We start from the raw sequence: 55,863 nt of genomic DNA, 5'->3' as shown, positions 1-55,863 counted from the left end.
CCAAGGTTCGCGCCGCCGAGAACGCCTGGAACACCCGCGATCCGGAAACCGTCGCGCAGGCGTACACGGAGGATTCCGTGTGGCGCAATCGCGATGAGTTCATGACCGGCCGCGCCGAGATCGTCGACTTCCTGAAGCGCAAGTGGGCCAAGGAGAACGGCTACGCCCTGCGCAAGGAACTCTGGGGATTCCGGGAGAACCGCATCGCCGTCCGCTTCCAGTACGAATGGCACGACGAGGACGGCCAGTGGTACCGCAGCTACGGCAACGAGCTGTGGGAGTTCTCCCCCGAGGGGTTGATGTCGCGGCGCGAGGCCAGCATCAACGACACCCCCATCGCCGAAGCCGACCGCCGCATCTTCGGCCCCCGCGGTCCGGAGGAGGAGAACGCACTGCTGCCGATCCGGTGACACCCGTCGAGCCCCCGTCCGCGCCCGCCCCTCGGGCGGGGGCTCGGTTGTGCCCCGCCGTGGCCGTGCGGGACCATGGAGTTCGCGGTGCCCGCGTACCGCGATCTCTTCTGAGTGTGTTCGGTGATCTGTTCCCGCTACCAGGAGGACGACGATCTATGCGCACCATTCGGAACTACCGCCGCTCGGCCCTGCTGACGGCCGCTCTCGGTGCGACAGCCACGGCTCTCGTCGCCACCGCGGCCCCTGCGGTCGCTGCCAACTCCATCGACGTCACGGGCGTCGGCCCGGCCAATATCGGCATCGACTACAGCTGCGAGCCCACGGCCGGAGTGGTCGCCGCCAAAGTGCTGGTCGGCGCGCCCGAGGCGGACAGCCCCTCGGCCTCGGGCTCCCATTCCGCCCTCATCTGCGATGGCTCCGCCCGGTCCGCCGTGATCGCGCTGACCGGCGCACCGCTGTCGGCGGGGCAGACCGTGCAGGTGCGGGTCGCGCTCGTCGACCACACCGACACCGTGGTGTCGGGTCGGGCGGAGGTGGTCACGCTCGGCTAGTGGTGTCTAATGACGTATTCGTGACGGACGTCATAGTTGTGTACTAGCCTGGGGTGGTCGGCACCGTCTGAGTGGGGACCGCCATGACCTACAGCACCTATCTGGACCTGGAGACGCTGCTCGGTGCGCAGCATCCGGTCAGCAGGCCGCCGCAGCACGATGAAATGCTGTTCATCATTCAGCACCAGACCACGGAACTGTGGCTGAAATTGGTGCTGCACGAGATACGCGCGGCGCGTGCGGCTTTCGACGACGATGCGCCCGATATCGCGCTCAAGGGCATCGCGCGCGTGAAACACATCCAGCAGACGCTGACCGAGCAGTGGTCGGTGCTGGCGACGTTGACGCCCACCGAGTACGCGCGGTTTCGGGGAGCGCTCGGAAACTCCTCGGGGTTTCAGTCGTATCAGTACCGAGCCGTGGAATTCATTCTCGGCAACAAGAATCCCGCGATTCTGGCCGTTTTCGCCGACGAACCGCACGCCGCCGCGGAGTTGACGGCACTGGTCTCCGAACCCACGCTCTACGACGCCTTCTGGCGGCACCTGGCGCGCACCGGACTGGAGGTGCCGCGGTCGACGCTGGAGCGGGATGTCACCGGACGCTACGCACTCGATCCCGCGCTGCTCCCCTTGGTGAAATCGGTGTATCAAGCCCCGCAGCAGTATTGGTCGGTCTACGAGACCTTCGAGGAACTGGTCGACCTGGAGGAGAACTTCCAGCTGTGGCGGTTCCGGCATCTGCGGACGGTGCTGCGGACCATCGGGTCCGCGCGGGGGACCGGGGGAACCAGCGGCGCGGGCTTCCTGCGCCGCGCTCTCGAGGTCAGCTTCTTTCCGGAACTCTTCGCCGTCCGCACCGAAACGGGGGCCCCATGACCCGCAGCGACACCGACTTCACCGCTCGGGCAACGGCTCTCGACGCCGCCGATCCGCTGGCGGCGTATCCGGGCGAGTTCGTCGGCCACGACGATCCGGAGATCGTCGCCTATCTCGACGGCAACTCCCTCGGCCGCCCCACCCGCCGCACCGCCGAACGCCTGTCCGCGTTCGTGACCGAGGCGTGGGGCCGCAGACTCATTCGAGGCTGGGACGAGGAGTGGTTCGAGCTGCCGCTGACCCTCGGCGACCGAATCGGCGGCACCCTGCTGGGCGCAGCGCCCGGACAGACCACCATGGGCGACTCCACCAGCGTGCTGCTCTACAAGCTCGCGCGCGGTGCGCTGGCCATGCGGCCCGGACGCACCGAGATCGTGCTCGACCGCGACAACTTCCCCACCGACCGCTATCTGATGGAATCCATTGCCGCCGACAGCGATATGACGCTGCGCTGGATCGACGCCGACTTCGACGGTGGCGTCACCGCCGCGGACCTGGCCGCGGTGGTGTCCGAACGCACCGCGCTGGTGGTGCTCAGCCATGTCGCCTACCGCTCCGGCTATCTGCTCGACGCGCCCGCCCTCACCGCCGTCACGCACGCCGCCGGGGCCATGCTGCTGCTCGACCTGTGCCATTCCGTCGGCGCGGTGGAGATCGAACTCGACACCTGGGGAGTCGATTTCGCGGCCGGATGCACCTACAAGTACCTCAACGGCGGGCCCGGATCCCCGGCCTTCGCCTATGTGCGCGCCGACCATCTGGCCGATTTCCGGCAGCCGATCTGGGGCTGGATGGGCCGGGAGAATCCCTTCGACATGGCACATGGTTACGTGCCCGCGCCCGGCATCCGGCGGGTGATCAGCGCCAGTCCCGGCATCGTGGGGATGCTCCCGATCCAGGACATGCTCGACCTCATCGAGGCGGCCGGGATGCCGCGGGTGCGCGCGAAGTCGGTGGCGCTCACCGAATTCGCACTCGATCTCGTGCGGGAATGGCTGCTGCCCCGAGGCGTGACGGTGTCCTCGCCCATCGATCCGGCCCGGCGTGGCGGGCACGTCACCATCGACCACCCCCGGTTCCGGGAGATCACCGCGCGGCTGTGGCAGCGTGGCGTCATGCCCGATTTCCGTCGGCCGCACGGTATCCGCCTGGGCCTGAGCCCGCTGAGCACCACGTTCGGTGAAGTGCTCGCCGGAGTGGCCGCCATCCGCGCCGAGCTCGACGCCGATCTCGATGTCTGAACTCCACGCCGTCGGCGCCATCCTCGACGACATCGATTCCCGGCCCGGCAGTGTCACCTCGCTGGCGCGGACCGTACTGGGCGCGTACGTGCGCGAACTCGGCGGCTGGATCGCCATCGCCGATTTCGGCGGGCTGCTCGCCGCACTCGGGGTGCCCGAGCAGAGCGCGCGCACGGCGGTCACCCGGCTGAAGGGCAAGGGTGTGCTCGATGCCGAAACACGCGGCGGCCGCAGCGGATACCGTCTCACCCCGGCCGCCGAGGCCATGTACGCCCGGGGCGACGCCCGTATCTTCGGCTTCCGGCGGATGGGCGAGGACGATCCCTGGCAGCTGATCTGTTTCGGCATTCCGGAATCGGCGCGCGCGGCGCGACATCAGCTGCGCCGCAGGCTGTCCGCCATCGGCTGCGGGACGGTCGCGCCCGGGCTGTGGATCTGCCCGCACTATCTCGCCGACGAGGCCGCGGCCATCGTCACCGCACTCGGACTCGACGAGTACGTGACCACCTTCCGCGCCACCGACATGACCGTGCCGACGACGCCGCGTACCGCGGCGGCTCAGTGGTGGGATCTGGACGGCCTCGCCGGGCGGTACCTGGCCTTCCTCGCGCACCACGGCAGGGGCTTCGCCGACGACACGGCCGGTGACGCGGACGCGGTCGAGAAGCGTGCCGCCGACGGGGCGGCGGGTGATCGGGGTGCGGCGGCGCCGCGGTGGGTCGATGACGACGAGCGGGCGTTCCGGATCTTCGTCCCGCTGCTGGACGAATGGCGGACCATTCCCTACCTCGATCCCGGACTGCCCGAGCGCATGCTGCCCCCGGACTGGCCGGGACCGGCCGGCGTGCGGCTGTTCGCCACCGCTCGGGACCAATGTCTGGGGCCGAGTCTGCGCTGGGTACGGTCGGTCGTCGACCCTCGGTAGCCGACCGTGCGCGGCGGGTCGCCCGACCGATCCGCGTGTCGAGGGGCGCGTCGCTTGCATCGAACACCTGTTCGTCTAAGCTCGGCGGCGGAACTTGTCGGTGCCGCCCTCTAACGTGGGCGCCAACCACAGATTGAGACTCACCCGTCGAGAAGGGGACCAGACGATGGCACCACAGGCTTTTGACCGCGACAAGGCGCTCGAACTGGCGTTGGCGCAGGTCGAGAAGAGCTTCGGCAAGGGCGCGGTCATGCGCCTGGGCGAAGAGGCGCGCCAGCCCATTTCGGTGATTCCGACCGGCTCCATCGCGCTCGACGTCGCCCTCGGCCTCGGCGGTCTGCCGCGCGGCCGCATCGTCGAGGTCTACGGTCCGGAATCCTCCGGTAAGACCACCGTCGCCCTGCACGCGGTAGCCAACGCGCAGGCCCAGGGTGGCGTGGCGGCCTTCATCGACGCCGAGCACGCGCTCGATCCGGAGTACGCCCGCAAGCTGGGTGTCGACACCGACGCGCTGCTGGTCTCCCAGCCCGACACCGGTGAGCAGGCCCTGGAGATCGCCGACATGCTGGTGCGCTCCGGCGCCATCGACATCATCGTCATCGACTCGGTGGCCGCGCTGGTGCCGCGCGCCGAGATCGAGGGCGAGATGGGCGACAGCCACGTCGGTCTGCAGGCCCGCCTGATGAGCCAGGCGCTGCGCAAGATGACCTCCGCGCTCAACAACTCCGGCACCACCGCCATCTTCATCAACCAGCTGCGCGAGAAGATCGGTGTCATGTTCGGCTCGCCCGAGACCACCACCGGCGGTAAGGCGCTGAAGTTCTACGCCTCGGTGCGCCTGGACGTGCGCCGTATCGAGACCCTCAAGGACGGCTCCGACGCGGTCGGCAACCGCACCCGCGTCAAGGTCGTCAAGAACAAGGTCAGCCCGCCGTTCAAGCAGGCCGAGTTCGACATTCTCTACGGCGTGGGCATCTCCAAGGAGGGCTCCATTATCGATATGGGTGTCGAGCAGGGCTTCATCCGCAAGTCCGGCTCCTGGTACACCTACGAGGGCGATCAGCTCGGCCAGGGCAAGGAGAACGCCCGCAAGTTCCTGCTGGAGAACACCGACGTGCGCGACGAGATCGAGAAGAAGATCAAGGAGAAGCTCGGCATCGGCGCGGATGTGACCGTGGGCGACGAGGCCCCGGCCGACTTCTGATCCCTCGATGACCGACCGGGACACCCCCGAGCCCCGGCCCGCCTCGCCGGGGCACGGCAACACCCGCCTGGAAGCGGTGGAACGCCTCCGCCGCCAACTCGACGCCATCGAATCCCGTGCCCGCAAGTCCGACAAACAGTCGCACCTCGCCCGCTACGGCACCGGTGTCTACAGCGCCGAGACCTACGGCCGCCGCTCGGACGAGGACGACGTCGACGAGGGGTACCCGGCGGAGGATCCCACCGCGCGCCGTGCACCGGCGCGGCGGCGAACAGTCGCGCCCGACACGGGGTACGACGTCGAATCCGATGCGGAGGAGCCGTATTCGGTGACGGCGCGGCCGCGTCGCGCTCCCACTGGGGCACGGTCGTGGCGGGGGCGTGACGATGCGGCCGCGGCCCGGGATGTCGTGCCAGGGCATGTCGCCCGCCACAGGGTGGAGGGGGACGAGGATGTCGACGGCGACCTCGCGAGCGGCAGCCGTGACGGCGGTGGTCGCGGGACCGACACCTCCGACACCTCCGAGGGCGTGCATCGTCGCGGCAGGCGATATCGGAGCGCGGATAACGATGCGGAGTTCGACGGGGAGCGGAGCCGGGGCGGTTCGGGTTCCGCCGGACCGGGCGGTGAGCCGGGGGAGTCCGATGGGAGGCGTGGTCGGGGGCGTGGAGCGCAGCGGCGGTCGGCCGGTGGGGGTGAGCCGGGGGAGGGGCTGCCCGGGGGCGGGACCGAGGCGCAGGCGAAGGATGTGTGCCTGCGGTTGCTGACCGATCGGGCCCGGAGCCGGGCGGAGTTGGCGGATCGTCTGGCGGCGAAAGGGTTCTCCGCCGAGGTGGCGGGGCGGGCGCTGGACCGATTGGCCGAGGTGGGATTGATCGACGACGCGGCGTTCGCGGAGCAATGGGTGCATTCGCGGCACACCTTCTCCGGAAAAGGAAAGAAGGCGCTGGCGCAGGAATTGCGGCGTAAGGGGGTCGCGCCCGAGGACGCGGAATCGGCGCTGGCCGGGATCAGCGCCGAGGACGAGCACGAGCGCGCCACCGAGTTGGTGCGGCGCAAATTGCGCACCCTGCCGCGAGATCTGGATCGGGAGAAGGCCATTCGCCGGTTGGTGGGCATGCTGGCGCGGCGCGGATACAATCAGTCCACCGCCTTCACGGTGGTGAAAGCCGAACTGGCCGACCGGGATCTCGCCGAACCCGACTCCCACTGACGAGCGCCACCGGATTCCCACCGGCGGATTTAATCGAGCGCGCGGTCGGAATGTCTCGTCTACTATCGCGAAGGACGGCTGCGGCCGGACGATAGCGGGGGTGGGAGAATGGGACCTCGTCTACCGGTTGTGAGATGCGACCGGGATGCCGGGTGGGGGCGACGGATGGAGAACCCGTCGGTGACTATCGGGGTGGTAGCCACGAAATTCACTGCGCCGTGCGCGTTCACGGGAACCCCGTACGCGTATCGGCTTGACGATACGACCGGTCGACGGGGCCGGGCGCTACCGCACACCGGCTTAACGCCGTGCGTCCGCAGCAGCAGAACGGTGCGCCCGTTCCAGCGGTCCGACCGATCCGCCTCCCGCGACACGGCCGCAGACTCCCCGGATGCGAGGGCCAACCGGTGAGCAGTGAGTCGGACGCCGAGCCGACCCCACCCCCTCCCGACCCCGCGGCAGCCGACCCGGCAATGCCCGGCCCCGATCCCGCGTCCCGATCCGCCCCGACCGATGGTCCGCCCGGATCTACACCCGATACCGCTCGGCCCGGCCACGCGGCCGTCGAGCACCGCTCCGATTCCACTCAGCCCGACCGCACCGCGGCCGGGCCCGTCCGCGAGGAAACCGCGCCTGTGACCGATGCACCCGTACCCGCCGTCGACGCTCCCGCTGCCGAAGCACCCGCCACTCCCGAGGAAGCGGCCACACCACCGTGCGACGGAACCGAGGCAGCAGTGCCCGGTGCCGCGCCCGATCCTGCGGCGGTGCCCTCGAGTCCTGAGCACGGTGCGTCGGGACCCGCGACGGATCGGTCCGGCGCGCCGGGCGGGCCACCGCCCCGCATTCGGCGGGTGGCGCTGCCGGACCGGGAACGGCCCGTCGGACCGTGCACCGGATGCCGAGGGGAGAACTACGACCGTGCCGGGCACTGCGCGGGCTGCGGAATGCCGCATCAACGGCAGGATCGGTTCGAGGCCGACCTCGGGACGGTATGCGTCGTCACCGACCGCGGACTCGTGCACGAGCACAATGAGGACTCGGTGGCCGTGGCCGTCCTGGACGGCCCGGCCCCCGGCCAGCCCGGCGCGACCGTGATCGTGGTCTGCGACGGTGTGTCCACCTCCGAGGATCCACAGGCCGCATCGGGTGCCGCGGCACGGGCCGGGGTCGCGGCGAGCCTGGCGGCGTTCGGCGCGGGCGCGGTGCTGGAGGAGGTGGCGCTGGCCGGACTGTCGGCGGCCGCCAAAGCGGTGCGCGCCGTCGGAACCCCCGAGGGCCGCGCCCCCTCGTGCACCTACGTCTCCGCCGTACTGGTACCGACGGCGGACGGCACCCACATCACGGTCGCGAACGTCGGTGACAGCCGCGCCTATTGGCTCGCCGCTCCCGCTCCCAGCGCTCCCGGTACAGCCCCAGGGCGTGCCGCGCCGGGCGCGCCCGCGCCATCGGGCGCGACCGGCACAACGACAGGCGCCAGCGTGTCCACCGGGCCTGGTGCGTCCGCCGCGCCCGGTGCAGTCGTGGGGGGCACCGCGGCGGGTGCGCCCGCTACCCCCGGCTCACCCCAAGCGACCGACACAGCGGCAGGCACCGGCGCGTCCGCCGGGCCTGGCGCATCCGCTGCGCCCGGTGCAGCAGCAGGGAGCACCACGCCAGGTGGGTCCGCTCCGTCCGATGTATCGGACGCGACCAGCACAACCGCCGGCACGAGTGCGTGGACAGGATCTGGCGCGTCCTCCGAGTCCGGCGCGTCCGCCGGGTCTGGCGCGATGGGTGCAGCCGTGGAAAGCACTGCGCCGGGTGGGTCCGCTGCGTCCGGCGTATCCGGCGTGACCGACACAACGGGGGCAGGGACCAGCGCGATCGCCGGGTCCGGTGTGGCAGCCGGGGCCGGGGCACCCGGTCACCTCGGCGTGGTCACCGGATCACGCCGTCTCACCGATGACGACTCCCTGGCCCAGGACTTCATCAAAATCAGCGGTGTGGACGAGCGCACCGCCATGAGTATGCGCGGGGCGCATACGCTCACCCGCTGGCTCGGCGCGGATATCGGCACCACGCCCTGGGCGGAGGACAGTGTCCGCTCGATGCACGCCACCGGTCCGGGCGCGTTGCTGCTGTGCAGCGATGGCCTGTGGAACTACCTGCCCGAGGCGGAAGCGTTGGGGGACTACACCTTCGGGCCTGCGGGCGCGACCGGTCCGGTCGGGCTGCCGGAGGCCCGCGCCCTGGTCGACTTCGCCATCCGTCAGGGCGGCAGTGACAACATCACCGTCGCGCTGGCTCCCGTCCCGGGTGCCGCCCAGCCGCCTCGGTAATGCGGGCGTACCGGTCCCCAGCAGCGAAAACGGCGTCCCGCCAAGCGTTTCGGTAGCGTGGTCGCCGTCGGATCTCTTCATGGTGGACAGGTGGGGCGCGGCCGTGGGTCGCGGTGGTCAGGAGGATGACATGGTCGACAGCGGTACCACCGAATCGATCGAGGTGGTGGGCGAGGACTTCCACGCCGATCCGCACCGGTACTACGACCGCTGGCGTGCCCACGGTCCGGTGCACCGGGTGCGCTTTCCGGGCGGCTCCCCCTGCTGGGTGATCATCGGCCACGCCGAGGGCCGCGCGGCCCTGGCCGACCCCCGGTTGCGCAAGAACGCCGACGACCTCTACGCCCTGTTCCGCGCCAAGAACGTGCGGACCCTGTCGGATTCGAACGCCCAGGCGCTGGCCGCGCACATGCTCAACAGCGATCCGCCCGAACACACCCGGCTGCGAAAACTGGTGAACAAGGCGTTCCTACCGCGCCGCGTCGCCACCCTGCGCCCGCGCATCGAGGCGATCACCGCGGGTCTGCTCGACGAGATGGCCGCACACGACGAGGTCGATCTCATGCGGGTCTTCGCGAACCCGCTCCCGGTCACGGTGATCTGCGAACTGCTGGGCATACCGTTGGACGCCCGCGCCGACTTCCAGTCGTGGACACGGGTGCTGGTCTCCTCCGGGAATCGGGTGGAGGAGCGGGAGGCCGCCACGCTGGGCATGTCGGAGTACCTGCGTCGGCTCATGGCCGACAAGCGCGCCGATCCGGGTGACGACCTGTTCTCCGATCTGGTGCACGCCGCCGAGGACGGCGACCGGCTCGACGAGCGGGAACTGGTGGCCATGGCGTTCCTGCTGCTGGTCGCCGGGCACGAGACGACCGTCAACCTGATCGGCAACGGCACCTACGCCCTGCTGCGGAACCGATCCCAGTGGGAGACGCTGCGCGAACATCCGGACCGGGTGCCCGCCGCCGTGGAGGAGTTCCTGCGCTACGACGGCCCGGTCGGCTGGTCCACCATCCGATACACCGCCGAGCCCGTCCGCATTTCCGGAATCGATATTCCCGCAGGGGAATTCGTCTACATCGCCCTGGCCGCCGCCAATCGCGACCCGTCCCGCTACGACTCCGGCCCGGACCTCGATATCGACGGAAACACCTCCGGGCACCTGGCCTTCGGCCACGGCATCCACTTCTGCGTCGGCGCGCCGCTGGCCCGGCTGGAGGCCGATATCGCCTTCCGCGCCCTGCTACGCCGCTTCCCGCACCTGGAATTGGCCGATGCGGCCTTCACCCCCGCATGGCAGACCAGCGTGCTGATGCGAGGCATGAACGAGCTTCCGGTGCGGCCCAAGGGAAGCGGGTAACGCCGCGCGATCGAGCTGTGCTGCACAGCAGTCGACCCCGCTGCAGCAGTGGACCCCGCTCCGCGGCTGCGAAGCGGGGTCCATTCGAGGTGCGGGAACGCGGTCGCCGAACCGAATTCAGTCCTTCTTGATTCAGTCCTTCTTGGTGAGCGTGATATCCATTCCGGGCGGCGCGGCGGCGGTGGCGTTGTCCGCGCCGATCGCGGTCCGCCCGCCGCGCTTGCGGGTGCGCAACCACCGCTCGACCCGGGTCGCCACCACGGTCAGCGTGTAGTTGAGCGCGATCATGATGGCCGCGATGACCAGCAGCGCCTGGAAGGTATTGCCCTGCGCCGACCCGAGCTGCTGTCCGGAGCGCACGACCTCGACGTAGCCGATGAGGTAGCCCAGCGCCGAATCCTTCAGCGCCACCACCATCTGTGAGATCAGCGCGGGCAGCATGGCGGTGATCGCCTGCGGCAGCAGGATGGCGGTCATCACCTGGGACTTGCGCATGCCGAGCGCCACGGCCGCTTCCGATTGCCCCTTGGGCAGCGATTTGATGCCGGAGCGCACGATCTCGGCGATGACGGAGCCGTTGTAGATGGTCAGCGCCGTCACCACGGCTGCGAGTGCGAGCCGGTCGTTGGGGAAGACGTTGTACTCGGCGTAGACCGCGAACAGGAAGATCATCAGGATCAGCACCGGGATGGCGCGGGCGATCTCCACCACGGTGCCCGCCGCGATGCGCACGCTGCGGTGATCCGACAGCCGCAGAATGCCGAACAGCATGCCGAGCACGAGTGCGAAGGCGATCGACATCGCCGCCGCCACCAGGGTGCCTCGAATACCCGGAAGCAGATAGGTCTCCCAGATCTGCGCGTCCAGGAACGGCTCCCATTTGTCGGCGGCCCACTGGCCCTGAGCGTCCAGGCCGCTGTAGACCACCCAGGCGAGTGCCGCCACCGCCGCCACGACCACGGCCGTGTACAGCCGGTAGAGCATGCGCGCCTTGGGGCCGGGCGCGTCGTAGAGAACGGTTCCGGCGCTCATCGGGCCACCTCGAATCGCTTGGCCAGCCAGCCGAACAGCAGACCGGTGGGCAGGGTCAGGACCACGAAGCCGAAGGCGAAGATGGCGCCGACGGCCAGCGGCGCGGCCTCCACCTCGATCATCTCGGACATGAGCAGGGCGGCCTCACCGACACCGATGGCCGCCGCGACCGTCGAGTTCTTGGTCAGCGCGATGAGCACGCTGCCCAGCGGTGCGATCACGGAGCGAAAAGCCTGCGGCAGCACGATGAGTCGCAGATTCTGCGAGAAGGTGAAGCCCAGTGACCGGCCCGCCTCCGACTGTCCCATGTGCACCGTATTGATTCCCGAACGCAGCGACTCGCACACGAAAGCCGCCGTGTACACCCCCAACCCGACGACCGCCCAGCGGAAGTTGTTCTCCGCGAGGTCGTTCGGGCCCGCCGCGGCGAGCGTGATGCCCAGCTGGAAGTACAGGCCCAGCGAGCAGATCACGATGATGAGCGTCAGCGGGGTGTTGCGGAATATGGTGACGTACGCCGTGCCGACCCAGCGTGCCACGGGTACCGGCGCGACCCGCATGGCGGCGATGATCGTGCCGAGGACCAGCGCGAGCACTCCGGAGAAGACCGTCAGTTTGATGGTCACCCAGAACGCGTCGAGCAGCTGGTCGGAATACTCAGAGATCAAATCGAACACGGCGTGCGCATCCCTCCGATCGAAAGACGTCGCGTGCCGGGCGGGTGCGTCCCCGCCCGGCACGCACGGTCAACTCAGTAGCGGTCCAGCTGCGGCGGCTCGGGGATCTGGATTCCGGTGGAACCGAAATTCTTCTCCAGCGCGGCCTGCCAGGCGCCGCTGGTGATCATGTCCTCGATCGCGTCGTTGATCTTCTGGCGGGATTCGGTGTCGCCCTTCTTCACACCGATGCCGTACTTCTCGACGGTGAAGGTGTCACCGACGACCTTCAGCGCGCCCGGGTTCTGCGCCGCGTAACCGCGCAGGATGATGTCGTCGGTGGTGACGGCGTCGACGGCACCGGCCTTCAGCGCCTCCACGCACAGCGAGTAGGTGTCGTACTCCTGGAGCTGAACATCCTTGGCGTAGGTGTCCTTCACGTTCTGCGCGGGGGTGGAGCCCTTGACCGAGCACAGCTTCTTGTTGCCGCTCAGCGACTCCGCGCCGGTGATGTCGGTGTTGTCCGAGCGCACCAGCAGCGACTGGCCGGTAATGAAGTACGGCCCGGCGAAGTCGACCTTCTCCTTGCGCTTGTCGGTGATGGAGTAGGTGGCGGCGATGAAGTCCACCTGCCCGTTCTGGATCAGCGTCTCGCGCTGTGCCGACGGTGCTTCCTTGAAGGTGATGTTCTCCGGGGACACGCCCAGCTTCTCGGCCACATAGGTGGCGACGTCGACATCGAAACCGCTGAAGGAGCCGTCCTTCTCGCGCAGTCCCAGGCCCGGCTGGTCGTACTTGATGCCGATGGTGAGCTTGCCGTCGGCGGCGTTCTCCGTGGCGGTCTTGTCGCTGCCGCCGCCGCAGCCGCTGGCGACCACGGTCAGGGCGATAGCCCCGACGGCTAGCCGCAGCGCTTGGGTGATCCTCATCTGAATCCTTCTCTCTCGTGAAGTGGCGGAGTGTTTAGTGGCTGAGAATCTTGCCGAGGAAATCTTTCGCGCGTTCGGATTTGGGCGCGGTGAAGAACGTGTCCGGATCGGTGTCCTCGACGATCTGACCGTCCGCCATGAACAGCACCCGGTTGCCCGCGCGCCGCGCGAAACCCATCTCGTGGGTGACCACCACCATGGTCATACCGTCCTTGGCCAGCTGCACCATGACCTCGAGAACCTCGGACACCATTTCGGGGTCGAGCGCGGAGGTGGGCTCGTCGAACAGCATCACCTTCGGGTCCATGGCCAGCGCGCGAGCGATGGCGACGCGCTGCTGCTGACCGCCCGACAGCTGGGCGGGATACTTGTCGGCCTGATTGGCGATGCCGACCCGTTCGAGCAGTTCCATGGCGCGGGCGCGCGCCTTCGTCTTGTCCATCCGGCGCACCTTCACCGGCGCGAGCATGACGTTCTCGAGAATGGTCTTGTGCGCGAACAGATTGAAGCTCTGGAACACCATGCCCACATCGGCGCGCAGCCGCGCCAGGGCCTTGCCCTCGTCGGGCAACCGCACCCCGTCGATGGCGATGGTGCCGGAGTCGATGGTCTCGAGCCGGTTGATGGTGCGGCACAGCGTGGACTTACCGGAGCCGGACGGTCCCACCACGATGACGACCTGGCCCCTGGGCACTTCGAGGTTGATGTCCTGCAGGACGTGCAGAGCCCCGAAATGCTTGTCCACGGTCTGCATCGAGATCATCGGCGCGTCGGCGGTGACGGGTGTGGCGGCGTCGGTCATGACCAGTGACCTTAGAGGGCCGTTGCCCGAAATGCTCGCCTTTGGCCCCCGCGACGCCACAACCGCCCGTACTCGACACCCCGCCGTAACCGAGGATTGACGCCGCGGTGACGGGAGAGAGACGGATCACGCTGATCCCATGGGGTGGAACGGCCGCGAATCGGAGCCCGTACCCTGGACGGGTGAATTCGTTGGGGCTGGTTTCCGCACGTGACTCGGTGGACGTCGATGTCGTGCGCACCTACGAGGTGCGCACCTACGGCTGCCAGATGAACGTGCACGACTCCGAGCGGCTGTCCGGTCTGCTCGAGGACGCCGGGTACGTCAAGGCCACACCCGGTGACACCGCCGATCTCGTCGTGTTCAACACCTGCGCGGTGCGCGAGAACGCCGACAACAAGCTGTACGGCACCCTCGGCCACCTCGCGCCGATCAAGGCGGAACGTCCGGGCATGCAGATCGCCGTCGGCGGCTGCCTGGCCCAGAAGGACCGCGACACCGTCGTGAAGAAGGCCCCCTGGGTGGACGTGGTGTTCGGCACCCACAACATCGGTTCGCTGCCGGTGCTGCTGGAACGCGCCCGCCACAACAGCGAAGCGCAGGTGGAGATCATGGAGGCGCTCGAGGCGTTCCCGTCCTCGCTGCCCGCCAAGCGTGAATCCGCCTACGCGGGCTGGGTGTCGATCTCGGTGGGCTGCAACAACACCTGCACCTTCTGCATCGTGCCGTCGCTGCGCGGCAAGGAGGTGGACCGCCGTCCCGGCGATGTGCTGGCCGAGGTGCAGGCGCTGGTCGACCAGGGCGTCATGGAGGTGACGCTGCTGGGGCAGAACGTCAACTCCTACGGCGTCTCCTTCGCCGACCCGAACGAACCGCGCGATCGCGGCGCCTTCGCCAAACTGCTGCGCGCCTGCGGATCCATCGAGGGCCTGGAGCGGGTGCGCTTCACCTCCCCGCATCCGGCCGAGTTCACCGACGACGTGATCGAGGCGATGGCCGAGACCCCGAACGTGTGCCCGCAGCTGCACATGCCGCTGCAGTCCGGTTCCGATCGCGTGCTCAAGGCCATGCGGCGCTCCTACCGCAAGTCCAAGTACCTGGGCATCATCGAGAAGGTGCGGGCGGCCATGCCGCACGCCGCCATCACCACCGACATCATCGTCGGCTTCCCGGGCGAGACCGAGCAGGATTTCCAGGAGACCCTGGATGTGGTGCGGCAGGCGCGGTTCACCAGCGCCTACACCTTCCAGTACTCCATCCGCCCCGGCACCCCGGCCGCCGAGATGCCCGACCAGCTGCCCAAGGACGTGGTGCAGGAACGCTATATGCGGCTCATCGAGTTGCAGGAGCGGATCTGCATGGAGGCCAATCAGGCACTGGTCGGCACCGAGGTGGAACTGCTGGTGGCCGAGAGCAGCGCGGGCAAGAAGAACGCCGCCACCGCGCGCATGAGCGGCCGCGCCCGCGACGGCCGCCTGGTGCACTTCCGCCCGCCCGCCGATCCCGCGCCCGGAACCGAGATCCGTCCCGGCGATCTGGTCACCGTCGACATCACCGGCGCGGCCCCGCACCACCTCATCGCCGACAGCGTGGTTCGAGACCATCGCCGCACCCGCGCGGGCGACGCCCACGAGCGTGGCGTCACCCCGAAGACCGCGCCCATCGGCGTCGGCCTGGGACTGCCGCGCATCGGCGCACCCGAACCGCCGGCCGCGTCGTCGGGCTGTGACAGCGGCTGCGGGCTGTGAGCGTGCGATGAGCGATCGGCACGGCGACGAGCCCACCACCCCCGACCCGAACGAGGAGACGATGAAGTCCACCGAGCAGGGCAGCCAGGAGTTCGAGCAGTTCCGCGGCGATCTGGAGGCGGTGGAACGCAAGATCGCCGGTGAGATCGATCCGGGGGTGCGCGCCCTGGTGGTCGCCGGCGCGGTGTTCGTGCTGCTGCTCTCGCTGGTGCTGCCGCACGCCGGGGCCGCCCGCGGCTTCGACGTGCTGCTCTACGATGCGGTCGCCCAGGACGAGCACATCGGCCTGCCCTCCCGGGTCTTCGAATGGTTCGTGGTGGTGTTCGGCATCGGCTTCTCACTGGCCGCCCTGACCACCCGCCGCTGGGTGCTGGCCTGGATCGCCACCGCGGGCACCGCCATCGCCAGCGTGTTCGGCGTCTTCTCCATCTGGCACCGCCAGACCCCCGGCCTGGGCAACTACGAGGGCTCGGGTCCCGGCATCGGCCTGGTCCTGGCGGCCATCGCCGCGATCGTGCTCACCTTCCACTGGATTCGCGTCGTGTGGAGCCGCACCGTCGTGCATCTGGAGGCCGAGGAGCGCCGCCGTCAGGCCGCGGCCGCCGCCGAGCAGCAGGACCGCCGCTGGCTCACCGGCGACGAGGAGTGAGCCGCCGCGGCGCGGGTCAGCTGTCGCTTGCGTCGTCCTCCCGCTCCACCGCGCCCTCCTCGGGCGTCTCGGTGTCCGCCGCCGCTCGCGCGCGCTGGGCGATGGCGAGTTCCAGCCCCGCGAGCAGCGGGTAGACCAGCGAGATGAGGAAGCCCGCCAGCGGCCAGGCGACGGTGCCGCCGACGAAGCGGGCGACGGCCCAGGCCACGCCGATGGTGGTGCCGACCGAGAGGAAGCTCAACGAGACACCCAGCGCCATCACGGTGCTGGGTTCCTTGTCGAGCCGCTGCCGGAATCCGGTCGAGACGACCGCTTCGAGCAGACTGAACGCGGCGACCGCGCCCATGGCGAACAGGAAGATCTGTGCCGCGCCCGCGCGGTGCGCCTCGGTATTGAGCAGTGCGGCGCCCGCGGTGATGGAGACGGAGAAGCCGTAGGCCTGCCCGTTGTTGCCCATGGACGCCCGAAGTCCGCGCTTCAGGTGCATGCCTCACCCCCGTCCGGCTCCGGGTGCCCGACGGTGGTGACGGTGATCAGCGCTGGCTGACCGCGCCCTCGGCGGCCTCGGCCCATTCTCGCCACTGTTTGGCCTGCTCCAGGGCTTTCTCCGCGTCGCGGGTCTTGCCTGCGGCCTGGGCCTTGGCGGCCTGCTCCTCGAATTGGGCGACGCGTTCGCGGAATTGGGCGGCGCGCGCCATGGCCTCCGGGTCGGTGCGCCGCCACTGGGCGTCCACCGCTTCGCGCACCTTCTTCTCGATGGCGCGCAGGCGACCCTCGAGTTCGTGGATGCGTTCGCGGGGGACCTTGCCGATGGCGTCCCACTTCTCCTGGAGGTCGCGCAGGGCGGCACGGGCGGCGTCGAGTCCGGATTCCGGATCGATGTGCTCGTACTGCTTCAGCAGTTCCTCCTTGGCGGCGGCGTTCTGCTCGAATTCCGCGTCGCGTTCGGAGGCGGCCGCGTTGCGGGCGGCGAAGAAGACGTCCTGGGCGGCCTTGAACCGCCGCCACAGCTGCTCGTCGGCCTCGCGCGGGGCCCGGCCCGCGGCCTTCCATTCGGTGAGCAGGTCACGGAACACCGAGGCGGTGCCCGCCCAGTCGGTGGAGGAGGACAGCTCCTCGGCGCGCACGCACAGTTCTTCCTTGCGGGTCTTGGCGGCGGCCCGCTCCCGGTCCAGTTCGGCGAAGTGTGCGCCGCGGCGGCGGTTGAACGCCTCGCGCGCCTTGGAGAAGCGTCGCCACAGCGCGTCGTCGACCTTGCGGTCCACGCCGCGAATGGTCTTCCACTCCTCCAGGATCTCGCGCAGCCGGTCGCCCGCGGCCTTCCACTGGGTGGATTCGGCGGCGATCTGCTCGGCCTCGGCGGCGAGCGCCTCCTTGCGTTCGGTGTGCTCGTGCCGGGTGCGCTCCTTCTCCTCCTTGGCGTGCGCGGCCGCCTCGTCGGAGTGTTCGATGATGGCCTGCAACCGCCGGGCCAGACCGTCGATATCACCGATCACGGCGGCGGTCGGCAACGATTCGGCAAGCGCGGCGGCATCGGCCTTGATCTTGCGGGCGTCGGCTCCGGCGGCGAGCCGTTCCTCGAGCAGCACCACGTCGGTGGCGAGGTTGTCGAAGCGGCGGCCGAAGTGCGCCAGGCCCTCGGCGGCGTCACCGGCCTGCCAGGAGCCCACCACCCGCTCGCCGTCGGCGGTCTTCACCCAGGCGGTGCCGTCCTCGTCCACGCGTCCCCATTGGCTGGGGTCGCTGACGGTCGGCACCACCACCGCATGCGGGTGGGGGGTGTGCGCCGGGCCGGGCGCGGGTTTGACCGCATGCGGTTTGGGGGTATCAGAGCTGCGGGCACCGGGTTTGCGGGGCCGATTGCCGGCGGCCTCGGCGGCTGGTGACGGTCGTTCGGCGGCGGCCGCGCCAGGCTGGGGCGTCGTGGTCGACTCCGGGTGGGTAGCTTTGTCGTTTCCGTTGTTGTCGGTCATTGCTCCTCGTCCCTGCCGCGCGTCACGGCTGCCTGGTTACGCCCTGGTCATCCCATCTAGCTTGACCCCATTCAACCAGGCTGGGTGGCGAAATGCTGCGTTTGCGGGCCGCGTCACCGCGCGGCGGCGCGGACGGGGTGGGGCTGGTGTGGCGGGTTGGCGCTACGGTTGACGGCGTGTTCAGTGTTGCGGCCCTGGTCCCTTCGCCGCCCGTGCTCGTACCCGAGTTGGGCGGTGCCGCGGGTGTGGCGGACGGTGGCGAGGTGACGGCGCTGCGGGAGGCCACGCTGGATGCGGTGCGGGAGCTGGCCCGGTCGGCGGTGCGGTGGATCGTCATCGGGGTTTCGGAAACCGACCGACAAATAGCCTCGACGGCGGTGGGCACGTTCCGCGGATTCGGCGTCGATGTCCGGGCGGGCCTCTCGGCCGCCGCGCTGGCCGCCGATACGGCCGCCGATCCGGGTTTGCCGCTGCCGGTGCTGATCGGTGGCTGGCTGCGCGGCCAGGCCGCCCCGGACACCAGCACCGAAGCCCGGCTGCTGGCCGCCGACACCCCCGGCGCGCGGGCCCTGCACGTCGGCCGCGAGCTGCGCGCCGAACTCGACGCCGACCCCGAACCCGTCGCCGTGCTGGTGGTCGGCGACGGTGCGGCAACCCTGACCACCGCCGCGCCCCGCTACTTCGATCCGCGCGCCGAAGCCTTCCAGGCCGAGCTCGACCGCGCGCTCACGGCGGGGGACCGGGACGGCCTGGCCGCCCTGGACGCGCCGTTGTGTGCCGAACTGTCGGTGGCGGGCAGACCGGTGTTCCAGGCGCTCGCGGGTCTGTTCGTGGACGACCCGAGCCGCCCGCGGGTCGAGACCCGTTACCGCGCGGCACCGTTCGGCGTCGGCTATCACGTCAGCGTCTGGCGGCCCGGGGGCGAGCGGTGATCCGCCCCGTCGCCGTCGTCGGCCCCACCGCCACCGGAAAGTCGGATCTGGCTCTGGAGCTGGCGCTTCGCCTCGGCGGCGAGATCGTGAACATCGACGCCATGCAGCTGTACCGCGGTATGGATATCGGCACCGCCAAACTGCCCGTCGCGCAGCGGCGCGGCATTCCGCACCATCAACTCGATGTACTCGACGTGACCGAGTACGCCACCGTCGCCGCCTACCAGACCGCCGCCCGCGCCGATGTGGAGGCGATCATGGCGCGCGGGCACGTTCCGGTGATCGTGGGCGGCTCCATGATGTACGTGCAAGCGCTACTGGACGATTGGGACTTCCCGGCGACCGATCCGGAGGTCCGCGCCAGATGGGAGCGGGTTCTCGAGGAGGAGGGCCTCGGCGCGGTGCACGAGGCGCTGCGGGCTACCGATCCGGTGGCGGCGGCCACCATCCTGCCCACCGACGGCCGTCGCATGGTGCGCGCGCTCGAGGTGGTGGAGCTGACCGGGCAGCCGTTCGCGGCCTCCCAGCCGAAGATCGGCGAACCCCGCTGGGGCACAACCGTCATCGGTGTCGACCGGGAGACCGCCGAACTCGACGCCCGCATCGAGTTGCGCACCGCCCGCATGTTCGAGCAGGGGCTCGTAGAGGAGGTGATCGGGCTGCTCGATCACGGTCTGCGGGAAGGGGTTACGGCGCGGCGCGCGATCGGATACGCACAAGTCCTCGCGTACCTCGACAACGAATACGACCTGAAGCACGCACAGGAGCGCACCTTCATCGGCACCCGGCGCTACGTCCGACGGCAGCGTTCGTGGTTCCGGCGGGACCCCCGGGTGCGCTGGGTCGACGGCGCGGATCCGGATCTGGTCGCCACGACGTCGGCCCTCCTCGAGGAACAGGAACGAGTTCGGTAGTGACGCAGCGCGGCAGCACCCGTAACGCCTCGGTTCAGGTGTGGCAGGCATATCTGAACAATCGGACCAAACGGGCGCGCGATGGACGTTTTCTCGTGCTCGGGCAGCGGGCCATCGCGCGCGCGCTCGAAACCGATTGGCCGCTCGAAACGCTGGTGTACCGGCTCGGTACGCCGGAGCCGTCGGTGTGGGCGCGGCAGGTCATCGACAGCAGCGGGGTACCGAGCGTCGGCCTGGTGCCCGAACTCATGGCCGAACTGGCCGAACCCGCGGAGTCGGTACCCGAACTGGTCGCGGTCGCGGTGTTGCGGCACACCGAACTCGAGGACTTCGCACCCGGATCGGTGGCGGATCCGCCCGTGGTGGTGGTCATCGACCGGCCGTCCTCGGCGCTGCGCCTGGGGGCGCTGCTGCGGTCCGCCGCCGCCTACGGAGCCGCCGGGGTGATCGTGACCGGTTCCGGCGCGGACCATTTCGACCCGCAGGCGGTGCGCGCCTCCGACGGGGCGCTGTTCGCCGTGCCGGTCTTCCGGGTGCCCGGCCCCGAGCGGGTGCTCGCCTTCCGGGACGCCCTGGAGGCGCGCGGACTCGACCCCCGTATCGTCGGCAGCGACGATCGCGGCGGGATGGCGCTCGACGAACTCGACTTCGGCGGAGCGACCATCCTGGTGCTCGGCGACGAGCGGGACACCCTCGGCTCGGCCTGGGCGCCGGTGTGCGACGAACTGGTGAGCATCCCGACCCACGGGACGCTCGGCGCGCCGTCGGCCGCGGCGGTGGCCCTGTACGAAATTTCCCGGCAGCGCCGGGCGTTGCGGTGAGGACTATGAGCGAGAGCGCTGAGATCGAATTCAGCAAAGGGCACGGCACCCAGAACGATTTCGTGGTGCTGCCCGATCCCGACGCGTGGCTGGAGCTGACCGAATCCCGCGTCGCGGCGCTGTGCGACCGGCAGCGCGGACTCGGTGCGGACGGGGTGCTGCGGGTGGCGCGCGCGGGTGCGCTCGTCGACACCGGCGTGCTGGCCGAACTCCCCGAGGGCGTGCGCGGCGCGGACTGGTTCATGGACTACCGCAATGCCGACGGCTCCATCGCCGAGATGTGCGGTAACGGGGTCCGCGTCTTCGCCCACTACCTCGCCGCCACCGGCCTGGAGAGCCGCGACGAGTTCGTGGTCGGCAGCCGCGCCGGAGCCCGGCCCGTCGTCGTGCACCACGCCGACGCCGTGCACGGCGAGGTCACCGTCGACATGGGCCGCGTGCGCCGACTCGGCACCTCCACCGCCACCCTGTCCGGCCGCACCGTCACCGGCCTCGGCATCGACGTCGGCAACCCCCACCTGGCCTGCGTCGACCCGACGCTTACCCCCGCCGACCTGGCCGCCCTCGACCTCACCGCCGCCCCCACCTTCGACCGCACCGTCTTCCCCAACGGCGTCAACGTCGAAATCCTCACCCCGCTGCACGACGGCGCGGTGGATATGCGCGTCTACGAACGCGGCGTCGGCGAAACCCGTTCCTGCGGCACCGGAACCGTCGCCACCGCGGCCGCCGCCCTGGTCCGCGCGGGCGTCGACATCGACACCGCCTCCGGCGAGGTGCGCGTCCGCATCCCCGGTGGCGAGGTCACCGTCACCATCGACCACGGCACCGCCACCCTCCGCGGCCCCTCCGTCCTCGTGGCGACCGGCCGCATCGCCGCGAAGTGGTGGCAGGAACTCTGAGCGCGACGCGCGCGAAATAACCGAATGCGCCTTCTTGTTCCTTCGTGGGACCATGGAGGTGTATGAGCAAACAAGAAACGTACGAGTTCACTCCCGCCGAGGAGATCGCCGACGAGATCGCCGAGGACACCCGTAACGGGTGGTCCGCCGATCCCACCGTCGGTGAGCTGCAGCTCGAGGACCGCAGCGCGCTGCGCCGCGTGGCCGGGCTGTCCACCGAACTCACCGATATCACCGAGGTCGAGTACCGCCAGCTGCGCTTGGAGCGCGTGGTGCTGGTCGGCGTCTGGACCGAGGGCACGGCGACACAGGCCGAGGCCAGCATGGCCGAGTTGGCCGCGCTCGCCGAAACCGCCGGATCCGAGGTGCTCGACGCGCTGATCCAGCGCCGCGACAAGCCGGACCCGGCCACCTACATCGGCTCCGGCAAGGCCGAGGAACTGCGCGCCGTCGTGCTCGACACCGGCGCGGACACCGTGATCTGCGACGGTGAACTGACCCCCGCCCAGCTGACCGCGCTGGAGAAGGTCGTCAAGGTCAAGGTGATCGATCGGACCGCCTTGATCCTGGACATCTTCGCCCAGCACGCCACCTCCCGCGAGGGCAAGGCGCAGGTCTCGCTGGCCCAGATGGAGTACATGCTGCCGCGGCTGCGCGGTTGGGGTGAGTCCATGTCCCGGCAGGCCGGTGGTCGTGCGGGCAGCAATGGCGGTGTGGGTCTGCGCGGTCCCGGTGAGACGAAGATCGAGACCGACCGTCGCCGGATTCGCGAACGCATGGCCAAGCTGCGCCGGGAGATCCGCGAGATGAAGACCGCCCGCGACACCAAGCGTTCCAAGCGCACCTCGAGCGGCATTCCACAGGTCGCCATCGTCGGCTACACCAATGCCGGTAAGTCGAGTCTGATGAACGCGCTCACCGGCGCCGGAATCCTGGTGCAGGACGCGCTGTTCGCCACCCTGGATCCGACCACCCGCCGCGCCGCCTTGGAGGACGGTCGCGAAGTGGTGTTCACCGATACCGTCGGCTTCGTGCGGCATCTGCCCACCCAGCTGGTCGAGGCGTTCCGCTCCACCCTGGAGGAGGTGACCGGCGCGGATCTGCTGCTGCATGTGGTGGACGGTTCCGATCCGCTGCCCGATCAGCAGATCAAGGCGGTGCGCGAGGTCGTCACCGAGGTGCTGCGCGAGTCGGATACCCCGGCCCCGCGGGAACTGCTGGTGGTCAACAAGATCGACGCACTGGATCCGCTGGAGCTGACCCAGTTGCGGGCGGCCATGCCCGATGCGGTGTTCGTCTCCGCGCGCACCGGTGCGGGCCTGACCGACCTGCGGGATCGGCTGGCCGAGATTCTCGGTGGCCTGGATGTGGAAGTCGGTGTGCTGCTGCCGTATTCGCGCGGCGATCTGCTCTCGCGCGTGCACGCGGACGGTCGCATCCTCAGTGAGGAGCACGAGGAATCCGGTACCCGGTTGCGGGCGCGGGTGCCGCGGGCGTTGGCCGCGGCGCTCACCGAATTCGCGCACGCCGGGTGAGCCGGGTCACGTTCCGAGTGTGACACCCACAATCGGTGCCTTGCAGTGGTTTTCGTTACCATGACGTAATCGAATTTTCTGCAGGGAGGGAATTTCGTGTCCGACCGAGTCACGTATTTGTCCGATAAGACCGATCGTCCGGCGCTCACCGACGGTGCGCCGTTGCACGTGGAGCTGTCCGACCTCGATCGCCGCATGCTCGATGTGCTGGCGGTGCCGGGGCGGGCCTGGTTCAGTCCGCGGTTCTACGGTCTGGACCGGCTGCCGACCGACGGGCCGGTGCTGCTGGTGGGCAACCACACCCTCACCGGTGGCCTGGACGCGCCCATGCTGGCGCACGAGATCCTGCGCCGCACCGGACGGCTGGCGCGGGGGCTGGCCGAGAACGTGCTCATCGACGTGCCGGGGCTGCGCGATGTGTTGCACCACCTCGGGGTGGTGCGCGGCAACCGGCACAACTGCACCACCCTGCTGCGGCAGGGCGAAATCGTCGCGGTATTCCCGGGCGGGGGCCGGGAAGCCATGAGCGGCAAGCAGGAGAAGTACGTCCTGAACTGGAAGGGGCGTACCGGATTCGCGCAGATGGCCATCGAGGCGGGCGCACCCATCGTGCCCATGGGCATGATCGGGGGCGACGATGTGTACGACGTGGTCTTCGACGGCGCGCATCCGGTCATGCGCCCGGTGCGGGGTCTGGTGCAGGCGCTGGGCCTGCGTGCCAGCCTCACCCCGCCGCTGATTCGCGGCCTCGGGCCGACCCTGCTGCCCAAGCCCGAGCGCTTCTATTTCTCCCTCGGTGACCCCATCGACACCAGCGCGTGGGCCGACGCCTCCGATCCGGCCGAGGCGGCCCTCGAATTGCAGGGCGTGGTGCGCAAGGCGCTCGAGGAGGAGATCCGCTTCCTGCTCGCCCAGCGTGACGCCGATCGCGGTCGCAGTTTGCTGGGTCGGGTGATGCAGGCCGCGAACCCAGCCTGACTGGACGGTCAGGTTTACGGTCGTTCGTTTGGTGCAAACTGCGACTGCTTCCGAGACAGCCGCAGTTCCACCCTCTTTTTCGGGGCCAGAAGTAAACGACGATTCGACTTCCGTGTACCGTATGTGACGTAGGCATCAGTGCCGCTGTGGTCACATAGGAGGTCGGCGTGGAGCGCACCCTTTTCGAACCCGAACACGAGCTGTTCCGGGAGTCCTTCCGCAAGTTTCTGGATCAGCACGTCGCCCCGAACCACGAGCGGTGGGAAGAGGCGGGCGTCGTGGATCGCGCGGTCTGGCTGGAGGCGGGCAAGCAGGGCTTCCTCGGAATGGCGGTCCCGGAGGAGTTCGGCGGCGGCGGAGTGAAGGACTTCCGCTACAACGCCATCGTCACCGAGGAGACCACCAAGGGCATGTACTCGGGCCTGGGCTTCGGGCTGCACAACGACGTCATCGCGCCGTACCTGCTGGAGCTGGCCAACGACGAGCAGAAGGCCCGCTGGCTGCCCGGCTTCTGCACCGGCGAGATCATCACCGCCATCGCCATGACCGAGCCCGGCACCGGCTCCGATCTCCAGGGCATCAAGACCCGCGCGGTCCGCGATGGTGACGACTGGATCCTCAACGGCTCCAAGACCTTCATCACCAACGGCATCAACTCCGATATCGTCATCGTGGTCGCCCAGACCGACCCCGAGAAGGGGGCGATGGGCTTCTCCCTGCTCGTGGTCGAGCGCGATATGCCCGGCTTCACCCGCGGCCGCAATCTCGACAAGATCGGCCTCAAGGCGCAGGACACCGCCGAACTCTCCTTCGACAATGTGCGCGTCCCCGGCAAGAACCTGCTCGGCACCGAGGGTATGGGCTTCATCCACCTCATGCAGAACCTCCCGCAGGAGCGCCTGTCCATCGCCGTCATGGCCGCCGCCGCCATGGAGTCCTGCCTGGACCTGACCTGCCAGTACGTCCGCGACCGCAAGGCGTTCGGCAAACCCATCGGCGCACAGCAGAACACCCGCTTCGTCCTCGCCGAACTCGCCACCAAGACCACCGCCGTCCGCGTCTTCGTCGACCACTGCATCACCCTGCTCAACCAGGAGAAGCTGTCCCCCGAAGACGCCGCCAAGGCCAAATGGTGGAGCACCGAGGAACAGATCGACCTCATCACCAAATGCCTGCAACTCCACGGCGGCTACGGCTACATGCGCGAATACCCGATCGCCAAGGCGTACATGGACGCCCGCGTGCAGACCATCTACGGCGGCACCACGGAGATCATGAAGGAGATCATCGGGCGTAGCTTGAAACTGGCCTGATCAGAGGGCGGCCGCTGCCCGGGACGACCGGTGGGCGACGGGATCGCGACCGAGCGGCGACCGACCCGGCGCGAACCGGGCCCGGCCGCTCGGCTGCCGTAAGGTCGGGCCACATGATGGTGCGACGCACGACGGCGGCCTTGGCGCTCGCCGCATTCGGTTCGCTGTTCACGCAATTCGCGGCAGTCGCCGAAGCCGCGCCCGCGACGGTCGAGCACTCGCCGCCGGATCTGTGGACGGTGCCGACCGCGGCGGCGGACTCCGCGACCATCATCGTCGCGTTCAGTTTCGGCAACCGAATCCCCGCGGGCATGGACGCGACACGTGAGGTCGGCGAACCGGGACCGGTTAATGAGCAGTTGGCGGCGGCGGTCGTGGACACCCGCGGGGACCGTGGTATTCCGGTCTACGCCCAGACCGAGATCGCCGAGGTGCTGAGGTCCCGCTACCACATGGCCGACGTGATCTCCATCGATCCGGATCGTGCCGCCGACGGCACGCTGGTCTACCTGTCCACCGACGGCGTGGCCGCCAAGGTCGCCGCCCTGCGCGGCGGGTCGGTGAGCTCGGACGCGGCGGCGGTGGTCGCGTTCAGGGACCACCAGTGGCGCGCCACCCGCACGACCGCCGAACACGGTTTCCACGCCTTCGCGCCGGCGGGAGTGGTAATGCCCGAGACCTATGATCCGGAATCGGGCCAGCCCTGGACTCGCAGTGCATTGGCCTACTTGCCGACGGACTTCCTCGGGCGCCTGGCGCTGTCGCGGTGATCTCGAGCCCGGTGGCCGACGCTTGCTCCGCGCGCCCTCCGAGCCGACGCTCGATCAGGCACTGTCCGCATTGTCAGGGGGCCAGCGCCGCCGCGTCGAGTTGGCACGAATCCTGTTCGGCGGCAATGGCTCCACCCTGCTGCTGGACCAGCCGACCAACCATCTCGACCCGCCTCACGCGCGGAGGTGCTGGCCGCCATCGACGCCTACCCGGGCGCGATCGTCATGGTCACCCACGACGAGGGCACCATCGACGCCCTGCGCCCCGACCGCGTCCTGCTCCTGCCCGCGGCGTCCGAGGATCTGTGGATCGACGAGTATCGCGCGCCGTGCGGGACCTGCCCCTGGCTGTCGAGCATCGGTCCGCCGGGCACGGTTTGATGATGCCCAGGGTCCTATCCATCGACCGGAGGTTACCGCTTGTGAAAACCGTTCGACTGTTGCTGCCGATGCTCGTCGCTGTCCTGGTGGCGGCCGGATGCGGTGATAGCACCGACGATGCCGCGCCGACCACCACAACGGCGGCGTCCGCCGCGCCGACCACCACCGTCGCGGCGGACGCCCCCGTGCCGAAGGAATTGCAGTTCACCGCGCAGACCATCGACGGTGCGGAGTTCTCCGGTGCCAGCCTGGCCGGGAAGAAGGCCGTGCTCTGGTTCTGGGCCCCGTGGTGCCCCACCTGCCAGCGGGAAGCTCCCGGCGTCGCCGCCGCGGCCGCGGCGCATCCGGAGGTGGAGTTCGTCGGCGTGGCAGCGCGTGACGAACTCTCGGCCATGCGGGAATTCGCCGACAAGTACGGGCTGAAGTTCACTCAGATCGCGGATCTGGACGGTGTGGTGTGGCAGCGGTTCGGGGTGACCGCGCAGCCCGCCTTCGCGTTCGTGAGCAAGTTCTCCGATATCGACATGGTGCCGGGCAGCCTCAGCGAAGACGAGATAGCCACGCAGATCAAAGCGTTGGGCTGAGATCGGACATGGATGCAGAGGTGCTCGGGTTCGCCTTCGCGGCCGGGCTGGTCGCGGCGGTGAACCCGTGCGGATTCGCGCTGCTGCCGGGCTATCTAGCCCTGGTGGTGGCGGGTGAGGGCGAGGCCACACCGGGCCGATTCGCGGCGCTGGGCCGGGCACTAGCCGCCACGGCGGCCATGGCGGCGGGATTCCTGCTCGTCTTCGGCGGGTTCGGGCTGGTGATCTCGCCGTTGGCGGTGTCGGTGCAACGCTATCTGCCCGCGGCGACGGTGGTGATCGGGGTGGTGCTGGTGGGCGTGGGCGCGTGGCTGCTCACCGGCCGCGATATCGCGGTGGCGCTGCCGAAGCCGACACGGGGTGCGCCGAGTGCGCGGCTGGCGTCGATGATCGGGTACGGCGTGGCATACGCGATCGCTTCACTGTCGTGCACGATTGCTCCGTTCCTGGCCGTCACCAGCAGCACCTTCCGCAGCGGCTCGGTACTCGGCGGTGTCGCCGCCTACCTCGCCTACGGCCTCGGAATGACGCTGCTGGTGGGCGTGCTGGCGGTCGTCGTCGCGCTGGCCGGGGCCGCCGCGACGGCGTGGACGCGAAAACTGTTGCCCTACATCGGCAGAATCAGCGGGATCCTGCTCGTTCTGTCCGGGCTGTATGTCACCTACTACGGCATCTATGAGTTGCGGCTGTTCTTCGGCGACGGTGACGCCGACGATCCGGTGATCGTCGCCGCCAGCCACATCCAGGAGACACTGAGTCGCTGGGTCGGCGACCTCGGATGGCGACCGCTACTCGCCGTCCTCGTCGCGGTGTTTGCGGTCGGTCTCGGCTGGCAGTCGGCCCGCGCCCGCAACCGTCGCCGCAGCGCTCCCGATACCGATGCGTCGTCCTGATTCCTTCGCGGTCGAAATCAGCTGTTCGGCTTTGATGGTCGCCGATGCGTGTGCGTGCGGACGACGAAGTGCAGGTCTACCTGAACGTGCTCGGCCCGATCGGTCGGCGTGGGCGCGGTCTCGGCGACAGCAGTTGCCGCACCAGTCGGTCCGCGTCGCGGCCGACGCCGCGCAGGGAGTTCGACGATGGGCTGCGCTGCCATTCGAGTCCGACGTATCCGAGCCCGATATGCGTGGTGGACAACCCCATTCGATGCCGGGGCAGATCGGTATCGGTGAGGGCGGCGATTCCGGTGAGATAGGGCAGGTGCGGGCGGTAGCCGGTGGCCAGGATGATGGTGTCCACCGGGCTGCGGGTGCCGTCCGGCCAGATGGCGTGGTTGCCGTCGAGTCGGGTGAACAGGGGTTTGGGTGACGGGCTTCCGGTGTCGAGGGCCGCTCGATAGCGGCCGGTGTCGAACACCGGCTGTGTCGGTGGGTTCCGGACGAAGCGGCCGAGGGGCAAGGTGTCGAATCCGGTTGCCCGCAGCCAGAAATGCACGTCGCGACCGAGCGGACGTTGCGGGCAGAACCGCACCGGTGTGCGGGAGGCGAGGGTGACGGTCGCGGTGGCGGCGAGTTCGGTGGCGATCTGGACGGCGGAGTTGCCTGACCCCACTACGATCACCTGCTGGCCGTCGTAGGCGTCGGGTATCTGATAGTCGCTGGCGTGCAACAGCTTTCCTGTGAAACCGGCTCGGCCGGGCAGTGTCGGCAGGTGTGGTGCGCCGAAGGTGCCGCTGGCGGCGATCAGTCGGGGTGCGCTGAACGTGTCGCCACTCGCGGTGTGGGCGGTGAAGGTGTGCTGCCGATGGGTGACGGTCTCGACCCGCTCGCCGAGGCGGATGTCGGCGTCGAGGGTTGCGGCGTAGCGGCGCAGGTAGGCGACGACCTCGTCGCGGTGCGGGTAGCGATCCGGATCACCCGGGAAGGGCAGGCCCGGCAGCGAGCTGTAGCGGGCGGGGGAGAACAGGGTGAGGCTGTCGTAGTAGCGCGGCCAGGACCCCACCGGCTCCGTCCCGGCCTCCAAGATGGCGACGGACAGGCCACGGCGGGTCAGATGGTGGGCGGCGGCGAGTCCGGACTGACCGCCGCCGACGATGAGGGCGTCGTATTCGGTGGGCATGGTGACCCTTTCGTTCAGTGCGAGGTTCGAACGGTGCGGCGGGCCAGTAGGACGGTGGGTGCCGCGAGGAGGGCGAGCACGAGATAGGCGCGGGCGTAGCCGCCGGTCCAGGCCGACAGCAGGCTGCCCGCCCAGGGTGCCAACGCCATGACGATGACGACGGGTGCCGACAGCAGGCCGTTCAGCCGCCCGTAATGGGTTGCGCCCCAACGGTCGGTGATGGCCGTGGCCTTGATGAGGGTGAACAATCCCCGGATCACCCCGGCACCGATGCCGATGGCTATCAAGACCGGCACCGTGGTGCCGACGCCGAGCAGCGCGGTCGCGAGCGCGGTCGCCGCGACGATCGCCACCGTTCGCGCCGCCACGCTGGTGCGGGCCGCCAACGCCAGGTAACCGATGCGCCCCAGCAACTGCCCGGCCCCGCCGAGACCGAGTGCCAGCGCAGCCAGTTCCGGGGAGAACCCGCGCTCCTGCAGGAGCGGAACGAGATTGAACACCCCGGCGGAGGTCACGAACGCGGTCACACACAGCGTGATCACCAGGGCGGTGAACGCACGGCTGCGGGCGATGGCGGCGTGGTCGTCGAACGCGGCGGTGACCGGCGCGGGCGGAGGCGGCCACGCGCCGCGCAATCCGGCCCAGTGCGCGGGCACCGTCACCACGGCGAGAACGGCCGCGAGCATCAGATAGGTTGTCCGCCAATCGGTTCGCTGCGCCAGCACGGCGGTCAACGGTGCGAACACGGTGCTGGCCAGTCCGGCGGCCAGCGTCAGGATCATAAGTGCGCGCACCCGCTCCGCACCCCACCAGCGGGTCAGCGCGGCGAAGGCGGGTGGGTACAGCACCGCGCCCATGGCGATCCCGGCCGCGAACCAACCGGCGAAGAACACGGCGAGATTCGGTGCGGTGGCAACGACGACCAGCGCTGCCGCACCCACCACCGATCCGGCGGTCATCACCCCGCGCGGACCGGTGCGATCGAGGACGCGGCCGACGGGGATCCCGATCAGGGCGGCGGTCAGTTGGCTGATCGAGAACGCCGCCGTGATCACCTGCGCCGACCATCCGGTATCGCGTGTGATCGAAACGGCCAGCACCGGGAACGCGTAGTAGAGAACGCCCCAGCTGGTGATCTCGGTGAGGCACAGCACGGCCAGGACACGGCGCAGTCCGGCACGGGTGAGCGCGCCCGTCCGCGGCGCGGTATCGGTGTCGGACCCACCCGCCATCCGATCACCGCGCCCGGAGGATGCGCCGCGCGATGTCGTCGCCATCGATCAGGAATCGGAGCGGACCGACCCCAGGGAGATCAGCTGCGGTGCCGGGGATCCGCAGCAGCCACCGCCGTCGCCGCCCGTGTCGGATTCGTCGACCACGCCCGCCCCGCCGCAGACTCCCGTCTCGGGCAGGGTGAGTTCGACGCGGGCGGCGGCCTCGCGATCCCCGGCGAGTTCGGCGACGATGCTGCGGACCTGTTCGTAGCCGGTGAGCGCCAGGAAGGTCGGCGCACGTCCGTAACTCTTCATGCCCGCGAGGTAGAACCCGGGCTCCGGATGCGACAGTTCGGCCGCGCCGTGCGGGTACACCGTGCCGCAGGAATGCACGTTCGGGTCGATGAGCGGGGCGAGCCGCACCGGGGCCTGGAGCACCGGGTCCACATCGAGGCGGAGCTCCGACAGCCACGACAGCTCCGGCCGGAAACCGGTCAGCGCCACCACCCGGTCCACGGCCTCGACGCGGGTGCCGGACTCGGCCGTCAGCGCGACCCGATCACCGTCGAATTCCACTGCCGCCGTGCGGAACCCGGTGACGACCCGGAGCAGCCCGGCGTCGACGGCGGCCTTGGCGCGCAGACCGAGGGCGCCACGGGCGGGCAGCTGATCGGCCGCGCCGCCGCCGAAGGTGTCGCCGACCTCGCCGCGGCGCAGTACCCAGGTCAACCGGGTGTCCGGGGCGTGTTCGGCCAGTGCCGCCAGCGCCACGATCGCGGTGAGCGCCGAATGGCCGCTGCCCGCGATGACGGTGTGCGCACCGGCGTAGCGGGCCCGCTCGCGCGCATCGTCCAGGTCGGGCACCCGATACGAGATCGCTTCGGCCGCAGCGGCTTCCCCGAGGGCGGGCAGTCCGTCGCCGCCCAGGGGATTCGGGCCGGTCCAGGTGCCGGAGGCGTCGATGACCGCGCGCGCGGTGACTCGCTCCTCCCCGTCGGCGGAGCGCAGACGCACGATCAGCGGTTCGGTCTCGCGACCCGCGTCCACCACCCGGTCGCGACCGCGCCGCGTCACTCCGACCACCTCTACACCCAGTCGAACTACCTTGTCGCCCAAGGCATCCGCCAGCGGAATCAGGTAGTCGCGTGCCCAATCCCGCCCGGTCGGATACGTATCCGGATCCGGTGCGGTCCAGCCGGTGGACTCCAGCAGCCGTCGGGCCGCTGGAGCGATCAGCTCGCCCCAGCGGGAGAACAGTCGCACGTGATTCCACTCCGACACCGCCGCGCCCGCGCGCTCACCACGTTCGAACACCAGCGGGCGCAGTCCGCGTTCCCGCAGTTCGGCCGCCGCCGCCAGACCGATCGGCCCGGCTCCCACCACGACCACAGGCAACTCGTTCATCGGAAGATCCTTCCATCGACACTCATCGATTTAATGCCTCGAACTCTATCGACAGCTGTCGATGAAAGCAACCATTGATGTACATCGATATAGTGGAGGCATGACGTCGCTGGATATGCCGGTCGTACGGTCCGAATACCGCGTGGACCCCCTGCCGGTCGCCGACGCGACCACCTACGCGAGCTGGTTCGCCTGCCTGGCCGATCCGACGCGGGTGCGCCTGCTGCACCAGGTCGCCAGCCGACCGGCCGGGATGACGGTGGGGGAGATCGCCGACGCCCTCGGCATCGGCCAGCCCACCGTCTCCCACCACGTCCGCAAACTCGCCGATGTGGGCTTCGTGCTGGTGCACAAGGAACGCACCAGCACCGTGGTCACCGTCAACCCCGCCTGCTGCACCGGTCTGCCGCACGCCGCCGACGCCGTCATGGGTGTGCTGCCGCCGCAACCGTGCTGCCCCCAGGACATCCCCGACGATGTCACCGTCCGCGCCATGACCGATGCCGACTGGGACGCCGTGCTCCGCATCTACGGTGAGGGAATCGCCACGCGCAACGCCACGTTCGAAACCGAGGTGCCGGACCGCGCTGATCTCGATGCCGCCTGGCTGCCCGGGCATCGCTGGGTCGCCGAGATCGACGGCGCGGTCGTGGGCTGGGCGGCGCTGGCCCCCGTCTCCCGCCGTGACTGCTACCGCGGCGTCGCCGAGACCTCGGTCTACGTGGCCGCGGGCATGCGGGGCCGCGGTGTCGGCAAGGCGCTGCTGCGCACCCAGGTGTGCACCGCCGACGAGGCGGGCCTGTGGACGCTACAGAACTCGATCTTCCCCGAGAACCGCGCGAGTATCGCCCTGCATCACGCGGCCGGCTTCCGCACCATCGGCGTCCGCGAGCGCATCGCCCGCCTCGACGGCGAATGGCGCGACACCGTCCTGCTCGAACGCCGCGGTCCGGCCGCCTGATCATCGCCGCACCGACCGGATCACCGGCGATATCGGTCTACGGTGCCCCGTTGCCGGCTCGCACGGCCCGGTCGAGCCGAGCGGTCAGCCGCGTTCGGGTCGCGGGCCAGTCCTCGGCGATGATCGAGAACAGCACGCTGTCACGAACGGTGCCGTCGGCGCGACGGAAGTTGCGGCGCAGCACCCCCTCGTAGCGAGCGCCGAGACGCGCGATGGCCTGTTGTGAACGATGGTTGCGCACATCGGTTTTCAGCTGTACCCGCCCCACGCGCAACCGGTCGAACGCGAATTCGAGGAGCAGCAGCTTGGTTTCGGGATTGACGCTCGTCGCCCATACCGTCGGGTCGTACAGCGTGAACCCGATCTCCAGCGCCGCATCACGCGCGGACACCGCGAGATAGGCGGTGACCCCCACCACCGTGTCGGCGTCCACGTCGCCGATGCGCCGCCGAGTCCGCACGGTCCACAGCTGCCAATCCGGCTGCCGGCCGGTGACTTCCAAGTGCTCGCGAAATCGCAGCGGATCCGACGGCCGCCACGGCACGTGCGCCCACACCCGGTCGTGGTCGAGCGCCGCGAACAGCGCCGCCGCGTCCGCGGCCGGGTCGAGCGGTGTCAGCCGCACCGTCGCACCGACCAACTCCGTCGTCGCGGGCACCGGCCAGATCATCTCCGGCCACCGCTCGTCGGCCGGACGGGGATCCGGAACGGGTGTGAACCGGTGCGGTTCGTCGATGCTCTCGCTCACGGCAGCACACTAGTGGGGTCGTGCCGCCGCGAGGAATCGAATTCTTGTGGAGCGGCCGGATCAATCGTGCTCGTGGGCGATCGGGCGGTCCGGGCATCGACGGCATTCGAAGATGTAGACGCCTCCGGAGCGGCCGATGTGAACGCCGACCGGTTCGAGTCGATCGGTCGGGTAGTACGAGTCCGCTTGGATCGCGGGTGCCGTCCGCTCCTCCAGCGGCAGCCAGGTGCGCCAGCTCTCGCCGTCGTATTCCGAACTCGGCACGGTGAGCAAATGCTCCATGCGCTGCCCGCAGGACGCGCAGTCGGGCCACACCGGATCGGTGGACCAGCCCGGATACCCGCCGAGCTTGATGCCCGGGGCGGTGGACAGGTGGTACTGATACTGCCAGCCGGTGTCCGCTGTGAGCTGCTCGAACCGGGGTCGCAGCGCACCCCGGAGGCGAGGGTGCAATTGTAGATCCCAGCTGGGGTACTCGGCGACCTGCTCCGGATGCACCAGACACGGTGACGGGATGTATTCCGGCTCGGCGGCCGCGGGCAGCGCCGGGGCCGCCCGCATCGTTCCAGCCGTCGCCGAGTCTCGCCAGAACACCTGTGGGCGTGGACATTCGAGCTCTTCGTGATCGAGCGGGCACCACAGCACCTGGAGGAGGTCACGCCCCTCCGGAAACGGGAGCCCGGGCGCGTCCCGCCGCCACACCTGCACGATCGGCACCATGGGAACCTCGTCCTCGACCGGTGTGGCCGATGCGATTCCGAAATGCGGCTCCTCGCAGACCGGCCACGGTTCACCTTCCGGCCATCGCAGCGGCCCGCCGACCGAACTGTCCGCGGCCGTCGGCCGACCGGGCCTGGGATGCAATCGCACCGTATCCAGGCGCAGCGCGGCCAGTTCCGGAAAAGTCTCCTCGATATCCACCGGCCGGGCCGGTGTGCGAAAGCTCATTCAACATCCCCCGATGTGACGCAACGGATCAACCGCTGTCCGAGCATAGGCCACCCGACAGTGGACTGTCGGGCCGGTCGAACACCGCGCCCAGCACGCTGGCGTGAAGGATTCCCGCACGCCCAAGGTGAGTGGCGGTATCCGAAGGATTGCCCGGCGGCAGCTGTAATCCGGCCCGTCCGTGGCGGTGTCGTACACTCGGCGGCGTGAGTCTCCGATCCGGTTCGCGTCGACGGGTGGCTTCGCAGCGCCGTCCCGCGCTGGTCGGAGTCGTGGTGGCGGCTGTTCTCGGCCTGGTTGTCAGCCTGGTCGCGGCATGTGCGTCCGCTGATCGGTCTCCGACTGCCCAGTGGGTTCCGGAGGTGGCGGCGGTGTCCGCCGGAGCGGCGGCGGAGGTGACCGGAGCGGCGGCCGTCGCGGTGAGCGCGGACAAGGCACCGGGTTGCCGGAAGATGCCTGAACAGCCCCCGACGCCGCTGCGGGATGCCGCGTCGCATCGGGAGGACATCCGGATACCGCTCGCGATCCGGGACACGCCGGACCCGGCCGTGGCCGGACGTTCACCGTCCGTGCGGCCGGTGCCGATCGAGACGACGGGCCCGCCGATATCACCACTGGATCTGACTACCGTCCTGCGGATTTAGACGACCCCGTGCAGCACCGACTCGCCGTCGGCGGGTGGGCTGTATTCGGCATGTCCTCGAGTCGTAGGTCGCGCGTCCACGCCGGACGTGCGTAGTCAGGAGTCTCCCATGTCCAATCGTTCCCAGCGCCGTGCCCGGAACACTCCGGCCACACGGTCGTCCGCTCGACCGGCCATCGCGAAGATCGGGGCGGGTCTCGCGGTGTTCGCCGCGGTGGCCTTGCTCGTGATCGCGATCTCGCAGATCGCCCACAAACGCACCGAGGAATCCGCACGGGCGGATTCGGCGACCACGTCCACGGCGGACGACGAGATCATTCGGCAGCTGGCCGCCCTGGCGCGTCGAGACGCCGCCGACCCCATGGCGCGCGGTGCGGTGGACGCACCGGTGGTGATGATCGAATACTCCGATTTCCAATGCCCGTACTGCAAACAGTTCGCCCAGTACACCGAACCGGAACTGGTGCGGCGGTATCTCGACAGCGGGCAGTTGCGCATCGAGTGGCGGAGTATGGCGTTCTTCGGGCCGGAATCCGAGGTGGCGGCGCGGGCCGCCTGGGCGGCGGGGCGGCAGGGCCGCTTCTGGGAGATGCACGATCTGCTGTTCGCCCATTCGCCGGAGAAGAAGAACACCGGTGCGTACACCGATGACACCGTGACCGAGTGGGCGATGCGCGCCGGGGTCGCCGATATCGCCAAGTTCCGGGCGGACCTGAATTCCGATGCGGCGCGCGACGCCGTGGACGTCGATATGAGCGAGGCGATCGGGATCGGAGTCGGCTCCACGCCGGCCTTCCTGATCAATGGGCGGCCGATCCTGGGCGCGCGGCCGGTCGAGCAGATGATCGCGGTGATCGAAGCCGGGCTACGCGACCGGGAGGGCGTCAAGTGAGCTCCGGAATCGGTTATGCCGCAGCGTTTCTCGGTGGGGTACTGGCGCTGCTGAGCCCGTGCAGCGCACTGCTGCTGCCGAGCTTTTTCGCGTACTCCTTCGGTGCCACCGGGAAATTGATGTCCCGCACCGGCATCTTCTACCTCGGCCTGTGCACCACCCTGGTACCGCTCGGTGCGGCCGGATCACTACTCGGGGGCGTGCTGACCCGGCATCGCGAACTCGTGATCGCCATCGGCGGCTGGACCATCATCGCGCTCGGAGTGGTGCAGATGCTCGGTCGCGGTTTCGCGTTCGGTTTCGCCCAACGCGGAATGGCCAAGCACGGCGGATCCGAGAAGTCCGGCGCGGTCTATCTGCTCGGCATGGTCTACGGACTGTCCGGATTCTGCGTCGGCCCGATTCTCGGCTCGATTCTCACGGTGGCGGCCCTGAGTTCCTCCCCGGTGCACGGTGGCACCCTGCTCGCCGTCTACGCGCTGGGCATGGCCCTGCCGCTGTTCGTCCTGGCCCTGCTCTGGGATCGCTTCGACCTCGGCCACCGCCGCTGGCTGCGCGGTCGCCCGATCACGATCGGGCGTCTCCACCTGCACACCACATCGCTGCTCTCGGGCGTGTTCTTCATCGCCGTCGGCGCACTGTTCCTACTCTCCGACGGCGGCTCGATCATCGCTGGAAACGCCGACGCCAGTGTCGATCTCGAAGACCGGGTGCTGCGTCTCACCGCCGCCCTGTCCGACACCACGGTGCTGCTTCTGCTCGGCGCGGTCGCGCTGCTGCTGGTGGCGTGGCGATTGCTCCGTTCTCCTCGACGCGAGAGGGACAGCGTCGAGGTGTGACCGTGTCGGATGGCCGCATCCGTTGCCTTTATATTCCACATTGGCTATATTGCCGGTATGGCATATACGTTCGAGGTGGTGGCCGAGCCGCGGCGTCGGGAGATACTCGACCTGCTGCGGGATCGCGACCGGCTGGTGGGGGAGCTGGTGGCGGAGTTGCGGCTGGCGCAGCCGACGGTCTCCAAACATCTGAAGGTGCTGCATCGGGCGGGGCTGGTCGAGGTGCGGCGGGATGCGCAGCGTCGGTGGTATCGGCTGCGACCGCAGCCGCTCGCCGAGATCGACCTGTGGCTGGCCCCCTACCGCTCGCTGTGGGAGACCAGTCTGAATGCCCTGGAGCACCACCTCGACACCATGCCCGACGGCACCGCGCCCGATGACGAGGAGGAATGACATGGACGACCGGGTCGAGCTGAATGCCGTTCGCGGCGAACCGATCCTGCGGCTCGAGCGCCGTCTGGCACATCCACCGGAGAAGGTGTGGAAGGCGATCACCGACCCGAAGGAGTTGGCCGCCTGGTTCCCGGCGTCGGTGGACTACACCGAGTTGCGGCCCGGTGTGCCGATGCGGTTCACCTTCCCGGGCGAGGCCGTGGTGGACGGCACCTGGGCGGGTGAAGTCCTCGAGGTCGACCGGCCCAAGGTATTCATGTTCCGCTGGAGCCACGACGTGCTGCGCTTCGAACTGATGCCCGACGGGGCCGGGTGTCGGCTGGTCTTCACTCAAACCATCGGTGGCGGCGGAATCGGTCGCCTGGGCGCGGCCCGCTCCGCGGTCGGCTGGGAAGACTGCCTGACCGAACTCGTTGCCGCACTCGACGGCGTGGCGGCGAGTCCGAACGGTGAATTCCTGCCCCGGGTCGAGCGGTACATCGCCGAATTCGACTTGGACACCGGCGTTCTCGCCGAAGCGGGCGATGACCGCGACATCCGGTTCGTCCGCGATCTGGTCTGGAAGCCCGCCGACGAGGTGTGGTCGGTGCTCGTCGAGGACGCCGCCGCGGCCGTCGGCGGGCAGCCGCCGGTGCGTGCGTACAACGAGCACATCCCGATCGGAACCGTCACCGCCGTCGAGCCGCCGCGAATACTCGAGTACAGCTGGCTCCACGACGGTGTGCCGGTCGGCCGAGTTCGCTGGACCGTCGTCACGGACCCGGAGTTCGGCACCCGCGTCGAACTGAGCCAGAACCTGCCACGCCACCTGATCGCGCTGGCTCCCGAATTCCTCGCCGCCTGGCACGTCCACCTCGACCTGTTCTTCGCCGCGGTCCACGGCGAGGTGCGCTGCGGCTGGCCCGCCGATCGCGTCGCGGTCCTCACCGAGCGGTACGCGTCGATCGTGGCGTGAATGTGGCCGGTTCTGGCGAGCCGTAGGACTGAGCGAAGCTGGGCGATGAAAAGTGAGCGCTTGTGTACAGGCGGTGCCGTCTCGAACTGGTCGAAAGTCCGATTCTGTGGACAAGGCGGCTGGTCGTTCGCCAGGTGCGCCGATACCGGGGCCGCGGCGCGAAAGGGGAGTAGAAGGTGAGCGCTTCTTCACTTTAGGCTTCGATCATCGGCCGAAAGGACCGCAGCACCTGGGCGGAAAGGAGTCGACGATGACATCCAACGAGGCACTCCCGGCGGGACTCACCCTCTCGGGCAAACCCATGTCCTCCCCACTGCAGGACGTGCGCGCCGTATCGAGGCGACTGGTCGGGCACTTCGTCGACAACGTGATCCCCTGCGGCACCCTGCCCGGCGACATCATCGCCGGGGATGTCACCACGATCACCAGGTTCTGCCTACGGCTGTCGGTCAGCATGCTGGACGGGCAGGACATCCCCGCGAAGACCGACCGGCTGGCCGCCGCGGCGGCGGGCTGGGCGCGCGAAGGCGTGCCGATCGACACGATCCTGCACGCCATCCACGAGGGATTCAAGGTCGGAATGGATCTGGTGCTGTCGAATGCGACGGCCAACGACTACGACAATCTCGTGGGCGGTGCGAAATTGGTGGTGGAGATGCTGGACACCATGAACGCCACGGTCGCCCGTGCCTACGTGCGCGAACATCGGGCGGCCGTCAGCGAACATCACACCGCCGTGCACACCCTGACCTCGGCCCTGCTGGCGGGCTGCCCGACCTCGACCATGGCCCGGGAGTGCGGGATCGCCATCGCGGACGCGTATTTCGTACTGGCGCTGGATATTCCGATGCATCCGGACGAACGGCACCCGATGCTCGACGGCAAGGTCGTCGCCCGGCGCAAACTCCGGCGGCTACAGACCGAACTCGGCGCCCGCTGCGGTGAGGACGCACTCGCGCTGCTCAGCGTGGACGGCGGCACGATCCTGCTGCCGACGGCGGGCCGCCGCGACGAGCATCTCGACGAACTGCTCGAGCATCTCTCGGCCGCCGCGCGGGTGTCGGTGACCGCCGCCGTGGTCACCGCCGCCGTCGACGATGTGCCTGGTGCGGCCGATCGCGCCCACGAGGTGCTCGACATGGTGCAGCGGCTCCATTGCGTTCCGGGCCTGTACCGATTCACCGATATGGCACTGGAATATCAGCTGACGCGGCCGGGGCCGGGCCGCGAGGCCCTCGGCTCACTGCTGGATCCGCTCGATTCGCATCCCGAACTGCTCGACACCCTGCTGAGCCATATCGCCAACAATCTCAATCGCCAGCGCACCGCCCGCGAGTTGCACATACACACGAATACCGTGGACTATCGACTGCGCCGCATCGGGCAGCTGACCGGATTGGATCCGACGGTGACTTCCGGTCTGTGGCAGTTACGTTCGGCGATCATCGCCCGCTCTTTCACGGAGTGAATTCGATAGTCGTGTGACGGGCCGCAGGGGGCGGAAAGCGCACCTCCGCACTCGCATAGCCGAAGAGCCTGCGGCCCTGCGATATCGCATTGAGCGAGACGGTGGCGGTGCGGCGGACGCGGTCGCAGGCGACGACCCGCCCGCTGAACTCGATATCGACCGCGTCGGCCCGCGGCACCGCCAGATAGTGGACCTGGTTGGCGAATTCGGCGCGGTAGGTGGTCACGGCGGCGGGGTCGCCGGTCCACGAGGTGAGGTACCCGGCGGTGAGCGCCAGCACGAGGATGCCGGGCGCGACGATCACCGGCTGCCCGGCGGAGGCGGCGCGCTCCGGCATGTCGAGATCCCCGACGGCGCGCGCGTAGGTGGCCAGATCGCGGCGGGTCAGCGTGGTGCCGGCGGTGGGGAGATCGGTGTCGACGGTCAGCCGGTCCAGATCGACGCGGGTCCGCGGTCGCCGGAGGCGTCGCGCGGGGGCGAGGGTGGGTTCCCGGTCGAATCCGGCTCGCGTACGCACCGACGAATGCGGACCCTCGGGCGGCGTGGTGCGGGCGAGCAGAGCGGTCGATCCGGTCTGAACCGGCATTCCGTGCTGGTCGGTGAGCACCCCGTTGATGGTGATCACGTCGAAGTCGTGGAACTGCCGGAACGACTCGAAATAGATGTCGCAGGTGAGTACGTCACCCGCGAGCAGGGGACGGCCGATCTCCAGTGTTTGATCCACGTGCACGATCCGGTCGAGCCGATAACCGGTGATCAGCGTCCGCAGGATCTCACGTCGGGCCTGCTGCCAGATCAGCGCCGCGAAGGACGGCGGCGCCACCACAGCGTCGAAACCCAACCGCGCCGCCGCGGCCTCTCGCCAGTGCGCCGGGTGATACGCCTGAACGGCCCGGGCGAACTCCCGAATCCGAGTGCGCTCCACCCGGAACGGTTCCGCGCAGCGATAGTGATGCCCGACCAGCGCCCTGGCCTGCCCGGCCGCACTGGCCACTGTGTTCGACATGTTGTCTCCCTTTCGAATCGGGCACGGCTACGGCAGCGGGCCGTAGTGCAGTAGAACGGGTAAGTCGCGCATGGTGACTCCAGAATCACGCGGTGGCCGTGCGGAACTACGGTCGGTCTGTCGATGATTCGGCCGGATGTCACGGCGATGGGTAATTCGACGCCATTCCTGGAGATCTCACCGAGCGACCGAAATCGGATTGGTGAGGTTTGTCAGAGTTCGTTCCGGTCGCGTCGAAGGGATTCTTCTCCGGCCTAGCGTGAACGCGGTTTCGGCGCCCGGCATTTCGTCGCCGGTCGCGGAACCGGAATCACCAGCGGGCTACAGGAAGGCGCGAAATGAGACGAAGTACCCGCCGCAGGACGGTCATGGCGGCGGTCATGACCGGAGTCTCGATACTGGCCATCGGATTCGCCGGACCGACCGTGCACGCCGAACCGGAATCCGTCCCGACCGAACAGCAGTTGGCCGACATCATCGGTGCGGGGCTGAAAGATCCGGCGGCACGGCCGATCGTCGACTCGGGTAGTGCGGGCTCCGGGTCGGCGTGCACCTCGGGCAGCGGCGCGGGGTCGGGCAACGGCTCCGGCGACTGCTACGGCGGTTCCGGATCGAGCTCCGGCTCGGCGGGCGGATACGCCTCCGATACCGTGGGGCACGGCCCGGCCATGACCTCCTGGGTCGCGGCCTTCGGCCACGGCCTGCTCAATCCGGATGTCGCGCCGCCGGGCGCGAACGACTGGAACTGCAAGCCCACCGCCGAGCATCCGCGGCCGGTGCTGCTGGTGCACGGCACCTGGATGAACGCCTACAACGGATTCGCGTACATGGGCCAGCCCATCAAGGACGCCGGATTCTGCACCTTCACCTTGAATTACGGGCGCTCGAACCTCGTCGAGGGCGGCGGACTCGGATCGGTGCTGCCCGGCGTCATGGGCACCGGCTACATCCAGGACTCGGCAAAGCAGTTGGCGGCCTTCGTCGATCGGGTGCTGGCGGCCACCGGCGCCGAGCAGGTCGACATCGTGGCGCACTCCCAGGGCGGCTCGATGGCGAACTGGTACACCAAGTTCGAGGGCGGCGCGGCGAAGGTCCACGACCTGATCACCTACGGCGCGACACATCACGGCACCTCGCTGGTCGGGATCGGCGCGCTCGGACGCGCCATCAACAACCTCGGGATCGATGTGCTCGGCCTCGTCGAGATCTTCGTGGGGCACGCCGGAATCCAGCAGACCATCGGCTCGGACTTCGTGAATCGGCTGAACGCCGACGGCGATACCGTTCCCGGCATCGAGTACACCATCGTGGCCACCCGCTACGACGAGATCACCAATCCGTACGATCTGACCTTCCTGCGGCCGGGACCCGGTGCGCGGGTGGACAACATCCTGCTGCAGGACGGCTGCGAACAGGACCTGTCGGATCACCTCACCATGATGTACTCGCCGCGGTCGCTGTCCATCGCGCTGCGGGCGCTCGACCCGGTGCGGTTCCCGGAGCTGGTGTGCGACTTCAACCCCTGGCTGGTCGGCGGCGGCGGATCGCTCTGACGGCCGGCTCCAACAGGCCCACCGGGAGCTGACCCCGCCCGGTGGGCACGCCCCAACGCGGTGTCGTCAGTTGGCCGCAGCGACGCCGTCGACCACGGGAGTCGTTGTGGCCGAGTTGGTTCGAGCGTCGCGCTGCTCGGACTCCATCCACGCGCTGATCATGCGCGCGGTCGAGGCGATGGCCTCGCGGCGGGCCTCCCCGTCGACATCCAGCGCCGAGGCCCGCAGTACGCCCGCGAACCCGGTGTTGATCAGTACGAAGGTCATGACGTCGTACCGGTGATCGTCACCCGGCCCGAGCAGTTGGATCAGCAGCACCTTGACCAGCAGGCGCAGCCGCGGTTCGAATTCGGGGAGACCGCTGCTGTAGAACTGCACTCCGGCCACCAGGGCGCGCACCAGTTTCGCATTGGCCACCAGCTCCTCGGTGAACACCTCCAGCAGTTCGGTGATCAAATCCGGCAGCGCGTCGACGAATGTCGAGTTGACCTGTTCGCGCGATATCTCGGAAACCCACTGGGTGAAGCGACGTTCCGAGCTCTCCAACAGCCGCCCCAGCAACTCGTCCACGATCACGGAGCGATCGGAGAAATACCGGTACAGGGTGCCGATGCTCACGCCCGCCTCGGCGGCGATCCGATTCGTGGAGGTATCGGCGATTCCGCGTTCACCGAACAGGCGTGCGGCGGTGTCGAGAATGTGTTCCCTGGTCGCCTTCGCGCGCTCCTGGGTCGGACGACGGCGCTGTCTGACGGCTTTCGTCATCCTCGCGATCTCCTGTCGTGCGGTGAAAGTCGAGCTTTGCTCATCTTAGGGTGTTCCAGATCACTGCGGTGCGGTATGTTGATGCGCCACACGTGGCACAGGGAGGTGCGCGCAATGGGCGGTCGAGTGCCTTCGGGGCGGCTGGAGCGGGGAACTCGACTGGGTCGACTGGCCGCGGGGCAGGCGATGCGCGGCATCGGCACCAGGCTGTCCATGATCGGCCGTCCCGACGAGGCGCGACGAATCCTCGCGGAGCGCTCCACATTACAGGCCGCGCAGCAACTGGTCGCCGTGCTCGGCACCATGAAGGGCGCGGCCATGAAATTGGGGCAGATGCTGTCGGTGCTCGATCTGGATCTCGTCCCGGAATCTCATCGGGAACTGTTCCGGCACAAACTCGCCGAACTCCAGGACCGGGCGCCGGTAGTCGAGTTCGCGCAGATGCGCGCGGTCGTCGAGGACGGACTCGGACCGCTGTCGCGGGTATTCGCCGACTTCGACGAGGAGCCGATCGCCGCGGCCTCGATCGGCCAGGTGTATCGGGCGCGGCTGCGTGACGGCCGCACGGTCGCGGTGAAGGTGAAGTATCCCGATGTGGATCGGGCGGTGGCCGCCGATATGCGAAATCTCGGCATGATCAGCGGGCTGCTGCACGCCGTACTACCCAGTGCGGGTGACGCTTCGGTACTGGACGAGATCAGCCGGAATATCGGCGGGGAACTCGACTATCTGGGGGAGGCGCGCAACCAGCATCGCGTCGCGTCGCGATATCGCGACCACCCGCTCATCATCGTTCCGGACAGCATCGCCGAATACTGCACCCACAACGTGCTCGTCACCGAATTCCTCGACGGAAAGCCCTTCGAGCACATTCGCTCCCTGCCCGCCCGCGACCGGGACCGTATCGGGGAGCTGATCTACCGCTTCTACATCACGTCGCTGTTCTCCGACTACGAGTTCTGCGGTGATCCGCATCCGGGCAATATTCTGCTGCATTCGGACGGTCGGCTCGGATTCGTCGACTTCGGTCTCTACAACCACATGAATCCGGTCGACGTGGAATTCGAGCGCACCGGAATGCGCGCCGCGGCCGAACAGCGCGCCGAGGATCTGTACCGGCACTGGGTCGACCGCGGCATCATCGCCCCGGATGCGGGAGTCAGCGCGCGAGAATGCCTCGACTACGTGTGGGCCGCCGCCGGATGGCATCTGCTCGACGAGGACATCACCATCACCCCGGAGTGCGCCACCGGTGCGGTGGTGTGCGCCATCGACCCCCGAATGTCCGAGTTCCGAGGCATGCGACAGCAATCGCTGCCACGCGAACACGTGTTCTCCCGCCGCACGGATCTGTGGACCTGTGCCGTGCTCGGACGGCTGGAGGCGACCAACAATTGGCATCGGCTCGCCCGCGAATGGCTCTACCACGAGCCGCCGCAGACCGAGATCGGACGGACCATCGCGCGCTGGCACCGCGACCGGACGCGACGGGCCGCCCGTTAACGCTCGGCGAGCGCGCGGCGACGGAACTCCCGCATCAACACCGGAGTGGCGTGGCCGTCCAGATAGGACTCGCCCGCGGCCACGGCCTTCACCGAGTCGGCGAGCGCCAGACCGGTGAGATCCTTGACGATATAACCGGCCGCACCCGCACCGACGGCGTCGAGCATGGCGCCCGCGCTGACATCGGAGGTCAGAATGAGGAAGCGAGTGGCGGCGTCGGCCGGGACACTCCGGCACAACTCCAGCCCGTCCCCGTCCGGCAGCTGCGGTTCGAGGATCACGACATCGGGTCGCAGCTCGGCGATGAGCAGCCGACCCTTGGCCAGGGTGGCGGCCTCACCCGCCACCGATACCGCGGGATCGAGGTCGAGCAGGTCGCGCACCGCACGTCGGACCGCGCGCTCCTTGTCGACCAGGAGCACGCGGACCCGTCTCGCGGATGCGGGGCGGGAGCGGCCGGAGCCACGGTGCGAGGTGGTGCTCATGCCTCGACGATCCTCCTGCCGCCCCCGCGGCAACCGGTGAGAAAGCAACCTGCCGCGAGGACTTTCGGCACCGAAATGTCGGGCACGTGATGCCGGCGACTCCGGACGTGCCCGCGCCGCCGCTACGGGTAGCGGGGTACGGCACCCGGAGCCCAGAACGGCGCGTACCCGTAGTCGCCGTACACCCGCTCGTAGTAGGCGTAGGCGTCCACCATGGGCGGGTCATAGGGCGTACTGCTCGCCACGGCCTCCCGCGTGCGATCGATATGTACCGTGTCGTCCTCGATGCGGGCGATGGCTTCCGCCGGGATCAGGCGTTCGGTCTTGCCGATCCCGAGGACACCTCCCGAGCCGACACGCAGCAGGCGCACCTGCCGCTCGCTCTCGTCGATGATCAGCCCGTCGACATCGCCGATCTCGTGACCGCGGCGGTCGAAGACCGTGCGCCCGCGAATATCGTCCCCGGCATTGCGGAGTTGCAGCGGGCTGTCGTCCAGATCGATGAGGGTGGGCATGCGCTGTTCGGTCATCCGTCGCTCCTTCCTGCCGTCAGCGCCGAGATGCCCGATGTCGGCGACGTCAAACCGAGTGGCCCGCGACGGCGTCAGATCGCCGGTTCCCGTTCCGGCTCGGTCACCGTGTGCGCCTGCGCGCCCCAACCCACGTGTGCCTCCGCGCGGATGCGGTCGACCATATGCGGATAGTGCAGTTCGAATGCCGGGCGCTCGGAGCGGATGCGCGGCAGTTCGTGGAAGTTGTGCCGCGGCGGCGGGCAGGTGGTCGCCCATTCCAGGGAATTGCCGTTGCCCCAGGGATCGTCGACGGCGACCACCTCGCCGTAGCGGTAGGACTTGAAGACATTCCACAGGAACGGCAGCATCGACGCGCCCAGCAGGAAGGCGCCGACGGTCGATATCTGATTGAGCAGGGTGAAGCCGTCACCCGGCAGATAGTCGGCATAGCGGCGCGGCATCCCGGCGTTGCCCAGCCAGTGCTGCGCCAGGAAGGTCAGGTGGAAGCCGAGAAACGTGGTCCAGAAATGCCAGGTGGCCAGGCGCTCGTCCAACATGCGGCCGGTCATCTTCGGGAACCAGAAATAGATGCCCGCGAAGGTGGCGAAAACGACGGTGCCGAACAGGGTGTAGTGGAAGTGCGCCACCACGAAATACGTGTCGGACAGGTGGAAGTCCATGGGCGGGCTGGCCAGGATGACGCCGGACAGACCACCGAAGAGGAAGGTGACCAGGAATCCCAGTGAGAACAGCATGGGTGATTCGAAGGTCAGCTGCCCTCGCCACATGGTGCCTATCCAGTTGAAGAACTTCACGCCGGTGGGCACCGCGATGAGGAAGGTCATGAACGAGAAGTACGGCAGCAGTACGGCTCCCGTGGCATACATGTGATGCGCCCACACCGCGATCGAGAGGGCGGCGATGGCCAGGGTCGCGTACACCATGCCGGTGTAGCCGAACAGCGGCTTGCGGCTGAATACGGGCAGGATCTCGGAGACGATGCCGAAGAACGGCAGCGCGATGACATACACCTCGGGGTGGCCGAAGAACCAGAACAGGTGCTGGAACAGCATCACCCCGCCCGAGGCCGGATCGTAGATGTGCCCGCCCAGGTGCCGGTCGTAGTACAGCGCCAGCGCCGCCGCGGTCAGCAGCGGAAAGACCAGCAGGATCAGGAAACTCGCCACCACCACATTCCAGGTGAAGATCGGCAGCCGGAACATGGTCATACCGGGGCAGCGCAGGCAGACCACCGTGGTGAGCATATTGACCGCGCCCAGAATGGTGCCCAGACCCGAAACGCCGACACCCAGAATCCACAGATCCGCGCCGACGCCGGGGGAGTGCACGATATCGGCCAGCGGCACATAGGCCGTCCACCCGAAATCCGCCGCGCCGCCCGGGGTGACGAATCCGGCGGTGGCCATGGTCGCGCCGAACAGGTACAGCCAGTAGCTCAGCGCGTTCAACCGGGGGAACGCCACATCCGGTGCGCCGATCTGCAAGGGCAGCAGGATATTCGCGAAACCGAAGATGATCGCCGTCGCGTAGAACAGCAACATGATGGTGCCGTGCATGGTGAACAGCTGATTGAACTGCTCGGGCGACAGGAACTGCATACCCGGCTCGGCCAGTTCACCGCGCATGAGCAAGGCCATCAGGCCCGCGACGAGGAAGAACGACATCGATGTCACCAGATACATCTGCCCGAGCACTTTCGGGTCGGTGGTGGTGACCATGCGGTGGATGAAGGACCCGCGCGGTGCGCGGCGCGGTGGGTAGGGACGCGTAACCTCCAGCGGTAGGCTGGATTTCGGTGATACTGCGGTCACCAAACTTCTCCTCACTGGACCGGTGGAGACACCTGTTCCCCACCGGAATTCCGTGCGAACGCGATCGAACATGCGCACGGTACGCAGCGGAGGCGGGCCCGGATAATCCCCCGAGCACGGTTCGGTGACCTTCGACCGGCGACTGATGACCTTGGACCCTCCGGCTCGGGGACCTACGCACCGGGACCGGGCCGACACCGTATCGACGCCGGTCGCGAATTCAGGACAGGGTCAAGACCTCCGACAGCGGGCGGCGCGGTGTGACCGCGATCGCCTCGGCGTCCGCGGGGGCCGTGCCGACCCGGATCACGATCTGCGGTGTGCCGTGGTGGGAGATGAGATCCGCCAACAGTTCTCGCCCCGCGGGCAACTCGGTGACATCGGTCAGCGCACAGGTCGCCAGCCCGGCAGCGGTGCAGTGCAGCAGCATCGTCGACAGCGTCTCACCGACCCGCAGCCACTGCCGCACCGTGGTGCCCTTGGTGCTCAACACCAGCAGCCGCGATCGGTCCACCAGCCCGGTGCGGCGCGCGGACCGCGGCGCGGCAGGGAACTGCCTGCCCACCCCGACCCGTGCGAACTCCGCCTCGGACGCCAGCGCCGCCCGCGGCACGCCGTCTCGGGTGCCGTAATTACCTGTCCACCAATACAATTCGGTCTCGTAGAGAACGTCTCGATGGCGCAGCTCGCCGAGTCGTCGCGACGCCGCCGCGAGCCGTGGCCGAACCGAGTCGTCGAGGACGTCGATTCCGACCCGCCGTGCGGCGGCCAATGCCCGCAGTCCACCCAGGACGTCGTCCCAGCCCTCGGGCTCACGCAGCGGCAGCCGATCGGTGTGACGCCGGGGGATCGCGTGTGCGCGCCGACGCAGCGCCGTCGGCGGATCGGGCCACGGCCGGAACTCGAGCACCGCCAGCCGGTCCGCCCGTCGCGGATCCGGAACCCGCGCGATATCGGTGTGCCACCCGAACTCGGCGAAGGCGGTGCGCGCGTGGTCCAGCGCGGCACCGCAGCTGATGACCAGCTGGCGGCCGAGCGGATCGGTGGTCGGCAGCAGCCGATCCGCGTCGGCGGTCAGGACGAGCCGGTCGCCGTCGAAACGCCACAGCCATGGCTGGGTGTTGTGCACCGATGGTGCGCGCATCGCGAGTTCCAACGCCGCCACGATCGTCTCGTGGTCCGGAACCGTGGGTACGAGTACGTCCGCGTCGACTCTCATCTATCGAGGATCGCCGTCGACGGCCGGCGGGACTACAGCCCTTGCTCCCGTGCCGATGGGCCTTTGGTCACCGGCGGGCGGGTAGCCCGCCGGGCTGGCGCGTCGAATCCTCCTGCGGCACCCCGCTCGTGGTCCCGTCGAAGGTGAGAATGCCGTCGTCGATCGGTTCGTCGCGCAGTACGGCGCGATCGGCGAAGTAGTCGTCGAGCACACGCCACGGGGCGCGGGTGCCCTGCCGGGGCATCACCGCGTCAGCGCGTCGGATGTAGCCAGAGGTGAGAACGTCGCCCAGCACGGATGTCTCGGCCCGGTCACCCTCGGCGGCCCGCGCCACCACCGTGGTGTGGCCGTGTGCGCGCAGGTATCGGAGGAGGCGGCAGAGGTACTCGGCGGCAAGATCGGCCTTCAATGTCCAGGACGCGTTCGTGTAGCCGAGCACCACCATCGCATTGGGCACGCCGTCGATCATCGTGCCCTTGTGGAGCAGCCGGTCGTGCATCCGCACGGTTTGGCCGTCCACGACGAGCTGTGCGCCGCCGAACAACTGAATGGCCAGGCCGGTGGCGCTGACGACGATATCCGCGGGCAGTTCCCGCCCGGACGCGAGCCGGATCCCCGTGTCGGTGAAGGTGTCGATGCGGTCGGTGACGACCGATGCCCGACCGCTGCGCAGCGCCGCGAACAGGTCCCCGTCCGGAACCACGCACAGGCGCTGATCCCACGGCTGATAGTCGGGGGTGAAATCGCGCATATCGGCGTCCGGGCCGAGCTGTCGCCGTACCGCGGCGAGCAGCAGGGCGCGGACGAGACCGGGATGGTTGCGTGACAGCCGGTAGACCGCGCGCTGCAACAGGATATTGCGCGCCCGCCCGGCCCGATAGGCAAGCGCCGCAGGGAGTTTCGCCCACCGCAGGGCTACCGCGACCGGATCCTCGGCGGGCAGCGTCGCGATATAGGTGGGGGAGCGCTGCAGCATCGTGATGTGCGCGGTATCGGCGGCCATGGCGGGAATCAGGGTGATGGCGGTAGCGCCGCTGCCGATCACCACGACACGCTTGTCCCGGTAGTCGAGGTCCTCGGGCCAATGCTGGGGGTGCACGATGGGACCTCGAAAATCCTTCTCGCCAGGGAATTCCGGCCGATATCCGTGGTCGTAGTCGTAGTAGCCGGTGCAGCCGACGAGGAAGTCGGCGGTGTAGGTCTCGGTCGCGCCGGTCGCCTCGTCGACCGCCGTCACCGTCCAGCGCCGGTCGGTGCCGGACCAGGCGGCGGTGGTCACCCGGCGGCCGAAGCGGATGTGCGGGACGACGCCGTACTCGACGGCGGTGTCCTCGATGTAGCGGCGGATCTCCGGGCCCTCGGCGAGCACCTTCGTGCCGGTCCAGGGGCGGAATTCGTAGCCGTAGGTGCACACGTCCGAGTCGGAGCGGATGCCGGGGTAGCGGAACAGATCCCAGGTGCCGCCGATGGCGGTGCGGCGTTCCAGGACGAGGTAGCTGTGCCCGGTGCGTTCGCGGGTGAGATGGCAGGCCACTCCGATTCCGGACAAGCCCGCGCCGATGATCAGTACGTCGACGTGCCGTGTCATTGACATCTCATTTCGTCGGTGGTGCCGGGGCCTTTCGGTCCCGGATGGCCCCGTGGACGTTATATGTAACCTGAAGTTACGGATAGTGACCTATGGCCCTATTTCCGGTGCCCTGCCCGGTGGACGCTGTGATCATGAACCCTGTCACCACCACCGATGCCGACCCCGTCGTCGCCGAGGCGCGGGAGTACGCGCGCACCCTGCTACTGCTGTCCGAGGGCTCGGTGCACAAGCACTTCGATCCGTTCGTCGACATCGATTGGGAGAACCCGGATTTCGATGCCGATGCCGATCCGCGACGCTGGATCCTGCCGGAATCGGCCGATCCGCTCGGCCGCCATCCCTGGTATCGGTCGCTGCCCGAGGCCGAGCAGATCGCCATCGGGAAGTACCGGCAGGCCAATATCGCCAAGGTCGGGTTGCAGTTCGAATCCATCCTGATCAGCGGCATGCAGCAGTACGTATTCGGGCTGCCCAACGGCTCGCCGGAATTTCGCTACTGCTCGCACGAGATGATCGAGGAGCACAACCACACCCTGATGTTCCAGGAGATGGTCAACCGCATCGGTGTCGACGTGCCCGGTATGGGTCCGCTGGTGCGGCAGCTGCGACACCTGGGCGTACCGGTCGCCATCGCCTTCCCGAGCCTGTTCTTCATGGCGGTGCTGGCCGGTGAGGAGCCCATCGACCACATCCAGAAGGCGGTGCTGCGTTCGGGCGAAGAGGTGCACCCGATCATGCGCGGCGTCATGGCCATCCACATCGCCGAGGAGGCGCGGCACATCTCCTTCGCCCACGAGTTCCTGAAACATCATGTACCGCAGCGGAATCCGGTGAGCCGCATGGCGCTGTCCATTGCCATGCCGATCGTGATGTTCATCCTGGGGCGTTCCATCGCCACACCGCCCAAGGCGTTCTTCACCGAATTCGGCATTCCCGACCGGGTGCGCGAGGAACTGTTCTACGGTTCGAAGGAGGCTCGGCAGGTCTTCGCCGACTATTTCGTCGACGTACGCGCGCTGGCAACCGAACTCGGCCTGATGAATCCCGTCGCCGCGCGCGTCTGGAAGCTGCTGGGCATCGACGGCCCGGTCAGCCGGTACCGCTCCGAGCCGATCCGCGCGACACCGGGCGAGCGGTGAGCCACCGTCCCCGCCGCCCGCTAGGCTGAGCACGGATCTCGATCAGGAGGGCGCATGAATCCGAAAGCAGTCGCGCGACGGATGGTCGGCGGGGTCAACGGCGCGGTGGTCGCACTGCTGCGCATGCCGGTGATCGGGTCGGTCATGGCTCGCGGTTTCGCCGAGATCACCTATGTGGGCCGCCGCTCGGGCAAGACCTTCAGCACCCCGGTCAACTACTGGCGCTCGGGTGACGTTCTGAAGATCGGCGTGGCCATGCCGGACAAGAAATCCTGGTGGCGCAACTTCCAGGGCGAGGGCGGCCCCATCACCATGCGCCTGGCCGGGGAGGATCGCGGCGGGCACGCCATCGCGCGCCGCGACGAACGCGGCCGGGTGACGGTCGAGGTCCGGCTCGACTAGCGTGCCCGTAGGTCACGCCCGCCGGCGTTCCCGGGGTGCGAGGGCCGCCAACAATGCGATGAGCAGGCCGCCGCCGAACAGGTACAGACCCCAGGTGCCGGAGAGCAGGTCGCGGGCGCTGTCGCGCAATTGATCGTCGAACCGCTCGTTCAACCGCCAGGTCAGTGTCGCGAGACCGGCCAACCCGGCGAGGATGCCGAGCCAGGCGAGCCCGCGCGACCCGGTCAGCGCGGCCACCAGCACCGCGGCGGCCGAACCGAGCAACACGATGGCGAGTGAGGACCACAGCGTCGCGTTCTGCTCGGCGAGCTGGTCGAGCGTGACACCCGGCGCGAAGCCCTCGCGCAGATCCTCGAATCGCACGTCACGCGCCTGAACCGACCCGATGAGGGGCCCGACCGCCCCGACGCCCATCGCGATGGCGACCACGAACAACAGCAGGTGGACCGAAGTGCGCATAACTCCACGGTATGCCCGAAAAGGTGTTTTCGGGGGCATTGCGGCGGCGGGCACGTCATCCCGTCCGCATCGGCGCGGGACCCGGGACCTCACCGGCAGCGACGATCGGACCTGCCCGCCCCCGCACACCGCCGACACGGGTCGGGCTGTGTAGGGCGGGCAGCGCAACCGACAGGGTCAGGACAGGCGTACCAGCATCTTGCCGGTGTTGGCGCCGCGCATCATGGCGAGGAAGGCGTCTACGGCGTTGTCGATGCCGTCGACCACGGTCTCCTCGGTGGCCAGGGTGCCCTCGGCGAGCCAGGTGGCGGCCTGGGGGATGAAGTCCGGGGCCAGGTGCAGGTGGTCGCTGACGTTCATGCCGCGCAGGGTGATCCGCTTGCCGATGGCGAGGGGGAGGTGTTTGGGGCCGGGGCGCAGTTCGGTGTCGTTGTAGACCGAGATCGCGCCGCAGAGGGCGATGCGGCCGTAGCGGTTCATGGTGACCAGGGCTGCGTCGAGATGGTCGCCGCCGGCATTGTCGAAGTAGACGTCGATGCCGTCGGGAGCGGCCTTGCGCAACTGTTCGACGAGATCGCCGGCGCGGTAGTCGATTCCGACGTCGTAGCCGAACTCCTCGGTGAGGCGGCGCACCTTCTCCGGTCCGCCCGCCGAGCCGATCACCCTGCTGGCACCCAGCTGTCGAGCCAGCTGACCGGCGACGGAGCCGACCGCACCCGCCGCACCCGAGATGAAGACCACATCACCCTCGCGTACCGGGGCGACCTCCTTCAACCCACCCCACGCGGTGAGCCCGGTGGTACCCAATACCCCCAGATATGCTTGTGCCGGAGCGAGTTTCGGGTCGACAACCTGAGCCTGCGCGGCGTCGAGCAGTGCGTACTCCCGCCAGCCCTGGAAGTGCGACACGGTCGCGCCGACCGGGACGTCCTCCGACTCCGAGGCCACCACGGTGCCGACCGCCGAACCGGTCATCGCCTCACCCAGCTCGAACTGCGGGATGTAGGACTCGCCCTCGTTCATCCGGCCACGCATATAGGGGTCCACGGAGACGAAGTCGTTGCGCACCACGATCTGGCCCGGACCCGGATCGGGCACGGTGGTGGTGACGAGGGAGAAGTCGGCGGGTACCGGCTCGCCGACGGGACGGGCGACGAGATGCCATTCACGGCTGGAAAAAGACATGACAAAGCTCCAAAAGTGTTGGGGTGAGAGTGTTCAGGGTGTTCAGGTGGCGAGCAGTCCGGCGAGCAGTGCGGTGACACCGGTGTCGAACAGTCGCCGCGCCTGCTGCGGCATCTGCTCGAGTCCGACCACGAGCGCGATACTCAGATCGGCGGCCGCCTCGGGGGACACCGAGGATGCGGTCCCCGCCTCGGCGAACAGACGCACCAGCAGGGCACGCAGTTCGGCGGTGTAATCGACACAGATGTCGCCGAACAGCCGCGCCTTCTCGTCGATCAGTTCGGTCGCGTGCGGGGAATCCTCGATCAACCGCAGCACCAGGTCGAGTTTGGCCGCGAGCACCCCGCGAATGCGTTGTGCGGCAGCCGCATCCGATTCCGCCGCCACTTGCGCCCGCGTCAGGGCCCGCGCGTGCAGCCGCTGTGCGAGCTGGCGCACGGCATCGTCCTTGCCGCGCACGTACTGGTAGACCGCCGACCGCGAGACGCCCATGGTGCGGGCGATGTCATCGACGGTGGTGCGCTTGACGCCGTAGCGCCCCAGGCACTCGTAGGTCGCGTCGAGGACCTCGTCGAGGCGGTCGGTGGGCATGATTCAGACCAACTTCCTCGATAGTTCCTCGGCGACACCGGCGGACGACGCCGGATTCTGTCCGGTGATCAGATTACGATCGACCACCACATTGGGTGCCCACGGGTCACCAGCGCGGAAGTCCGCGCCGATCTCGATCAGCCGATCCTGCAGCAGCCAGTGCGCCTGGTCGGCGAACCCGGCCTGCGTCTCTTCCGCATTGGTGAACCCGGTCAGGGCGTACCCCGCGAAAGCATTGGCACCCGTGGCCGTGGTGGCGGCCAGCAGTGCGGCGGGCGCGTGACAGACCACGGCCAACGGCATGCCGGATGTCAGGGCGGCGACGAGCAGCCGACCGGAGTCGGCGTTCACCGCGAGGTCCTCCATGGGCCCGTGCCCACCGGGATAGAACACCGCGTCGAACTCGGCCAACTCGACATCCGCGAGCCGGACCGGATGGTTCAACTCGGCACTGTCCCGAATTACCCCGGCCCGATGCTCCGCGACCTCCTGTCCACCGTTGGCGTCGGATGCGAGACTGCCCCGGTCGACCGGCGGCACCACACCGTCGGGCGTGGCGACCACGATCTCGTGACCGGCGGACTTCAGCGCCTCGAACGGGACCACGAACTCCTCGGCCCAGAACCCCGTCGGATGCTTGCTGCCATCCGCGAGCGTCCAGTGGTCCGACCCGGTCATCACGAAGAGAATCTTGGACATGACGTCCTTTCCACAATCTGACATTCTGTGCAGATTTCGTCAGTAACGACAGTTACGACACTAGACCCGCGCCGAGTATTCCCGCATGGTGACGCTTGCCACGGGATTGCTGGCAAACGAATGGCGAACTAGCATGGCGGATGGGTCGGGGTTGATCCCCTGGAGGCTGCCATGCTCAGGTCTCTCGTTCTCGCAGGTATAGCGGTCGCACTGATGCTCAGCCCAATAGCAGTACCCGCCGCCCATGCCGACACCGACTACGGCGGCGGTTGCGTCCTGTTCGCCAATGACCGTGCGGCCACCGTGGATTCGCTGCGCTTCCGCTGTAATCCGGAACAGCAGGACGCCATCTTCCGTGACGCCCCCCGTGGCGCCGTACCCATGGGAGTCAAGAACGGCTGGGTGGTCCGCCCGGTGGACATGCAGTGGTGGACCCCCGCCGTGTGGATCGGCAAGACCTTCTACACCGGCCCCGACGGCGGCTACCTCATGAACCGGATCACCGGCGCGGGCATCGAAGGCTGGCCCGCCAACGTCTACACCGCCCCGGCCATCCTGGACGGCCAGCCGACCTGGGCGCTCGACTACGCACCCTCGCCCACCCCTCAGGTCTACGACGAGATCCGCGAGGTAACCCCCGGCGTATGGTTCGGCTACTCCTGGTGGCGCGAGGGCGGCCAGAACTCACTGATGCTCACCTTCGCCCTGGCCTGAGATGAAACTCAATGCCATTGAACGAGTTGCCATGAACAACCCGGCGCGAGCCGCGCATCAGCACCATCGGGAAGCCGCGTGGTTCCGGCGGCTGGCCGCTGGTGACCTCGCGGGTCGCAGCGTGCTGGAGGTCGGCTGTGGGCGCGGCGTCGGTGTCGAAGTGCTTCAGGATCGCCTCGGGGCCGAGCGGGTGACCGCCTTCGACTTCGACCCCGCGATGGTCGACCTGGCTCGGGATCGACTGTCCGGGCGGGACAACGTCATTGTCTCCGAGTGTGATGTCTGTGAAATCCAGGAGCCTGCGGCGAGTTTCGATATCGTTGCCGACTTCGGAATCATCCATCACGTGCCCGAATGGCAACTGGGTGTCGCCGAGATCGCCTGGGTGCTGCAACCAGGCGGTACCGTTCTGTTCGAAGAGGTGCCGCGCCACATTCTCGATACCTGGATAATGCGGACATTCACCGTACATCCGCGCGAAAACCGCTTCGAAGCAGAAGAATTCGCTGCCGAACTCGCGCGCAATGGTCTGCACGGCAGAGGTCGAATCGAGCAGCACTTCGGTGGAATGCTGTTTGTGGGTGCTGCGACGAAGATGTGATGTAGCATCTGAAGATTTCGATATCACATGACTATTGCTGTTCTGCTGCAATGGAATTC

Annotated in this window: 57 protein-coding genes (1 of these 57 only partly in view); 35 read left to right on the top strand and 22 right to left on the bottom strand. The window is 68.6% G+C overall.

Annotated features, from left to right (window positions below):
* The 9 genes from ON31_RS19955 to ON31_RS19915 all read left to right on the top strand — a co-directional run.
* Window positions 1-410 carry the 3' portion of a nuclear transport factor 2 family protein gene (locus ON31_RS19955; RefSeq protein ID WP_039815732.1) on the top strand. It extends 43 nt beyond the left edge of the window, so 410 of the gene's 453 nt are visible here — the last part of the coding sequence; its start codon lies beyond the left edge, outside the window; the stop codon is at window positions 408-410.
* A 158-nt stretch (window positions 411-568) separates the two neighbouring features.
* Window positions 569-964: a hypothetical protein gene (locus ON31_RS19950; RefSeq protein WP_039815731.1), complete on the top strand. Its 396-nt coding sequence runs from the start codon at window positions 569-571 to the stop codon at window positions 962-964.
* A gap of 83 nt (window positions 965-1,047) precedes the next feature.
* Window positions 1,048-1,842, top strand: coding sequence for a tryptophan 2,3-dioxygenase (locus ON31_RS19945; protein WP_081592588.1), 795 nt, complete (start codon window positions 1,048-1,050; stop codon window positions 1,840-1,842).
* Window positions 1,839-3,083: a kynureninase gene (locus ON31_RS19940; protein ID WP_039815730.1), complete on the top strand. Its 1,245-nt coding sequence runs from the start codon at window positions 1,839-1,841 to the stop codon at window positions 3,081-3,083. The genes ON31_RS19945 and ON31_RS19940 overlap by 4 nt, the downstream gene beginning before the upstream one ends.
* A complete protein-coding gene (locus tag ON31_RS19935; protein WP_039815729.1) occupies window positions 3,076-4,008 on the top strand; it encodes a PaaX family transcriptional regulator in 933 nt (310 codons plus the stop codon). Before ON31_RS19940 ends, ON31_RS19935 begins: the two co-directional genes overlap by 8 nt.
* Before the next feature lie 166 nt (window positions 4,009-4,174).
* Window positions 4,175-5,212: a recombinase RecA gene (gene recA, locus ON31_RS19930; protein ID WP_029928296.1), complete on the top strand. Its 1,038-nt coding sequence runs from the start codon at window positions 4,175-4,177 to the stop codon at window positions 5,210-5,212.
* A gap of 712 nt (window positions 5,213-5,924) precedes the next feature.
* A complete protein-coding gene (recX, locus tag ON31_RS38070) occupies window positions 5,925-6,425 on the top strand; it encodes a recombination regulator RecX (protein ID WP_039815779.1) in 501 nt (166 codons plus the stop codon).
* 635 nt (window positions 6,426-7,060) lie between these two features.
* Entirely contained in the window at window positions 7,061-8,746 is a 1,686-nt protein-coding gene (locus tag ON31_RS36805; RefSeq protein ID WP_147287104.1) for a hypothetical protein, read from the top strand.
* Between the two features lie 130 nt (window positions 8,747-8,876).
* Entirely contained in the window at window positions 8,877-10,106 is a 1,230-nt protein-coding gene (locus ON31_RS19915; RefSeq protein ID WP_039815776.1) for a cytochrome P450 family protein, read from the top strand.
* 132 nt (window positions 10,107-10,238) lie between these two features.
* Here the strand turns inward: ON31_RS19915 and ON31_RS19910 are convergent, their stop codons facing one another.
* The 4 genes from ON31_RS19910 to ON31_RS19895 all read right to left on the bottom strand — a co-directional run bounded on the left by ON31_RS19910 (window position 10,239) and on the right by ON31_RS19895 (window position 13,486).
* A complete protein-coding gene (locus tag ON31_RS19910; RefSeq protein WP_039815727.1) occupies window positions 10,239-11,138 on the bottom strand; it encodes an amino acid ABC transporter permease in 900 nt (299 codons plus the stop codon).
* Window positions 11,135-11,815: an amino acid ABC transporter permease gene (locus ON31_RS19905; protein WP_029928305.1), complete on the bottom strand. Its 681-nt coding sequence runs from the start codon at window positions 11,813-11,815 to the stop codon at window positions 11,135-11,137. The genes ON31_RS19910 and ON31_RS19905 overlap by 4 nt, the downstream gene beginning before the upstream one ends.
* A 74-nt stretch (window positions 11,816-11,889) precedes the next feature.
* Window positions 11,890-12,723: a glutamate ABC transporter substrate-binding protein gene (locus ON31_RS19900; RefSeq protein WP_039815725.1), complete on the bottom strand. Its 834-nt coding sequence runs from the start codon at window positions 12,721-12,723 to the stop codon at window positions 11,890-11,892.
* Window positions 12,724-12,757: 34 nt separating this feature from the next.
* Window positions 12,758-13,486 carry an amino acid ABC transporter ATP-binding protein gene (locus ON31_RS19895; RefSeq protein WP_162836486.1) on the bottom strand — a complete coding sequence of 243 codons (729 nt, stop codon included), beginning with the start codon at window positions 13,484-13,486 and terminating at the stop codon, window positions 12,758-12,760.
* Window positions 13,487-13,743: 257 nt separating this feature from the next.
* Between ON31_RS19895 and miaB the strand changes: the two genes are divergently transcribed.
* Window positions 13,744-15,273 (top strand): tRNA (N6-isopentenyl adenosine(37)-C2)-methylthiotransferase MiaB, encoded by a 1,530-nt coding sequence (gene miaB, locus ON31_RS19890; protein WP_370450457.1) that lies wholly within the window; start codon window positions 13,744-13,746, stop codon window positions 15,271-15,273.
* A gap of 61 nt (window positions 15,274-15,334) precedes the next feature.
* Window positions 15,335-15,922 carry an Rv2732c family membrane protein gene (locus ON31_RS19885; protein WP_039815772.1) on the top strand — a complete coding sequence of 196 codons (588 nt, stop codon included), beginning with the start codon at window positions 15,335-15,337 and terminating at the stop codon, window positions 15,920-15,922.
* A gap of 16 nt (window positions 15,923-15,938) precedes the next feature.
* Here ON31_RS19885 and ON31_RS19880 read toward each other — a convergent pair whose 3' ends face one another.
* On the bottom strand, window positions 15,939-16,409 hold the full coding sequence (locus tag ON31_RS19880) for a hypothetical protein (protein ID WP_147287106.1): 471 nt from the start codon (window positions 16,407-16,409) through the stop codon (window positions 15,939-15,941).
* Window positions 16,410-16,455: 46 nt separating this feature from the next.
* Entirely contained in the window at window positions 16,456-17,895 is a 1,440-nt protein-coding gene (locus ON31_RS19875) for a DUF349 domain-containing protein (protein WP_029928317.1), read from the bottom strand.
* Window positions 17,896-18,071: 176 nt separating this feature from the next.
* Here ON31_RS19875 and ON31_RS19870 point away from each other — a divergent pair, with 176 nt between their 5' ends.
* The 11 genes from ON31_RS19870 (at window position 18,072) to ON31_RS19820 (ending at window position 27,918) form a co-directional block, all read left to right on the top strand.
* Window positions 18,072-18,827 carry a class III extradiol ring-cleavage dioxygenase family protein gene (locus ON31_RS19870; protein WP_039815770.1) on the top strand — a complete coding sequence of 252 codons (756 nt, stop codon included), beginning with the start codon at window positions 18,072-18,074 and terminating at the stop codon, window positions 18,825-18,827.
* Window positions 18,824-19,741 (top strand): tRNA (adenosine(37)-N6)-dimethylallyltransferase MiaA, encoded by a 918-nt coding sequence (gene miaA, locus ON31_RS19865; RefSeq protein WP_085996453.1) that lies wholly within the window; start codon window positions 18,824-18,826, stop codon window positions 19,739-19,741. Before ON31_RS19870 ends, miaA begins: the two co-directional genes overlap by 4 nt.
* On the top strand, window positions 19,741-20,562 hold the full coding sequence (locus tag ON31_RS19860; RefSeq protein ID WP_039815723.1) for a TrmH family RNA methyltransferase: 822 nt from the start codon (window positions 19,741-19,743) through the stop codon (window positions 20,560-20,562). Before miaA ends, ON31_RS19860 begins: the two co-directional genes overlap by 1 nt.
* A 23-nt stretch (window positions 20,563-20,585) precedes the next feature.
* On the top strand, window positions 20,586-21,464 hold the full coding sequence (dapF, locus tag ON31_RS19855; RefSeq protein ID WP_039815767.1) for a diaminopimelate epimerase: 879 nt from the start codon (window positions 20,586-20,588) through the stop codon (window positions 21,462-21,464).
* 62 nt (window positions 21,465-21,526) lie between these two features.
* The gene (gene hflX / locus ON31_RS19850; protein ID WP_029928326.1) at window positions 21,527-22,999 is read left to right on the top strand and encodes a GTPase HflX; all 1,473 of its coding nucleotides are present in this window, start codon (window positions 21,527-21,529) and stop codon (window positions 22,997-22,999) included.
* A gap of 96 nt (window positions 23,000-23,095) precedes the next feature.
* Window positions 23,096-23,977 carry a lysophospholipid acyltransferase family protein gene (locus ON31_RS19845; RefSeq protein WP_029928328.1) on the top strand — a complete coding sequence of 294 codons (882 nt, stop codon included), beginning with the start codon at window positions 23,096-23,098 and terminating at the stop codon, window positions 23,975-23,977.
* 167 nt (window positions 23,978-24,144) lie between these two features.
* Window positions 24,145-25,290 (top strand): acyl-CoA dehydrogenase family protein, encoded by a 1,146-nt coding sequence (locus tag ON31_RS19840; RefSeq protein ID WP_039815720.1) that lies wholly within the window; start codon window positions 24,145-24,147, stop codon window positions 25,288-25,290.
* 113 nt (window positions 25,291-25,403) lie between these two features.
* Window positions 25,404-26,060, top strand: a complete 657-nt coding sequence (locus tag ON31_RS19835) for a hypothetical protein (RefSeq protein WP_228811679.1) — start codon at window positions 25,404-25,406, stop codon at window positions 26,058-26,060.
* Between the two features lie 186 nt (window positions 26,061-26,246).
* Window positions 26,247-26,441, top strand: coding sequence for a hypothetical protein (locus ON31_RS37310; protein ID WP_039815718.1), 195 nt, complete (start codon window positions 26,247-26,249; stop codon window positions 26,439-26,441).
* Between the two features lie 2 nt (window positions 26,442-26,443).
* Window positions 26,444-27,025, top strand: a complete 582-nt coding sequence (locus ON31_RS19825) for a redoxin domain-containing protein (RefSeq protein ID WP_370450421.1) — start codon at window positions 26,444-26,446, stop codon at window positions 27,023-27,025.
* 8 nt (window positions 27,026-27,033) lie between these two features.
* The gene (locus ON31_RS19820) at window positions 27,034-27,918 is read left to right on the top strand and encodes a cytochrome c biogenesis CcdA family protein (RefSeq protein WP_039815716.1); all 885 of its coding nucleotides are present in this window, start codon (window positions 27,034-27,036) and stop codon (window positions 27,916-27,918) included.
* Window positions 27,919-27,994: 76 nt separating this feature from the next.
* On the opposite strand, the gene ON31_RS19815 is transcribed toward ON31_RS19820, so the two are convergent.
* From ON31_RS19815 to ON31_RS19805, 3 genes are read right to left on the bottom strand one after another with little or no spacing between them, the layout of a single operon-like run.
* Entirely contained in the window at window positions 27,995-29,083 is a 1,089-nt protein-coding gene (locus tag ON31_RS19815) for a flavin-containing monooxygenase (RefSeq protein WP_051037508.1), read from the bottom strand.
* Between the two features lie 14 nt (window positions 29,084-29,097).
* Window positions 29,098-30,315, bottom strand: coding sequence for an MFS transporter (locus ON31_RS19810; protein ID WP_051037507.1), 1,218 nt, complete (start codon window positions 30,313-30,315; stop codon window positions 29,098-29,100).
* 48 nt (window positions 30,316-30,363) lie between these two features.
* Entirely contained in the window at window positions 30,364-31,701 is a 1,338-nt protein-coding gene (locus ON31_RS19805) for an FAD-dependent oxidoreductase (protein ID WP_039815714.1), read from the bottom strand.
* A gap of 100 nt (window positions 31,702-31,801) precedes the next feature.
* Between ON31_RS19805 and ON31_RS19800 the strand changes: the two genes are divergently transcribed.
* Window positions 31,802-32,662 (top strand): helix-turn-helix domain-containing GNAT family N-acetyltransferase, encoded by an 861-nt coding sequence (locus ON31_RS19800; RefSeq protein WP_039815712.1) that lies wholly within the window; start codon window positions 31,802-31,804, stop codon window positions 32,660-32,662.
* Window positions 32,663-32,699: 37 nt separating this feature from the next.
* Here the strand turns inward: ON31_RS19800 and ON31_RS19795 are convergent, their stop codons facing one another.
* Both ON31_RS19795 and ON31_RS19790 read right to left on the bottom strand, forming a co-directional pair.
* Window positions 32,700-33,410, bottom strand: coding sequence for a GNAT family N-acetyltransferase (locus tag ON31_RS19795; RefSeq protein ID WP_051037506.1), 711 nt, complete (start codon window positions 33,408-33,410; stop codon window positions 32,700-32,702).
* 60 nt (window positions 33,411-33,470) lie between these two features.
* A complete protein-coding gene (locus ON31_RS19790) occupies window positions 33,471-34,358 on the bottom strand; it encodes a hypothetical protein (RefSeq protein ID WP_039815711.1) in 888 nt (295 codons plus the stop codon).
* A gap of 206 nt (window positions 34,359-34,564) precedes the next feature.
* On the opposite strand from ON31_RS19790, the gene ON31_RS36795 reads away from it, so the two are divergent.
* The 6 genes from ON31_RS36795 (at window position 34,565) to ON31_RS19765 (ending at window position 39,548) form a co-directional block, all read left to right on the top strand.
* The gene (locus tag ON31_RS36795; RefSeq protein WP_147287109.1) at window positions 34,565-35,002 is read left to right on the top strand and encodes a hypothetical protein; all 438 of its coding nucleotides are present in this window, start codon (window positions 34,565-34,567) and stop codon (window positions 35,000-35,002) included.
* Window positions 35,003-35,110: 108 nt separating this feature from the next.
* Window positions 35,111-35,893, top strand: a complete 783-nt coding sequence (locus ON31_RS19785) for a DsbA family protein (protein ID WP_039815710.1) — start codon at window positions 35,111-35,113, stop codon at window positions 35,891-35,893.
* The gene (locus ON31_RS19780) at window positions 35,890-36,732 is read left to right on the top strand and encodes a cytochrome c biogenesis CcdA family protein (RefSeq protein WP_039815709.1); all 843 of its coding nucleotides are present in this window, start codon (window positions 35,890-35,892) and stop codon (window positions 36,730-36,732) included. The genes ON31_RS19785 and ON31_RS19780 overlap by 4 nt, the downstream gene beginning before the upstream one ends.
* Window positions 36,733-36,789: 57 nt before the next feature.
* On the top strand, window positions 36,790-37,125 hold the full coding sequence (locus tag ON31_RS19775) for an ArsR/SmtB family transcription factor (protein WP_039815708.1): 336 nt from the start codon (window positions 36,790-36,792) through the stop codon (window positions 37,123-37,125).
* A 1-nt stretch (window position 37,126) separates the two neighbouring features.
* The gene (locus ON31_RS19770) at window positions 37,127-38,080 is read left to right on the top strand and encodes an SRPBCC family protein (protein ID WP_039815706.1); all 954 of its coding nucleotides are present in this window, start codon (window positions 37,127-37,129) and stop codon (window positions 38,078-38,080) included.
* Between the two features lie 250 nt (window positions 38,081-38,330).
* Window positions 38,331-39,548 (top strand): PucR family transcriptional regulator, encoded by a 1,218-nt coding sequence (locus ON31_RS19765; RefSeq protein ID WP_039815704.1) that lies wholly within the window; start codon window positions 38,331-38,333, stop codon window positions 39,546-39,548.
* Here ON31_RS19765 and ON31_RS19760 read toward each other — a convergent pair.
* Window positions 39,538-40,554, bottom strand: coding sequence for an FAS1-like dehydratase domain-containing protein (locus ON31_RS19760; RefSeq protein WP_063821536.1), 1,017 nt, complete (start codon window positions 40,552-40,554; stop codon window positions 39,538-39,540). The two genes, ON31_RS19765 and ON31_RS19760, sit on opposite strands and share 11 nt — an antisense overlap.
* A 338-nt stretch (window positions 40,555-40,892) precedes the next feature.
* On the opposite strand from ON31_RS19760, the gene ON31_RS19755 reads away from it, so the two are divergent.
* On the top strand, window positions 40,893-42,107 hold the full coding sequence (locus ON31_RS19755) for an esterase/lipase family protein (RefSeq protein WP_039815702.1): 1,215 nt from the start codon (window positions 40,893-40,895) through the stop codon (window positions 42,105-42,107).
* A gap of 66 nt (window positions 42,108-42,173) precedes the next feature.
* Here the strand turns inward: ON31_RS19755 and ON31_RS19750 are convergent, their stop codons facing one another.
* A complete protein-coding gene (locus ON31_RS19750) occupies window positions 42,174-42,872 on the bottom strand; it encodes a TetR/AcrR family transcriptional regulator (protein ID WP_039815700.1) in 699 nt (232 codons plus the stop codon).
* A gap of 114 nt (window positions 42,873-42,986) precedes the next feature.
* Between ON31_RS19750 and ON31_RS19745 the strand changes: the two genes are divergently transcribed.
* Window positions 42,987-44,375: an ABC1 kinase family protein gene (locus tag ON31_RS19745; protein ID WP_039815698.1), complete on the top strand. Its 1,389-nt coding sequence runs from the start codon at window positions 42,987-42,989 to the stop codon at window positions 44,373-44,375.
* Here the strand turns inward: ON31_RS19745 and ON31_RS19740 are convergent.
* The 5 genes from ON31_RS19740 to ON31_RS19720 form a co-directional block, all read right to left on the bottom strand.
* Window positions 44,372-44,860: a response regulator gene (locus ON31_RS19740; RefSeq protein ID WP_081592584.1), complete on the bottom strand. Its 489-nt coding sequence runs from the start codon at window positions 44,858-44,860 to the stop codon at window positions 44,372-44,374. The two genes, ON31_RS19745 and ON31_RS19740, sit on opposite strands and share 4 nt — an antisense overlap.
* A 122-nt stretch (window positions 44,861-44,982) precedes the next feature.
* Window positions 44,983-45,390 carry a PRC-barrel domain-containing protein gene (locus tag ON31_RS19735; RefSeq protein ID WP_039815696.1) on the bottom strand — a complete coding sequence of 136 codons (408 nt, stop codon included), beginning with the start codon at window positions 45,388-45,390 and terminating at the stop codon, window positions 44,983-44,985.
* 74 nt (window positions 45,391-45,464) lie between these two features.
* Complete coding sequence (gene ctaD, locus ON31_RS19730; RefSeq protein WP_081592583.1) at window positions 45,465-47,204, bottom strand: aa3-type cytochrome oxidase subunit I; 1,740 nt, start codon at window positions 47,202-47,204, stop codon at window positions 45,465-45,467.
* 220 nt (window positions 47,205-47,424) lie between these two features.
* Window positions 47,425-48,423, bottom strand: a complete 999-nt coding sequence (locus ON31_RS19725) for an Acg family FMN-binding oxidoreductase (RefSeq protein ID WP_051037502.1) — start codon at window positions 48,421-48,423, stop codon at window positions 47,425-47,427.
* Between the two features lie 67 nt (window positions 48,424-48,490).
* Window positions 48,491-50,011 (bottom strand): flavin-containing monooxygenase, encoded by a 1,521-nt coding sequence (locus ON31_RS19720; RefSeq protein ID WP_039815692.1) that lies wholly within the window; start codon window positions 50,009-50,011, stop codon window positions 48,491-48,493.
* 134 nt (window positions 50,012-50,145) lie between these two features.
* Here ON31_RS19720 and ON31_RS19715 point away from each other — a divergent pair, with 134 nt between their 5' ends.
* Complete coding sequence (locus ON31_RS19715; RefSeq protein ID WP_039815751.1) at window positions 50,146-51,153, top strand: AurF N-oxygenase family protein; 1,008 nt, start codon at window positions 50,146-50,148, stop codon at window positions 51,151-51,153.
* Between the two features lie 54 nt (window positions 51,154-51,207).
* Window positions 51,208-51,555, top strand: a complete 348-nt coding sequence (locus tag ON31_RS19710) for a hypothetical protein (protein WP_051037501.1) — start codon at window positions 51,208-51,210, stop codon at window positions 51,553-51,555.
* Between the two features lie 12 nt (window positions 51,556-51,567).
* Here ON31_RS19710 and ON31_RS19705 read toward each other — a convergent pair whose 3' ends face one another.
* From ON31_RS19705 to ON31_RS19690, 4 genes are all read right to left on the bottom strand, one after another.
* Window positions 51,568-52,014, bottom strand: a complete 447-nt coding sequence (locus tag ON31_RS19705; protein ID WP_039815689.1) for a hypothetical protein — start codon at window positions 52,012-52,014, stop codon at window positions 51,568-51,570.
* A 177-nt stretch (window positions 52,015-52,191) separates the two neighbouring features.
* Window positions 52,192-53,199 (bottom strand): NADP-dependent oxidoreductase, encoded by a 1,008-nt coding sequence (locus tag ON31_RS19700; RefSeq protein ID WP_039815688.1) that lies wholly within the window; start codon window positions 53,197-53,199, stop codon window positions 52,192-52,194.
* 42 nt (window positions 53,200-53,241) lie between these two features.
* Window positions 53,242-53,790 (bottom strand): TetR/AcrR family transcriptional regulator, encoded by a 549-nt coding sequence (locus tag ON31_RS19695; protein ID WP_039815686.1) that lies wholly within the window; start codon window positions 53,788-53,790, stop codon window positions 53,242-53,244.
* Between the two features lie 3 nt (window positions 53,791-53,793).
* On the bottom strand, window positions 53,794-54,489 hold the full coding sequence (locus ON31_RS19690; protein WP_039815684.1) for a type 1 glutamine amidotransferase domain-containing protein: 696 nt from the start codon (window positions 54,487-54,489) through the stop codon (window positions 53,794-53,796).
* A 213-nt stretch (window positions 54,490-54,702) separates the two neighbouring features.
* Here ON31_RS19690 and ON31_RS19685 point away from each other — a divergent pair, with 213 nt between their 5' ends.
* Both ON31_RS19685 and ON31_RS19680 read left to right on the top strand, forming a co-directional pair.
* Window positions 54,703-55,203, top strand: coding sequence for a hypothetical protein (locus tag ON31_RS19685; protein WP_228814318.1), 501 nt, complete (start codon window positions 54,703-54,705; stop codon window positions 55,201-55,203).
* A 1-nt stretch (window position 55,204) separates the two neighbouring features.
* Window positions 55,205-55,804: a class I SAM-dependent methyltransferase gene (locus ON31_RS19680; RefSeq protein ID WP_039815681.1), complete on the top strand. Its 600-nt coding sequence runs from the start codon at window positions 55,205-55,207 to the stop codon at window positions 55,802-55,804.
* Window positions 55,805-55,863: the final 59 nt, after the last annotated feature.

It is taken from the genome of Nocardia otitidiscaviarum NBRC 14405, assembly GCF_000308635.1.
Classification (GTDB): Bacteria; Actinomycetota; Actinomycetes; order Mycobacteriales; family Mycobacteriaceae; genus Nocardia; species Nocardia otitidiscaviarum.
The sequence above is the reverse complement of the archived record's forward strand: the minus strand, read 5'-3'. Positions and strand labels throughout refer to the sequence as shown.

Bases quoted from the DNA above. Each gene is read 5' to 3' on its own strand.
- ON31_RS19690 (WP_039815684.1), bottom strand. From the start codon at position 54,489: ATGTCCAAGATTCTCTTCGTGATGACCGGGTCGGACCACTGGACGCTC.
- ON31_RS19915 (WP_039815776.1), top strand. From the start codon at position 8,877: ATGGTCGACAGCGGTACCACCGAATCGATCGAGGTGGTGGGCGAGGAC.
- ON31_RS19900 (WP_039815725.1), bottom strand. From the start codon at position 12,723: ATGAGGATCACCCAAGCGCTGCGGCTAGCCGTCGGGGCTATCGCCCTG.
- ON31_RS19705 (WP_039815689.1), bottom strand. From the start codon at position 52,014: ATGCGCACTTCGGTCCACCTGCTGTTGTTCGTGGTCGCCATCGCGATG.
- ON31_RS19745 (WP_039815698.1), top strand. From the start codon at position 42,987: ATGGGCGGTCGAGTGCCTTCGGGGCGGCTGGAGCGGGGAACTCGACTG.
- ON31_RS19755 (WP_039815702.1), top strand. From the start codon at position 40,893: ATGAGACGAAGTACCCGCCGCAGGACGGTCATGGCGGCGGTCATGACC.
- ON31_RS19945 (WP_081592588.1), top strand. From the start codon at position 1,048: ATGACCTACAGCACCTATCTGGACCTGGAGACGCTGCTCGGTGCGCAG.
- ON31_RS19815 (WP_051037508.1), bottom strand. From the start codon at position 29,083: ATGCCCACCGAATACGACGCCCTCATCGTCGGCGGCGGTCAGTCCGGA.
- ON31_RS19715 (WP_039815751.1), top strand. From the start codon at position 50,146: ATGAACCCTGTCACCACCACCGATGCCGACCCCGTCGTCGCCGAGGCG.
- ON31_RS19735 (WP_039815696.1), bottom strand. From the start codon at position 45,390: ATGACCGAACAGCGCATGCCCACCCTCATCGATCTGGACGACAGCCCG.
- ON31_RS19680 (WP_039815681.1), top strand. From the start codon at position 55,205: ATGAAACTCAATGCCATTGAACGAGTTGCCATGAACAACCCGGCGCGA.
- ON31_RS19750 (WP_039815700.1), bottom strand. From the start codon at position 42,872: ATGACGAAAGCCGTCAGACAGCGCCGTCGTCCGACCCAGGAGCGCGCG.
- ON31_RS19825 (WP_370450421.1), top strand. From the start codon at position 26,444: ATGCCCAGGGTCCTATCCATCGACCGGAGGTTACCGCTTGTGAAAACC.
- ON31_RS19800 (WP_039815712.1), top strand. From the start codon at position 31,802: ATGACGTCGCTGGATATGCCGGTCGTACGGTCCGAATACCGCGTGGAC.
- ON31_RS19835 (WP_228811679.1), top strand. From the start codon at position 25,404: ATGATGGTGCGACGCACGACGGCGGCCTTGGCGCTCGCCGCATTCGGT.
- ON31_RS19790 (WP_039815711.1), bottom strand. From the start codon at position 34,358: ATGAGCTTTCGCACACCGGCCCGGCCGGTGGATATCGAGGAGACTTTT.
- ON31_RS19950 (WP_039815731.1), top strand. From the start codon at position 569: ATGCGCACCATTCGGAACTACCGCCGCTCGGCCCTGCTGACGGCCGCT.
- ON31_RS19695 (WP_039815686.1), bottom strand. From the start codon at position 53,790: ATGCCCACCGACCGCCTCGACGAGGTCCTCGACGCGACCTACGAGTGC.
- ON31_RS19740 (WP_081592584.1), bottom strand. From the start codon at position 44,860: ATGAGCACCACCTCGCACCGTGGCTCCGGCCGCTCCCGCCCCGCATCC.
- ON31_RS19775 (WP_039815708.1), top strand. From the start codon at position 36,790: ATGGCATATACGTTCGAGGTGGTGGCCGAGCCGCGGCGTCGGGAGATA.
- ON31_RS19940 (WP_039815730.1), top strand. From the start codon at position 1,839: ATGACCCGCAGCGACACCGACTTCACCGCTCGGGCAACGGCTCTCGAC.
- ON31_RS19720 (WP_039815692.1), bottom strand. From the start codon at position 50,011: ATGACACGGCACGTCGACGTACTGATCATCGGCGCGGGCTTGTCCGGA.
- ON31_RS19805 (WP_039815714.1), bottom strand. From the start codon at position 31,701: ATGAACGAGTTGCCTGTGGTCGTGGTGGGAGCCGGGCCGATCGGTCTG.
- ON31_RS19910 (WP_039815727.1), bottom strand. From the start codon at position 11,138: ATGAGCGCCGGAACCGTTCTCTACGACGCGCCCGGCCCCAAGGCGCGC.
- ON31_RS19685 (WP_228814318.1), top strand. From the start codon at position 54,703: ATGCTCAGCCCAATAGCAGTACCCGCCGCCCATGCCGACACCGACTAC.
- ON31_RS19820 (WP_039815716.1), top strand. From the start codon at position 27,034: ATGGATGCAGAGGTGCTCGGGTTCGCCTTCGCGGCCGGGCTGGTCGCG.
- ON31_RS19875 (WP_029928317.1), bottom strand. From the start codon at position 17,895: ATGACCGACAACAACGGAAACGACAAAGCTACCCACCCGGAGTCGACC.
- ON31_RS19810 (WP_051037507.1), bottom strand. From the start codon at position 30,315: ATGGCGGGTGGGTCCGACACCGATACCGCGCCGCGGACGGGCGCGCTC.
- ON31_RS19885 (WP_039815772.1), top strand. From the start codon at position 15,335: ATGAAGTCCACCGAGCAGGGCAGCCAGGAGTTCGAGCAGTTCCGCGGC.
- ON31_RS19725 (WP_051037502.1), bottom strand. From the start codon at position 48,423: ATGAGAGTCGACGCGGACGTACTCGTACCCACGGTTCCGGACCACGAG.
- ON31_RS19710 (WP_051037501.1), top strand. From the start codon at position 51,208: ATGAATCCGAAAGCAGTCGCGCGACGGATGGTCGGCGGGGTCAACGGC.
- recA (WP_029928296.1), top strand. From the start codon at position 4,175: ATGGCACCACAGGCTTTTGACCGCGACAAGGCGCTCGAACTGGCGTTG.
- ON31_RS19765 (WP_039815704.1), top strand. From the start codon at position 38,331: ATGACATCCAACGAGGCACTCCCGGCGGGACTCACCCTCTCGGGCAAA.
- ON31_RS19700 (WP_039815688.1), bottom strand. From the start codon at position 53,199: ATGTCTTTTTCCAGCCGTGAATGGCATCTCGTCGCCCGTCCCGTCGGC.
- ON31_RS19935 (WP_039815729.1), top strand. From the start codon at position 3,076: ATGTCTGAACTCCACGCCGTCGGCGCCATCCTCGACGACATCGATTCC.
- ON31_RS19895 (WP_162836486.1), bottom strand. From the start codon at position 13,486: ATGATCTCGATGCAGACCGTGGACAAGCATTTCGGGGCTCTGCACGTC.
- hflX (WP_029928326.1), top strand. From the start codon at position 21,527: ATGAGCAAACAAGAAACGTACGAGTTCACTCCCGCCGAGGAGATCGCC.
- ON31_RS19760 (WP_063821536.1), bottom strand. From the start codon at position 40,554: ATGTCGAACACAGTGGCCAGTGCGGCCGGGCAGGCCAGGGCGCTGGTC.
- ON31_RS19880 (WP_147287106.1), bottom strand. From the start codon at position 16,409: ATGCACCTGAAGCGCGGACTTCGGGCGTCCATGGGCAACAACGGGCAG.
- ON31_RS19770 (WP_039815706.1), top strand. From the start codon at position 37,127: ATGGACGACCGGGTCGAGCTGAATGCCGTTCGCGGCGAACCGATCCTG.
- ON31_RS19785 (WP_039815710.1), top strand. From the start codon at position 35,111: ATGTCCAATCGTTCCCAGCGCCGTGCCCGGAACACTCCGGCCACACGG.